The sequence below is a fragment of the Polaribacter sejongensis genome (assembly GCF_038024065.1).
GTDB classification, from domain to species: Bacteria; Bacteroidota; Bacteroidia; order Flavobacteriales; family Flavobacteriaceae; genus Polaribacter; species Polaribacter sejongensis.
This window is the reverse complement of the sequence record NZ_CP150667.1, coordinates 3,345,316-3,402,986: the sequence shown is the minus strand read 5'-3', so window position 1 is coordinate 3,402,986 and position 57,671 is coordinate 3,345,316. Positions and strand designations below refer to the sequence as shown.

The window sequence follows — 57,671 nt, the reverse complement described above, 5'->3', positions numbered from 1 at the left end:
ATTCGTTTTCTGTTTCTTGCGTAACAATATGCAACATTAAACCTAAATTATCCATGTGATCAAAGACTATTTCCCATTGATCTAGTTTGCTTGTGTCAAAACGAGTTTGTTCATTTTTAGTAGTCCAGGGCCAAACATCATCACCATCTCCTTGCACATTCATGGTTAAAAAATAGACAGAATTCATTCCTTTAGAAGCCAAATAATTAAGTGCTCCAATTATGTTTTTTCCTTTTCCATTTTGCCAAGTTGGGTCTCCTTGATTCCAATCTTTAGAATGCGGTAGATATTTGTGAGATGCTGGTGTTTCATCAAACTCATAAAATGCCAAAAAGTTCTCTGGACTGTCTGTACCTCCTTTTAAAAATGGTTTATTAGATTCTGAATAATACAAATAACGTTCGTTCTTGTAAACCAATCTTCCTTCAGTACTACTTTGACTTTCTTTTATGACAAAACTCCCTATTTCATTATCAAAACCTACAGATTCCCCAGCTTTTTCATCATCATTTATGGCTATTTCATTTCCTTTTTTAAAAGAAACTTTGTAGGTCCATTTTCCAGTTTTATTAGGCATAAAACGCACCTGCCAAACAACACCTTTTTTAGCACTTGTTTCTGCAGCATTTCCGTCTGCAGCAAAAAAACCAGGAATTGTTATTTCTTCATCTCCATTTTTAAAAGTAACATTTAATCTATAATTTAAGAATGGATTGTCTTCATCGTTTTCACTAAATTCTTTATAATTAAAACTAAGTGTTACTTTATTCCATTTTTCTAATTTCCCTTCAATTCTTCCTTGAGAAAATAAAGTAAAATTAAAAACCAGTACTAAGAAATAGAGACTAAAACTTCTTTTGCTTATTGACATAAAATTGAAAATTAAATTTTAAGTTCATAGAACTTATTAAAAGAATAAAATTACGTTTAAACTAAATTTATGAATAACAAAAAACGTGCATGAAGTGTTATAGATTGAGCAAAAGGTCTATTAACCTCTAATTTAAGAGATTTATCCTATAATTATTATTGCATAAAAAAAGGTAAACTCTAAATAGAATTTACCTTTTTATCTTCTTCATAATAATATCCCCCAATATTAATTCCCTTTCTTATAATCTTCTAAAAATTGTGCCAATCCACTATCTGTTAAAGGATGTTTTAATAATCCAGTAATAGAAGATAAAGGTCCAGTCATTACGTCAGAACCTAATTTAGCACAGTTAATAACATGCATTGTGTTACGTACGGATGCTGCTAAAATTTGAGATTTAAATCCGTAATTATCATAAATTAATCTCATTTCTGAAATTAAATTTAATCCATCTGTAGAAATATCATCCAATCTTCCTAAAAAAGGAGAAACATACGTTGCTCCCGCTTTTGCTGCTAATAATGCTTGTCCTGCAGAAAAAATAAGTGTCATGTTTGTTTTAATCCCTTTATCAGAAAAATATTTACACGCTTTTACACCATCTGCAATCATTGGTAATTTTACCACAATCTGTGGATGTAAAGCAGCTAACTCTTCTCCTTGCTGAATCATTCCATCATACTCTGTTGCAATTACTTCTGCAGAAACATCTCCTTCTACAAGGTCACATATTTTTTTATAATGATTTAAAATATTTGCTGCTCCTGTAATTCCTTCTTTTGCCATTAAAGATGGATTGGTAGTTACACCATCTAAAACTCCTAAAGCTTCTGCTTCGACAATATCATTCAAATTTGCGGTATCTATAAAAAATTTCATTTGTCTTTAATTTTATACTGTTTTTAAATATGCTAATACTTGTTGACTTACTTTTTCTCCGGTAAATCCAAATTTTTCGTCTAAGATGTTTGCCGGTGCTGAATACCCAAAATGGTCTAATCCAAACACTTTTCCTGCATCTCCAACCAAACCTTCTAAGTTTACTGGTAAACCTGCTGTTAAGCCGAATAATGGTTTGTTTTTAGGAATAACACTTTGTTGATATTCTTTAGATTGTAATCTAAAAACTCCTTCAGAAATTACCGAAGCAATGTTTACTTTTAAGCCATTTTTAGCTTCTAAAATTTCTGATGCAGCTACTAAAGTTGCTACTTCTGAACCATTTGCAACTAATACTACATCAGGGTTTTCTACTTCTTTTACTAAATACCCACCTTTTTCAGAAGCTAATGCTTCTTGATATCTTGATGATGCTCCTTTGGTTGGTAAATCTTTAATTCCTTGTCTAGATAAAATTAAACCTGTTGGTGTATTTTTATTTTCTAAAGCCATTTTCCAAGCAACGCTTGTTTCTGCAGAATCTGCAGGACGTAAAGCCATGAAACTTGGGTTTCCGCTATGGTTTTTCAATTTTTCTAACAATCTAATTTGTGCTTCTTGTTCTACAGGTTGATGCGTTGGGCCATCTTCTCCAACTCTAAAAGCATCATGTGTCCACACATATTTTACACCTAATTCTTGAATTCCACTCAAACGAATTGCTGGTTTCATATAATCTGAAAACACAAAGAAAGTTGCCACTACAGGAATAATTCCTCCGTGTAATGCAATTCCGTTTGCAATACAAGACATGGTTAATTCTGCAACACCTGCTTGTAAGAAAGAACCTGTAAAGTCTCCTTTTTTAAGTGCATGTGTTTTCTTTAAGAAGCCATCTGTTTTATCAGAGTTTGATAAATCCGCAGAAGAAACAATCATGTTTTCTACCTTTTCTGCTAAATATCCTAAAACGCCAGATGAAGCTGCTCTTGTTGCCAATCCTGCTTTATGCTCAATTCCTTCAAAATCTAATTCTGGTAACTCTCCTGATAAAAAGAAATCTAATTTTGCTGCTAATTCAGGGTTTGCTTCTCTCCAAATAGAAATATCTGCTTTTTTATCTTTAGCCTCTATTATTTTTCTTTCTAATAATTCTTTATAAAAAACACTTACATCTTCATAAATATCAAAAGGACTTTCCGGATTTGCACCTAAATTTAACAATGTTTTTGTATAATCTGCTCCGGTTGCTCCAATTGGCTGACCGTGTAATTCACATTCACCTTCAAAAATGGTATCATCTGCAGCAACACAACCTTTACCCATTATTGTTTTCCCAATAATAAGTGTTGGTTTTTCTGTTTCGGCATTTGCATCTTTTAATGCTTTTCTTATCTCATCGTGATTATGACCATCAATTGTAACTACATTCCAACCCCAAGCTTTGTACTTCATTTCTGTATCTTCAGAAGTAACTTCGTCTGTTGGTGTAGATAATTGAATATCGTTAGAATCATAGAACATAATAAAATTACTTAAGCCTAAGTGACCTGCAATTCTTCCCGCACCTTGAGATATTTCTTCTTGCACGCCTCCATCAGAAATAAAACCATAAATTTTATGATCCATCCAATTTCCAAAACGAGCTTTTAAAAAGTTTGCTGCAATTGCTGCACCCACTCCCATAGTATGTCCTTGCCCTAATGGACCAGATGTATTTTCGATTCCTCTTTTCACATCCACTTCTGGGTGACCAGGAGTAATTGAACCCCATTGTCTAAAGTTGGCAACATCCTCTTTTTTATAATTCCCTAAAAGATAATACTGTGCATACATTAAGGTTGATAAATGCCCTGCATCCATAAAGAATCGGTCTCTAAAAGCCCACTCCATATCTGAAGGATCAAAATTAAAGAATTCTGAATATAAGATGTGCATAAAATCTGCTCCTCCCATAGGTCCTCCTGGATGTCCTGAATTTGCTTTTTCTACCATGGCAACACATAATGCTCTAATATTATCTGCTGATTGTTGGTCTATTTTTTTATTCATATTTACTATTTTTATAATACATCTCACAGAGAAACTGCTACTCAACGAGATTCATTATTATTTTTTAATTTGATTTTTTTAAGATTACTTTTTCCAAAGTTTTTCCATTTCTTCTAAAGTTTTCCCTTTTGTTTCTGGAATGTATTTCATAATAAATAACATTGCCAGAACACTCATAATTCCATACACCCAATACGCAAAACCATGATTAAACAATCCTGTTAAATAAGAATTATCATTCATCATCGGAAAAGTTAAAGACACTAAATAGTTAGAAATCCATTGTGCTCCAACTGCAATAGCTAAAGCTTTTCCTCTAATTTTATTTGGAAAAATCTCTGCTAATAAAACCCAAGTTACCGGTCCCCAACTCATTGCAAAACTTGCAACATATAACATCATACAAAACAATGCAAAATAGCCTGTTGCACCTAAATAAAATACAAAACCTAAACTTACCATAGCTACTGCCATACCTGCAGCTCCAATAATCATTAATGGTTTTCTACCGTATTTGTCTACTGTTTTTACTGCAACAATAGTAAATAAGAAGTTTACAACACCTACAATAATAGTCATTAACAAGGCACTATCTGTACCAGATGAAATAGTTTTAAAAATTTCTGGAGCGTAATACAATACTACGTTTATACCCACAAATTGTTGAAAAATAGAAAGTAAAACTCCAATGATAATTACTAGCCAACCAAAAGATAAAAGGTTTCCTGATGTTTTTTCATTCATAGAATCTTGTATTTCTGCAAAAACTCTATTACCTTCTTCTTTACCATTTACTTTAATTAAAACATCTAAAGCTTCTGTTGGTTTGTTTCGTAATACTAAAGATCTTGGTGTGTCTGGAACAAAAAATAAAAGCCCTAAAAATAAGCCCGCAGGTATTACTTCTGAAGCAAACATCCATCTCCAACCAACTTCATTTAACCAAGCATCAGAACCACCACCCCTAGAAATAAAATAGTTTACAAAATAAACTACCATAAAACCTCCAACAATGGCTAATTGATTAAAAGAAACCAATTTACCTCTACTTTTTGCAGGAGCAATTTCTGCGATGTATAACGGAGACAACATAGATGCTAAACCTACTCCAATACCTCCAATAATTCTATACACAATAAAAATTGTAGAATATGTATGATCTAATTCTCCTAAAGTTCCAATAAACATTTCTGGCATTGCAGAACCTAAAGCGGAAATTAAAAATAAAATGGCCGCAAGTATTAATCCTTTTTTTCTTCCTAACTTTTTACTAACTAAACCTCCAAAAACACCACCAATAATGCAACCAATTAGTGCACTTGACACTAAAAAACCTTTAAAAGCACTTGCTGCAGTTTCTGATAAACCTTTAGGAATTACAAAAAAACTACCTAGGGAACCTACTGTTCCTGAAATTACACCGGTATCATACCCAAATAACAATCCTCCTAAAGTGGCTACTAATGTAAGTTTGATAAGATATCCTGAATTAGTTGATTTCCCCATATATGTGTTTTAGTTAGTTGATTTTTTAGTGTAAAAAACCTCAAAGGTTTTAAGCCTTTAAGGTTTAACAAACTCTCTTATATATGTTGATTGATAATATTTTCAAACAACTCTTGTTTACCACTTTGCAATGTTAATTCTCCATTTTCATGAGCAATGTTATATAAATCTTTAAGATCTAATTTTCCTCCTTCAAAATCTTTTCCTTTTCCAGCATCAAAAGAGCTATATCTTTTTTCTCTTAAAGAATTGTAAGCAGAAGAAGTCATAATTTTATCTGCAGTTAATAATGCTCTTGCAAATGTATCTGCTCCACCAATATGTGCATGAAAAACATCATCCATATCTGTAGAATTTCTTCTGATTTTTGCATCAAAATTAACTCCACCACCTTGTAAACCTCCAGCTTCTATAAATACTAACATTGCTTCTGTAGTTTCTTGAATATTATTTGGAAACTGATCTGTATCCCAACCGTTTTGATAATCTCCTCTGTTTGCATCTATACTTCCTAACATTCCTGCTTTGGCAGCAACTGCCATTTCGTGTTGCATGGTGTGTTGAGCTAAAGTTGCATGGTTTACCTCTATATTCAATTTAAAATCTTTATCTAAACCATACTCTTTTAAGAACCCAATTGCGGTTGCAGAATCAAAATCATATTGATGTTTTGTTGGCTCCATTGGCTTTGGCTCTATAAAGAAAGTTCCTTTAAAACCTTGTGCTCTTGCATAATCTCTAGACATAGTTAAGAATTGCCCCATGTGGTCTAATTCACGCCCCATATCTGTGTTTAATAAAGACATGTAACCTTCTCTACCTCCCCAAAAAACGTAATTTTCTCCGCCTAATTTAATGGTTGCATCTAAAGCTAATTTTACTTGACCTCCTGCCCTTGCAACTACATTAAAATCTGGATTTGTAGAAGCTCCGTTCATATAACGTGGATTTGAAAAACAGTTGGCTGTTCCCCATAATAATTTTACACCACTTTCTGCTTGCTTACCTTTAATGTAATCTGTAATGGTATCTAATCTTTTTTCTGATTCTGCAAAAGTTGCGCCTTCTTGTACTAAATCATAATCATGAAAACAGAAATAATCGAAACCCATTTTATTGATAAATTCAAAAGCTGCATCTGCTTTGTCTTTTGCTGCTTGAATAGGGTCTGCAGATTGATCCCAAGGAAAGTTTTGTGTTCCTGGTCCAAAAGGATCTCCTCCCTGTCCACAGAATGTATGCCAGTATGCAATTGAAAATTTAAACCATTCGCTCATTGTTTTTCCTGCAACCACTTGGTTTGGGTTGTAGTATTTAAATGCTAACGGATTGTCTGATTCTTTGCCTTCGAATTGAATTTTGTTGATTCCTTTAAAATATTCTTTATTTGCCATCTTTAAATGTTATTTAATTGTTTATTCGTGTAATTCTTTAATTGTTGTTTATATACTGCTTTTGCGTTAGGGATTGCAGTGGAAATCCTTTTTATGAGGTACGAATAAAAAGATTAGAATGAAAATCCCGACCTTTTTAGGTAACGCCCAAAAAATTTTATTGATTATTTAATACGAGTTCTAATTCTTTTTTCCAATTTGCATAGGCTTCTAAGTATGGTTTTTTATCTTTAAAAGGCATAAAAGTCATAACGTGATCATTGTCCATAATTACTTTTCCAAAGGCTTCAAAATCGCCTTTGTGTAAATTTGCTGCTCTTGCGGCACCAATAGCCCCTGTAGTATTGTAAATTTCTATTTCTTGTTCTATTAGAGTGGCCACTGTATTTGCAAATATTTCTGAACGGAATAAATTGTCGTTTCCTGCCCTAATAACGCTAGGCTTAATTCCGTCTGATTTCATAATTTCCATACCGTACACAAATGAGAATGCGATGCCCTCTAAAGCAGCTCTACACATGTGCCCTTTGTGATGGTTATTAAGGTTCATGTTTACAATACGAGTACCAATTTCTTTGTTATTTAGCATGCGCTCTGCTCCGTTACCAAACGGAATTAAACAAACTCCATCTGAACCTACAGGAATTTCTGATGCTAAAATATTCATCTCTTCATAAGAGTCTACTGCTAGATTATTTAACAACCAGCGATACTGAATTCCGGCTCCGTTGATGTTTAAAAGTTTTCCGATTATTGTATTTGATTTTGTATAATTTACGTGTGCAAAATTATTTACACGTGTACTTTCTTTTCCTGATAAACTTTCTGTAACTGCATACACAACACCAGATGTACCACCTGTTGCAGCAACTTCTCCTGGATTAAATACGTTTAATGAAAGTGCATTATTTGGCTGATCCCCTGCTCTATAAAGAATTGGAGTTCCTGCAGCAATTCCGCTTTCTACTTCTCCTTTTTCATCTACTAAAGATTGAATACTAAAAGTATCTACGATATCAGGTACTAAATCTTTATTGATTCCATAATGTGTTAAAAGAAAATCTGCAATTGTATTTTCCTTGAAATCCCAAAAAATGCCTTCCGATAAGCCAGAAATAGTAGTATTTATTTTATTTGAAAATTTAAAAGCAACATAATCTCCAGGCAACATAAATTTATGAATATGACTGTAGATAACTGGTTCATTTTCTTGTACCCATTTTAATTTTGATGCTGTAAAATTTGCTGGAGAGTTTAATAAATGAGAAGCACACTTTTTTTCACCAATCTCATTAAACGCATTATTTCCTATTGTTACAGCTCTACTATCGCACCAAATAATACTTTTACGAAGTGGATTTCCTTTTTTATCTACTAAAACCAAACCGTGCATTTGATATGAAATACCAATACCTTTAATTTGGGTTCTACTTATATTGTATTCTTTTTTTAATTTGGCAATTGCGTTGCAAATATGCAGCCACCAATCGTTTGGTTTTTGTTCTGCCCAACCATTTTTTTGAGCAAACATGCCCATTTCTTCTTTAGGTTCTTGTACAACTCCTAAACTTTTTCCTGTTTCTACTTCTACTAAAGCAGCTTTTATAGAAGAACTCCCAATGTCTAATCCTAAATAATACAAACCTTCTTGTTTTAAGTTAAAAAAAATGGCTTAATAAAGTTTATAATTCTTAAGCCTTTTATCGAGTAATAAAATTACTTTTAAACCCAATAAGCCAATAACAAAAAACGTGCATGATGTATTATAGAATATGCAAATTGCCCTATTAACAAAGAAAAAAATTAGATTACCTCTTATTATAGACAGGGAGAAGATTAAAAAATCAGAAAAACTGGAATGATTATTTGCGTAAACTTTACAGTGTTAATAGTTCTGTTTTTTATTGTTTTTATTTGGAACGCAATTCACTATTATATCATTCCTTTCAATAAAATACTTTTTGGCTTTTCTGTGATAAATATGGAATATCTTTTAGTCATTCTGGATCAAGAATAAAATCTTGGGAGAATGTTATCATTGAAAAAAAGTAATTAGATTCTGAATACAGAATTAGCCCGCTATTTATTCTCCGAAGAGCTATTAGAATACTTTGATACCGTAGCAAAAAATACTACATGTAATTAAACTCACTTCTATTTAGACAATAAAAAACATACTTCCAAAAAATGCCACTGTTAAATAGAAATAATTTTAAAGTCAAAGTTCTTCCTTCTTATTTTACTCCAAAACTTTTTGTGTTGATGCGTCCAGTCCAATATCTTTTTTAGAGATGCTTTGAAAATAATTTAGATTAAAACCAAATGCAAGTATTTATTAGCGGCAGTAATTCAGTTTTGAAAACTAACTAATTCTGTACCTATTCTGTACCCATTGTAATAAAAAAAGGCTTCACATTTCTGTGAAGCCTTGCTATACTTAGTAGCGGGAACTGGACTCGAACCAGTGACCTTCGGGTTATGAGCCCGACGAGCTACCTACTGCTCTATCCCGCGATATTGTTTCAGAAATAACAACTTAGCTTTTAACTTTCGAATCATAAAATCGACCCGTTATTTCCGGCGGCAAATATACAACTTAATTAGAGAATTGTGCTCTTTTTAAATAAAAAATATAAATATATTTTTTATTTATCCATTTTCAACAAAAAATCAACCTTCAAAAATAAAAATTAAAGTAAAAAAAAAGAGTAATCATTGCTGATTACTCTTTGCTAGTAGCGGGAACTGGACTCGAACCAGTGACCTTCGGGTTATGAGCCCGACGAGCTACCTACTGCTCTATCCCGCGATATTGTTTCAGAAATAACAACTTAGCTTTCAACTTTCGAATCATAAAATCGACCGTTATTTCCGACTGCAAATATACATCTTTATTAAATAACTGACCAAACTTTTTTTTACTTTTTTAAAACATTTTTTAATACACTAAATTCTAATCAAATATAAAAAGGAATTATCTTTGCACTATGACGCATAAAGCAGGTTTTGTAAATATTATCGGAAATCCTAACGTAGGTAAATCAACATTAATGAATGCCCTAGTAGGTGAAAAGCTGTCTATCATAACAGCAAAGGCACAAACAACGAGGCATAGAATCTTAGGAATTGTAAATGAAGACGACTTTCAGATTGTCTTTTCCGATACTCCGGGTATTCTAAAACCTGCCTACGAGTTGCAGTCTTCTATGATGGATTTTGTAAAATCTGCCTTTGAAGATGCAGATGTACTTATCTATATGGTAGAAGTTGGTGAAAAAGAATTAAAAAATGAAGCTTTCTTTAAAAGAATCATCCATAGTGAAATTCCTGTAATCTTATTATTGAATAAAATAGATAAGTCTTCTCAGGAAGAAGTGGAAGAAAAAATTGAATATTGGAAAAATAAAGTTCCGAATGCTGAAGTGTTTGTAATTTCTGCATTAGAGAAATTTAATGTTCCTGCGGTTTTCGATAAAATAAAAGAATTATTACCAGAAGGTCCTGCTTTTTATCCGAAGGATCAATTAACAGATAAACCTGAACGTTTTTTTGTAAATGAAAAAATTAGAGAGAAAATTCTAATGCATTATAAAAAAGAGATTCCGTATTCTGTAGAGGTAGAAACTGAAGAATTTATAGAGGAAGAAAATATTGTGAGAATTCGTTCTATTATTATGGTAGAAAGAGAAACTCAAAAAGGAATTATCATTGGTCATAAAGGATCTGCACTAAAACGTGTTGGTGCAGAAGCTAGAAAAGATTTAGAAAAATTCTTTGAGAAAAAAGTTTTTATAGAACTATATGTAAAGGTTAATAAAAACTGGCGTAGCGATAAAACGCAACTAAAACGTTTTGGCTATAATCAAGGTTAAATAAGAAAGAACTCTATAAAACCTATTCTTAAAATATCATTCCCGTTAATGTTGCTTGTAACAGATAAAAACGGGAATGAAGTTAATATTTATTGCTCAATAATAGTGATTAACAGATTGTGCAATTCTTTCATTTGATTTTTTCCAGTCTCTTTACCTATACTTCCTAAAAAGTATAATAACAACCATATTAAAGGTAGCGCAACCAATATAGCAATAGGAAACACCAAACTCTCTCCTAAACGATATTGCACATAAGCGAACACTCCTACTCCTAAAAACAAGGTAGCTACCACAAAATGGACAAACATAAAAAGTGTCCACACTTGTGGTTTTGGCCCAAATAGTCCTTTTAAGGTAGAAGAGTTCTTATCTACTTTTACAATTTCGAAATGCAATTGTGGCGACCAAAAATGACTTTTTCTCACAGGAATATCAATAAACACATGTTTATCTGCAACATTACTCCTATATATACAAGCATCACTTTTTAGATACGTTGTAATTCTTTCTAGCAATTCTTCAGGATTCTCTTTTAAATCAATAGAAAATCTAGGCCTTAAAAAAAAATCACTATTCCTTTTTTCTTGAATACTCATTAAATTGATATTATTTTTTAAATGTAATTAAAAATTCCATTTTGATAACAATTCAAGCAAAAATCAATAGAAAAACAAGATAAACTTCGTTAGATTTTTTCAGTATTTTAAAGACTTTATTTTTTACATCTTTCTTACAAGCTTAAATTGTATCTTTGCAAAAATTTTCAATAGAGATGAACAGTATTGTTGCCATTGTAGGAAGACCAAATGTAGGAAAGTCAACGCTTTTTAATAGACTGGTACAAAGAAGAGAAGCCATTGTAGATTCTGTAAGCGGAGTTACAAGAGATAGACATTATGGGAAATCTGACTGGAATGGTAAAGAATTTTCAGTAATTGACACTGGTGGATACATTACTGGTTCTGATGATATCTTTGAAGGTGAAATTAGAAAACAAGTAAATCTTGCCATTGATGAAGCAGATTTAATTGTTTTTGTAGTAAATGTAGAAGACGGAATTACACCTATGGATGCGGAGGTTGCTAAACTTTTACGCAAGGTTAAAAAACCAATTTTTACGGTAGTTAATAAAGTTGATAACGCAATGCGTGAACCTGATGCTATAGAGTTTTACAACTTAGGCTTGGGTGAATACTATACAATTGCTTCTATTAACGGAAGTGGAACTGGAGAATTATTAGATGCACTAGCAGAAAAAATGCCAGAACCAGAAGCAGTAGATTTAGAAGAAGAAGCTTTACCAAGATTTGCAATTGTTGGAAGACCAAATGCAGGTAAATCATCATTTATAAACGCTTTAATTGGCGAAGACAGAAATATTGTTACCAATATTGCGGGTACTACAAGAGATTCTATCGATACGAAATACAACCGTTTTGGTTTCGACTTTAATTTAGTTGATACTGCCGGAATTCGTAAAAAATCGAAAGTAAAAGAAGATTTAGAATTTTATTCTGTAATGCGTGCTGTACGTACCATTGAATATTCTGATGTTATTGTTTTAGTGGTAGATGCAACTCGTGGTTTTGAAGGTCAGGATCAAAATATATTTTGGTTGGCAGAAAAAAACAGAAAAGGAGTTGTAATCTTAATTAATAAATGGGATTTAATAGAGAAGGAAACCAATACCATGCGAGATTTTGAAGCAATGGTAAGAAAACAAATTGAACCATTTACAGATGTGCCAATTGTATTTATTTCTGCTTTAACTAAACAACGTTTGTTTAAAGCGATTGAAACTGCAGTAGAAGTTTTTCAAAAAAGAAAGACTAAAATACAAACGAGTAAGTTTAATGAAACCATGTTAGATATCATTAAAACTTCTCCGCCTCCTGCAATAAAAGGAAAGTTTGTAAAAATCAAATACTGTATGCAATTGCCTACGCAAACACCGCAATTTGTATTTTTCTGTAACTTACCACAATATGTTAGAGATTCTTACAGACGTTTTCTTGAAAACAAATTAAGAGATATTTACGATTTTTCTGGAGTACCAATTACTATTTATTTTAGACAGAAATAAACCTATTCTGTAACTTTTGTTACTTTTATACGTCTAAGACAATAGTAATATTGTAATTATATATTCTATCTATAAGGCATGAAAATTATTGAATCGAAGTTAGTAGCTGAAACGGATTTACCATTACAACTAAACGTATCTTTTAACAAGATTTTTGACTTGTTTAAAAAGTATGCGGATATAGAGTATGCAAAACATCCATATCATAGTTCTGCTAAAAAAATGGTGCAATTAATTAACAAGCATCCAGAATTAAATGATGGTTTTTCTGATTACTCTTTATTAGATAAGTATAAAGAACAGATAGATTTACTACTAAACCCCTTATTTCCAGAACCTTTATTATTAAACGAAATAAAAGCAGCAAGTATCCCTTTCTCTTTTACTTCTTTTAAATTTACAAATCGTTTTGAAAATATTTTAAAAAATGCAGGTGAAAACTACGAATTAAATGTTCGTAATTTTGAAGAAGATAGTATGTACATTATGGCATGTACATTTATTTTAAGCTTTGTACATGGTTTTAATGTTGATTTAAAAAGACCCTTCTATTTTGATATTCCAGATAATACAACTGGAACAATGAAATATTATAGAACCACCTTTAATGGAGATTTTTCTGATATTACAGCTACAGAAAACGCACCTAAACTAACAGAAAAAGACTTTAAAGAATTACTGAACAACTTCGATAATATAGCCTTATGGAAAGAGAAATTCCCTCCAAATAGTTATATTTTTAAAGGATTCGGACTTATTAGTTTGTTTGATGTTACTTCAGAAGAAATGCTGTCTTCTATTAAAGCAAACTTATTAGAAGGCGGACAAGATTTAATTCCGAAGCTTCAAAGTAACTTAAGAGATTTTTACAGTATTAGAGATTTAAAATTAGGGTATTCTATTTTTGATAACGTAAATACCAAAATTTGTGAAACGCAGGTTAATAAATCCAATAGTTTAATTTTAAACCATGGAATAGAAATAAATTGCGACTCTGGCTACTTTTGCAACACCATTATGCAAAAAGTTTTTAAAGATCATGAAACTTATATCATTTCTGATGTAGCAGATTATGGCGTAAAAACAGGCAACAACCTTTTTTCTAAGAATCTTCAAGAAAACAACATTCAGAGTATCATATTAATTCCTATTAAAGCAACAAATAATGGAGATTTGGCTTTATTAGAAATTGCTTCACCAAGAGCCTATGATTTAAACTCTGTAAACATCAATAAATTAAAAGATATTATCCCTGTTTTTGAAGCTGCTGTTAAAAGAACTTCAGAAGAGCGTCAAAATATATTAGAAGCTACCATTCAAGAAAATTATACATCCATTCACAGTTCTGTAAAATGGCGTTTCTATGAAGCCGCAGAAAAATACCATACTGCTCGTCAAACCAATACCAACGCAAAATTAGATGAAATTGTATTTAATGATGTGTATCCGTTGTTTGGACAAAGTGATATAAAAGGATCTTCTGTTGCTAGAAATAAAGCAATTCAAGAAGATTTAACCACGCAATTAACCTTAGCAATTACAGTTTTAAAAGATGCTTGTAAAACAGAAAAACTCCCTATTTATAATGAGTTAATGTTTAGGGTTACTTCTTATTTAAATGATGTAAAAGAAGGTTTAAACGCAGGTGATGAAATAAGTATTTTAGACTTTTTAAATAGAGAAATTTACCCTGTTTTTAATCATATCAACAAAATTAGCACAGAACTTTCTCAGAAAGTGAGTGTTTATATGAAACGTTTAGATAAAAATCTAAATGTAGTGTATGAAAAAAGGAAAGAATACGAGAATAGCGTTACACTTTTAAATGATAAACTAGCACAGTTCTTAGACAACAAACAAAAGCAAGCCCAAGAAATGTTTCCTCATTATTTTGAGCGATACAAAACAGATGGTGTAGAGTACAACATGTACATTGGACAGGCGATTACAAAAAAGAAAAAGTTTGATGATCTGTATTTGTACAACCTTCGTTTATGGCAGTTACAGACGACTTATGAAATGGAAAACTTAGCATTTTATGAGCGTAAAAACATGCAACATGATTTACAAGTTGCTTCCTTAATTCTAGTACATAGCAATGCAATGGCTATTAAATTTAGAATGGATGAAAAGCAATTTGATGTAGATGGAGCTTACAATATTAGATACGAAATTATTAAAAAGAGAATTGACAAAGCAAACATAAAAGGAACAAATGAACGTTTAACAGTTCCTGGAAAAATTGCAATTGTGTATTCTCAAGATAAAGACGCTATAGAATACATCAAATACATTAATTACTTACAATCTAAAAATCAATTAGGAAAAATTGAATTTTTAGAATTGGAAGATTTACAAGGTGCTTCTGGTTTAAAAGCATTGCGTGTGGAAGTTAAATATCAAGAACATTTTGATGAAAACAAAACCATCACTTTTAACGATTTGATAAAAGAAATTGAGGCCTAAATAGCCGTATCTAAACTATAAAAAGAAATTACAAAAGCCAAGACACTTACTATAATACCAATCATAAAAACGGTATATGTAATTCTTAATATTTTATATTTCCTATTTAAAACAAGTCCAAGAAAATACAAATCTTTGGTTAAAGAGCTATACAAATAATCTCTGTCTTGCATCATTTCTTGAATTCCCCACTCAAAATCAGGTAATTTCATTTGATGAAAATTCCCAAAAAATAGTAAATTCACCTTTTTATTAGCCACATCTTCCTTTGTAAACTTTCCTTCAGTAACATTAGGTCTTGTAGCTAAAATAGATAATATAATAGAGGCTACTGTAAAAAATATAAATATAATTGTTGGTATTATTAAAAAGCTGTTCGAAGGTTTATCTAATTTTGGGAGTAAAGTAGATAAGGCCAAAGAAACAATAATGGCATTTACAGAAAGTAAAATATTTGCTTTTGTATCTGCAATATTACTTAATGTCATATGATTTTTTAAAGCCACTCTAAACATGGTTTCTACACCTCTTTCTGGAACTTCAACTTTATTTTTCTTCAACTTTAACGTTTCTTTCTTCTGATTAAACTTCGCTAAATTTTCTTTTATTTTATGTTGATTTTTCAACAACTTAGCTACATTCTTATTTTTTCCTTTACTCCAATTTTTTAAAGCATAATCTGTATGATATTTATGCTCCTTTGTTAAAAAATTAATATTTAGTGCAATCCATTCAGTATCTAAAAATTTCTTATTTTCTATACTTTCCCATTCTTTTCTTAACAACTCCAACTTGTCTATAAAGCTTTTACTTCCTAGATGCGCACAATCTGCATCCATTATAATCTGCTCTAATTGATTATCAGGTTGATTCCCCATTTTAGTGGCTAAAATCAATTTAGAGATTACAGCTACTCTTCCAGCATCAACATTATTTTCATTTAAAAAATTGGTTGCTATTTTTACACTTTCAGATTCATGATTTTTTGCATCTTTTATAAATCCGGTATCATGAAACAAAGCTGCAAGCTGTAAATTTTCTTTAGAAATTGCATCTATATTTAAATTTTCTGCAAGTTCTGTTGTATAAGCAAACACATCTTGTGTATGTGTTATATTATGATATACATAAACAGCATCTAACTCCTTATTTAATAAATTAAAAACATATTTTTCTGCATCTAAAACTAATGTGTTCATTGTAAAATTATTTTATATATAAATAGGAAGAAATGATCATTTGCTCTACCACTTTATCAATATTGGTCGTAAATTTATGTTTTGCTTTCAACAGCTTACAAATTAACAATTATTTGTAATGTAACAAGTGTTTTTACGTCTAAAAAAACTATTAACATTATAGTACTAATTTAAAAAGAAAAGAAACAAATATGCTTACTTGGAAAGAAATTATCAACTTTAGTGTAAAAGGAAATCCAACTCCAGATAAAAGAGTTGAAAAGTCCGAAAAAGAATGGAGAGCTCAATTAACTGCAGAACAATTTAGAATTACAAGACAAAAAGGTACAGAAAGACCACATACAGGCGCTTTGTGTAGTATTTATGATGAAGGCCAATACAACTGTGTTTGTTGCAATACTCCTTTATTTGATTCTACCATAAAATTCGATTCTAGTTCTGGTTGGCCAAGTTTTACGCAACCTATTAAAGAAAATGCCATTAAATATCATAAAGATGTTTCTTTTGGTATGGTTCGGGTTGAAGTGATGTGCAATACTTGCGATGGTCATTTAGGTCACGTTTTTCCTGATGGACCGGAACCAAGCGGATTGCGTTATTGTATTAACTCTGAATCGATGGTTATTGATAAAAAATAATTTAATTTTAAAAACAGTCTAATGTCATTCCGAACGAGGAACGAGGAGGAATCTTATTATTTATTTAGAGATTACCTCGTCATTCTTCCTCGTAATGACAAAGAAAACATAAATGAATAAAAATTTACAAGTTGCTACTTTAGGAGGTGGCTGTTTTTGGTGTACAGAAGCTGTATTTCAAGAAGTAAAAGGTGTAGAAGAAGTAGTTTCTGGTTATGCAGGTGGCAATGTTCCTGGAGAACCAACTTACAGAGAAATTTGCTCTGGCTTAACAGGTCATGCAGAAGTAATTCAAATAACGTACGATGCAAATGTAATTTCGTATGAAGATGTTTTAGTCATTTTTATGACAACGCACGATCCTACAACCTTAAATCAACAAGGAGCAGATAGAGGAACTCAATATAGGTCTGTGGTTTTTTATCATGATGAAAATCAACAAAAAATTGCTTCAGAAGTTTTAAAACAGATTCAAGATTATTATAATGATAAGATAGTAACTGAGTTAAGTGCTTTACCTATTTTTTATAAAGCAACAGAAGAACATCAAAATTATTATAGAGAAAATACACAACAAGGGTATTGTAGTTTTGTTATTGAGCCAAAATTAGCTAAATTGAGAAAATTACATGCAGATAAATTAAACTAATAAAATAGGTTTTAGGTTGTGGCTAATCTAAAATCTATTTATAATCCACAAAAAAATGACTGAGATTTTACTATACGGCGCAGATTGGTGTCCAGATTGCAGAAGAGCAAAAACGTATTTAAAAGAAAACAACATAGAGTTTACTTTTGTGGATGTAGATTTAGATAAGGAAGCAACTGCAAAAGTAGAAGCTATTAACAACGGAAAACGTATTATTCCTACACTTATAATTAGAGGAAAATCATACACAAACCCTAACAACGTAGAATTAGCTTCAGTTTTAGGAATCAACGAAGTTGGTAACGTTCAGTTATTTGGTGCAGATTGGTGTCCAGATTGTAGAAGAGCAAAAAGCTTTTTAACAGATAATGGTATCAATTTCGATTTTGTGGATGTAGACAAATACAATTGGGCAACTAAAAAAGTAGAAGAAATTAACAACGGAAAACGCATTATTCCTACCGTTTTAATTGATGATGTTCCTTATACAAACCCAGATAACGTAAAATTAACTGAGCTTCTTTCTATCAATGTAGAAAAAGAACATAAAGTTTTTGACACCATTATTATTGGTGGTGGTGCTGCAGGTTTAACAACATCTATTTATGCGCAAAGAGATCGCTTTGATACGTTAATTTTAGAAAAATCCACCATAGGTGGAAATGCCTTTTTAACAGAAAAAATTGAAAACTATCCTGGTTTTACTTCTATTTCTGGTCCTAAATTAATGGAAAAGATGGAAGATCAAGCCAAGACATACGGCGCTGTTATTAAAACAGGTGAAGAAGTTATTGGTATAGAGAAAAAGGATAATTTATTTTCGATAGAGACAAAAGGAACTACCTATTTAGGTAAATCGGTTGTTTTATCAACAGGTTCTACGTATAGAAAATTAGGCATCCCAAATGAAGAAGAATTAATTGGATCTGGAATCCATTTTTGTGCAACTTGTGATGGTGCTTTTTATAGAGACAAAGATATTATTGTAATTGGTGGTGGAAATTCTGCTTTAGAAGAAGGTATCTTTTTAGCTGGTTTTTGTAAAAGCGTAAAAATAGTAAACCGATCAGAAAACTTTTCTGCATCTGAAACCTATGTAGAAAAACTAAAGAGTATTGATAATATTTCTACCTATATGAATAAAACTTCTTTAGAATTTATTTCTGATGAAAAAGAATTATTTAAAGCTTTAAAAGTAAAAGACAATGCTACCAACGAAGAATCTTTATTAGAAGCAGATGGTGTATTTATTTTTATTGGATTGATTCCAAATACACAATCTTTTAAAGGAATTGTAGATTTAGACAAAAGAGGTTTTATACAAACCACAGCATTAGCACAAACTTCTGTTGATGGAATTTTTGCTGCCGGAGATTGTAGAGAAGGTGCAATTGCTCAAGTAGCCGCTGCCACCGGAGAAGGCGTTTTAGCAAGTTACGGAATTAGAAGTTTTTTAAAATAAAATGATTAAATTATTTGGCACAGAAAGCTGCCATAAAACCCAATATTATAAAACATTTTTAGAAACGCGTAATTTAAATTACGCGTTTTTAGATGTTAAAAAGAATGAACTTTTTGCAGAAGAATTACGTAACTTGTATGAAAATAGAAAATTAAACTTTCCTACAATTACTATTAATGATAAAAAATTAAGAAATCCTTCTGATAAAGATTTGATTAAATGGATTGACACATTATGATGAAACTAAATATAAAAGACACTTTTACTTCAGAACTGCCTTCAGATTCTAATTTAGAAAACTCAAGAAGACAAGTAGAAAACGCTGCTTTTTCTTATGCAAATCCAAAGAAAACAGCAAAACCAGAAGTACTACACGTTTCACAAGAAATGGCTACTGAATTGGGTATTTCTGAGGAAGAAACAAAATCAGAATTCTTTAAAAATATTGTTACTGGAAACGAGATTTATCCGAATACAAAACCCTTTGCAATGTGTTATGGCGGACATCAATTTGGCAATTGGGCAGGACAATTAGGCGACGGAAGAGCTATTAATTTATTTGAAGTTGAACATCAAAGTAAGAACTGGAAAGTACAGTTAAAGGGTGCTGGGGAAACTCCGTATTCTAGAACTGCAGATGGTTTGGCGGTTTTACGTTCATCCGTAAGAGAATATTTATGTGCAGAAGCTATGTTTTATTTAAACGTACCAACCACAAGGTCTTTGTCTTTAAGTTTGTCTGGTGATACTGTTTTACGTGATGTTTTATACGATGGAAATCCAGCGTATGAAAAAGGTGCCATTGTTTCTAGAATTTCGCCAAGTTTTTTACGTTTTGGAAGCTTCGAGATTTTTGCAGCTAGAAAAGACACAGAGAATTTAACGAAGTTAGTTGATTACACTATCAAACATCATTTTCCGCATTTAGGAGCTCCATCAAAAGAAAGTTATATCAACTTTTTTAAGGAAGTTTCTGAGCGTACTTTAAAAATGATTATCGATTGGCAACGTGTTGGTTTTGTACACGGAGTAATGAATACGGACAACATGTCTATCTTAGGTTTAACCATAGATTTTGGTCCTTATGGTTGGTTAGAAGGCTTTGATTTTGGCTGGACACCAAATACAACCGACAGTCAACACAAACGTTACCGTTACGGAAATCAACCAAATATTGGTTTGTGGAACTTGTATCAACTAGCAAATGCTTTGTATCCGATCATTGAAGAAGTAGATCCTTTAAATGCAATTTTAGAGCAATATAAAATCGATTTTGAAGTACAATCTTTACAGATGATGAAATCGAAGTTAGGTTTGGTTTCTTCGGATGATGACGATTTAAATTTGATACAAGAATTAGAAGATAATTTACAATTGGTAGAAACAGACATGACTATTTTCTTTAGAAATTTAAGTCGTTTTGTTGATGAAACAACTGCCTTTAAATTAATCGAAGCTGCTTTTTATGATGTAGAAAATATTTCTGACGAAGTAAAAAATAGATGGAATACTTGGTTTAAAAAATATGCTAATAGACTGGCTATAGAACGAATTTCATCAGAAGAAAGAAAAGAACAAATGAATTTGGTAAATCCTAAATATGTGCTTAGAAACTATATGTCTCAAATGGCAATTGACGAAGCAGATAATGGAAATTACACTTTAATTGATGAATTGTTTCAACTATTAAAAAAACCATATGCAGAACAACCAAAAAGCGAAAAATGGTTTGCAAAAAGACCAGAATGGGCACGGAATAAAGTAGGTTGCTCTATGTTATCTTGTAGCTCATAAAACTATATACAATTAAGACCTCACAGGTTTTAAAAACCTGTGAGGTCTCTTAAAATAATACAAATATGAAATTAGGATTAGGAACCGCCGCTTTAGGAAGACCACAATACATTAATGTTCGTACAGAAAATTGTGACAACTCCAACTTAGCAGCCTTTAGAAAACAAAGTTTTGCAGTTTTAGAAGAAGCGTATAATTTAGGAATTCGTTATTTTGATACTGCTCCTGGTTATGGTTTGGCAGAAGAATTAGTCTTAGAATGGGTGCAAACGAAAAACGACAACACTATTGAAATCGCCACAAAATGGGGTTATACCTATACCGCCAATTTTGACGCGAACGCAACGGTTCATGAAGTAAAGGAACATAGTTTGTCTAAATTAAATGAGCAATGGATTTTTTCTAAACAACTCCTGCCCTATTTGAAAGTGTATCAAATTCATTCTGCAACTTTAGAAACTGGGGTTTTAGAAAACAAGGACGTTTTAGAGCGATTGGCTTTCTTAAAAAAAGAACACAATCTAAAAATAGGATTGACCACCACAGGAACCAACCAGGTTGAAGTAATTAAAAAAGCACTGAATGTTTTGGTTGATGGAAAACAAGTATTTGATTTATTTCAGGTGACTTATAATTTTTTAGACCAAAGTTTACAAGAAGTTTTAGAAGAATTAGTTCATCAAAATAAATCGATTGTCATTAAAGAGGCTTTGGCAAATGGAAGAGTTTTTAAGAATGAAAGCTATCCTCATTACGCTAAAATGTATGCAACTTTAGAAAACTTAGCTAAAAAACACCAAGTTGGTGTTGATGCTATTTCTCTAAAATATTGCGAGCAAACAATTCCGGAAAGTATTGTTTTAAGCGGAGCAAGTTCAACAGAACAACTAAAAGAAAATCTAAAACTGAATTCTTTTACCTTGTCTGCTGATGAAATTGAAACACTAGACGCTTTAAAAGTTGCTCCTGAACCATATTGGACAGAACGCAAGCAATTGGCATGGAATTAACCAAAGTTGCTTTTGGTGGTGGTTGTCATTGGTGTACAGAAGCTGTTTTTCAAACCTTAATTGGTGTAGAAAAAGTGGAACAAGGTTGGGTTGCATCGACTGAAAATAATAATACATTTTCTGAAGCAGTTATTGTGTATTTTAATACTGATAAAATCAATTTAAAAACATTGATTGAAATTCATTTATTAACGCATAAAAGTACGAGTGATCATTCCATGAGAACAAAATACCGTTCTGCGGTTTATTATTTTTCCAATCAACAAAAAGAAGATAGCTTAAAAATAATTGAAGAATTACAAATCAGTTTTAAAGATAAAATTATTACAAAAGTATTAACGTTTAAAGAGTTTAAACCGAATACTGCTGAATTTCAAAATTATTACCAATCAAATCCTGATAAACCTTTTTGTCAGAATTACATCAACCCTAAGTTGACATTTTTATTACAGCAATTCTCGGAAAAGATAGACAAACGTAAAGTTGCTCATCTTATTTCGACTACCTAAAAAACAGAAGCATGAACACTATTAGATTAGAAATTGAAAATAAAAAAGGCTTAAAATTACAAGCATATTTAGAATTACCTGCAAATGAAAAACCGAATCAATTTGCCATTTTTGCACATTGTTTTTCTTGCAACAGTAATTTTAATGCCGTAAAAAATATCAGTCGTTCTTTGTCTAATCATGGTTTTGGCGTTTTACGTTTCGATTTTACAGGACTAGGAAGAAGTGAAGGCGAATTTGCTGAAAGTCACTTTTCTGCCAACGTAGAAGATTTGTTAGCGGTAAATGCTTTTTTAGAAAAAAACTACAAAGCACCATCATTATTAGTTGGTCATTCTTTGGGTGGAGCGGCAGTTATTGTAGCGGCTTCAAAATTAGAAAACATAAAAGCGGTTGCCACTGTTGGCGCTCCTGCAACTGTTGGGCATGTAACTCACTTATTTTCTCATGGAACAGCAGAAATTCCAGAAAAAGGAGATATCGAAGTAAAAATTGGAGGTCGTCCTTTTAAAATAAATCAAGATTTTGTAAACGATTTCAGCAAAACAGATTTACCTAAAATCATTAAAAATTTACGCAAACCAATCTTGGTAATGCACGCTCCTTTTGATACCGTCGTTGGTATAGAAAATGCAGAAAAAATTTATCACAATGCCATGCATCCAAAGAGTTTTGTTAGTTTAGATGGTGCAGATCATTTATTATCAAAATCAAAAGATAGTATTTATGTTGGTAATATGATTGGTACTTGGGTAGAACGTTATTTTGAGTCTGAAGAGAACAATATGATTTCTACCGAAGGTGAACAATTGGTAGGACATCTAAACTTATTAGAAGACAATTTTACAACTTCTATTCAGACTAAAAAACATGCTTTTATTGCTGATGAACCTGCAAATATTGGTGGTGATGATTTTGGTCCTTCTCCGTATGATTTTTTAAGTGCAGGTTTAGCTGCTTGTACAGTAATGACTTTAAAAATGTATGCAGAACGTAAAAAATGGGATTTACAAGAAGTCTTTGTATATATTACCTATTCTAAAAAACATAGCGACGATTTAGGTATTGCTGTAGATAAACCAACCAGATTTGATCATTTAAATAAAAAATTAAAGTTTGTTGGGAATCTAGATGAAAAACAAATACTACGTCTAAAAGAAATTGCAGCTAAATGCCCTGTTCACAAAACATTACAAAGCGAAGTTATTATTGAAACAGAAATCGTTTAATTTTAATGCTTAGAACATCAATCTTACTTAAAACATAAAAAACTTTTTTCAATTTGGTTTATTAAAACATGAAATCGTTAAGTTTTAGCAAAAGAGTCAAAAATTTATGATATTAGGACAATTTGAATAAACTTAGCAAGTTACATTTGCATAACTAAAATTGTCCGTTATAGTGTCTAAAAAAATAAAGAATAAAAAATATCGCTTTTTAAGAAGATTCTTACGAGTTTTTTTAGGACTAATCATTCTTGTTGGTTTTTTAATACTTTTTATTAGAAGCCCTTGGGGACAAAGTGTTATTGTTGATAAGGCAGTAAACTATGTTACCGATAAAACAAATACTAAAATTACTGTAGACAAGCTATTTTTAACTTTTAAAGGTGGTTTGCAATTAGAAGGTTTGTATGTAGAAGACACCAAAGGAGACACATTGGTATATTCTAAATCTTTAGAAGCAAACCTACCTCTTTGGGGAATGATTAAAGGAGGTACCGTTGGTGTAGACAATTTAGAATGGAATGGTTTACGTGCCAATATTATAAGAAAAGACAGTCTTTCTGGGTATAACTTTCAGTTTTTAATAGATGCATTTGCATCAGAAGAACCAACTCCTGTTGTTGAAGAAACAACTTCGGAGCCTGTAGATATTGTTCTTGGAAATATTGATTTATCAAGTATTAATGTTGTTTTTAAAGATGATGTAATAGGAATTGACAGTCATTTTAAAATTGGAAATCTAACTGCCAATATGGATAAAATTGATTTGCAAAAAATGATTTTTAATGCTGATGAAATTTCACTTTCTGATACTAATATTAAACTGATTCAAAAAACTGTAGCACCAGACACCTCAACTACAGAAAGTATTTTACCCTTTTTATCTGCAAATAAAATAGCCTTAAAAAATGTAAAAGCGTATTATAAAAACCCTGGTGGCCAATTAATTTCTAACATAAATATTGATGAATTTTATACAGAAATTCCTGAAATTGATTTATCAAAAAACAAAATTAATCTTACCACTTTACAGCTTAAAAACGCTGATATTCTTTTAAAAACAGCTTCAACGAATTCAACTGTTACAGAAACAACTACAAATAGTAATACCGCTTTTGTTTGGCCAGATTTTGATGTGCAGATAGATGATATTAATCTAGAAAACAACAAGATTCAGTATTTTGTAAATGATGAAAAAATTGTTAAAAACACTTTTAATCCGAATGCGATTGTTGTAGAAAATTTGACACTAAAGGTTTCTGATATTTTCTTGAAAGACAAAAAAGCAGGTTTACAATTACAGACTTTTAATTTTAAAGAAAAATCTGGATTCAACTTAACCGAGTTTGCATTAAATACAAAACTTAGTGATAAAGAATTTGAAGTTTCAGATATAAATATTCAGGTTGATAAAAACAGAATCTCTGGTTTTGCAAAAGCAAATTATAATTCAATTTCTCAACTAATTTCATCACCAGAAAAAACTAACATTCAATTAAAAATACCTTCGTTTAGTCTTTGGTTAGAAACCCTTTTTAAGTTTCAACCAACATTAAAAGAAAATGAATACGTTAATAAATTAAGTAAAAAAAGCCTTACCGGAACATTGAATCTTAATGGTACTTTGGCTGATGTAAATATTAATAACACGAATGTTAATTGGGGAAACTCTACAAAAATATCTTTAGACGGAAACTTTAAAAATGTTACTGATACAGATAAATTACAACTGAACATTTCTAACTTTAAAGCAAAGACAAAACGAAATGATCTTTTACAAATTGTAGACGAAAAAGAATTTGGCATTCATTTACCCGAAGATATTTTGATTACAAGTAACGTAGATGGTACTTTAAATAACATATCAACAACTACAAAAATAAACACAACACAAGGTCTTGCAACTATTAAAGGAAGCTTTAAAAACGAAGCAAAAATTAGTTATGATATAGATCTAAATATTGATAAATATAATATTGGTTCACTTTTAATAAACCCTAATTTTGGTCAATTAAGTGTTACCTTAAACTCTTCTGGGAATGGTAAAAATCTTGAAGATTTAGACGCCAAATTATCAACAAATATTTCTAAATTTCAATTAGAAAATTACACTATTACAGATTTAAATATCAATGGAATTTTAAAAAATAGCAAAGGTAAAATTACATCAACTTATAAAGACAAAAATCTAAATGTAGACTTAAACGGAATTGTAGATTTAGATTCTATAAATACAAAAGCAACTTTAAATCTAAACCTAATTGGCGTAGACTTACAAGCGCTTGGTTTAATGGAACGTAATGTAAAATCTGCTATGGAACTTTCTTTAGATTTTACAGGGAATTTAGAAAAATACGCCGTAAAAAGTAATATAAAAAACGGAGTTGTTGTATATAATAATCAAACTTATTTATTAGGTTCTTTATCCGCTAACGCGTTTGTAGACAAAGACACCACAGCTGTTTCTATCAACAATAAAATGATAGATTTAAACTTAGAATCAAACACAGATCCGCAAACATTTAGCACAGCATTGCAACGTCATGTTTCTAGTTATTTTTATAAGGATAGTATTGTTTTAGACACCATCACAAACCCTGTAAATTTAATTTTAAAAGGTAAAATTTCTCAAACACCACTTTTAAACGAGGTTTTTCTAGTCAATTTAAAAGATTTAGACACCGTAAATATTGATGTAGATTTTAAAGAGAAAAAACAACTCTTAACAGCTAATATTACAGCACCACACATTAACTTTAGTAATAATGAATTAGACAGTTTGTCTTTTTCTATGAATACAAACAAAGAAGATTTCAATTTTAATTTAGGTTTTAAAAACATAACAGCAGGTCCTTTAAATGTGCCAAAAACCATTATCAAAGGAAACCAGAAAGACAAAGAATTATCGCTTAATTTTTTAAGTTTTTACGAAGGAGAAAAATTAATGAATATAAACTCTCTTATTACAAAAGAGAACAATCAATTAAAATTTACAATAAAAAATGATAGCTTATTATTAAATAGTAATAATTGGAAAATACCTAAAACCAATGCTATTCTTTTTGAGAATGATAAATTATCATTTTCCGATTTTAAAATCAGTTTTGAAAATCAATTTATAGAAATTACAGATAAAGTTTCTAATATTTCTAAAGATCATATTGCTCTAAATTATGAGAATTTTAAAATTGATGAAATTTTTAATTATTTAAGTCCAGAAAAGGAGATTACAACAGGAGTTTTAAATGGAAAATTTATTCTAGAACAACCTTTTGGAAACACTGGTATTATTGCCGATTTAAGCATTAGTCAATTACAAGTATTAAAAACAAACTTTGGTAAATTAAGTATTGATGCAAAATCTTTAGAAAACGGAAAATATGATTTTAATGCATCTTTAAAAGAAGGCGATGTAGATTTAGACATTAAAGGAGATTATTTAGCAGAAAATAATGATGCCAATCTAAATTTAGATTTGCTAATTAATTCTTTTAAAATGAAAACCTTAAATACACTTTCTTTAGGAGAAATTAAAGAAACTTCGGGTAGTTTTTCTGGAGAATTTAAAATAACAGGTCAAACTTCTGAACCTGTTTATAAAGGAAATTTACATTTTACAAATGCAGCTTTTAATGTTGCCAAGCTAAACGCTAAATTTAAGTTACAAGACGAAACTTTAAATATTGATAACAGCGGTTTAAGCATGTCTAACTTTACCATTTTAGATGCACAAAACAATTCGCTAGTATTTTCTGGTGCTATAAAAACCAAAAGCTTTATAAACCCTACATTTAATTTAGATATTAAAGCAAAGAATTTTAGCGTGCTAAATGCTACAAGAAGAGACAACGAAACTCTTTACGGAAAAGTTTCTTTTAATGCAGATGCAAAACTAACTGGAGACTTACAAATTCCTAAATTAGACACTAAATTAGTAGTAGGTTCAGACACAGATATTACCTACGTTTTACCTGCTAGTTACACAAATATAGAAGAAAGAGATGGTATTGTTTCTTTTGTAAATAGAGAAAACCCAGACGCTATTTTAACGCAACAAGAAGAAGAAACTGCAACAATTACAGGTTTTGATGTAAAGGCACTTTTAAAAATTGATAAACAAGCTGCAGTAACCGTTATTATTGATGAAGAAACTGGTGATAATTTTAATGTTTCTGGTGATGGAGATTTCATATTGCTAATGAACCCAAATGGAGATTTATCTTTAACTGGTGCTTTTGAAGTTTCTAAGGGACAATATGAACTAAATTTATACAATGTTGTAGATAGAAAATTTGTTTTGGTTCCTGGTAGTCGTATTTCTTGGGCAGGAGATCCTCTTGATGCAAAGTTAGACATACAAACAATGTATACTTTAAAAACATCTGCTTCAGATTTAATGGCATCTCAAATTTCTGGCGAAGATTCATCTGTACAAAACAAATACAAACAAGTACTGCCTTTTAATGTGTATTTAAATATTGCTGGCGAATTGTTACAACCAAAAATATCTTTTAATTTAGACATGCCAGAAGATCACCAAGGAGCTATTAGCGGTCAGGTTTACGATCGTGTGCAACAGATTAATCAACAAGAAGAGCAATTAAATAAACAAGTTTTTTCTTTATTAGTTTTAAGTAGGTTTTATCCAGATTCTGGCAGCGACGGAAGTTCTGGTGGTTTTGCTTCTATTGCAAAAAACAATTTAAATGATGCCGTTTCTGGGCAATTAAATTCTTTTTCTGATAAACTTTTAGGAAACTCTGGTATTCAATTAGATTTTGGTTTAAACAGTTTTACAGATTACCAAGGCGATACACCAACCGATAGAACTCAATTAGATATTGCTGCACAGAAAAAGTTATTTAACGATCGTTTAACCGTAAGAGTTGGTAGCGAAGTAGACATACAAGGAAGTAGCCAAACAGGTGAAGAATCTCCTTTAATTGGTAACGTAAGTTTAGAATATAGAATTACAGAAGACGGTAGATATAGTTTAAAAGGTTTTAGAAAAAATGAATTTGAAAATGTAATTGACGGACAAACTATTGTTAGCGGAATTGCATTAATTTTCACTAAAGAATTTAATGAATTTCAGCAACTTTGGGATTCTATTTTACGTTCTAAAAAAGACAATAAAAACGTAAAAACCAAAGACAATAAAGAGGATAAAGAGGATAAAGAGGATAAAGAGGATAAAGAGGATAAAGAGGATAATAAAGTTGAAAATTCTGATAATAAAAAGTAAATAAATGTTGAAAAAAATCTATAAAAAACACCTTTTTTTAATAGTCCTATTCGTGTTTATGTACGCTTGTGGTATCAAAAAACACATTCCAGAAAACAAGCGTTTGTATACTGGTGCTACCATAGAAATAGAAGCAGATTCTATTGTAGAAAAAGTAGCAGAACTAAAAACAGATTTGTCTTCTGTATTGAGTAAACAACCCAATACAAAGTTTCTTGGTATGCATCTTGGTTTGTATTATTACTATAAAAATCAGCAAGAAAAAACCAATTTCTTAAACAAATGGCTGTACAGGAAAATAGGACAAAAACCTGTTTATCAATCAGATATAAATGAATTAGAAAACAAAAAAATCCTAATCAATAAATTGGAAAATTATGGTTTTTTCTATAGCAGCGTTAGTTCTAACTTTAAAGAAGAAGATAAAGAAGCTTCTATAACATATAATTTAAAAATACCTGCTCCTTATAAAATAGCAACCTACAAAATAGACAGTATGGTTTCGCCTATTTATAGAGATGTAAAAGAATTAACTAAAACAAGTATCATTAAAGAAGATACGCGTTTCGATTTGGGTATTTTAAAATTAGAAAGAGCACGATTAGATACAGAATTAAAGCAAAAAGGATATTATAATTTTAATTCAGATTTTTTACTTTTTGAAGCTGATACAAATAGACGTAACACAAAAAAGTTCGATTTATTTTTAAAACTAAAAGCAAAGGTTCCAAAAAAATCTACGGTTCCATATAAAATTAATAAAATCAATATTTATCCGAATTATAATTTAAATGATTCTACAGAAGTAAAGAATATTCGTTTTAAAGAAAAAACATATCATCAAGATACCGTGTTTTTCGAGCCTAAATATTTAGACGATTTTATCACCCTAAAAGAAGATGATTTTTATAACCCATTAACGTCTAAAAACACTGCTAGAAGACTTTCTTCAATTGGTACATATAAGTTTGTAAACATTCAATATAAAGAAATTAAAGACGCACTTACAGATACTATTGGTAGTTTAGAAGCCAATATTTTTTTATCACCTTTAACAAAACGCGCCATACGTGCAGAATTGCAAGCGGTTACAAAATCTAATAATTTTGCAGGTCCAAAATTAGCAATAACGTATAGTAATCGAAATTTATTTAAAGGAGGAGAAACGTTAAGTATTAGTACAAATATTGGTTACGAAACACAAATATCTAGCAGTAATAATTCTGGTTTAACCAGTTTAGAATTAGGTTTAAAAGGAGAACTTAGTTTTCCTAGAGTTATTTCTCCATTTGCTATCAATAAAGATTTTTTCGATTATTCTATTCCGAAAACAAAAACAAGTTTAAGCGCCACATATTTAAATAGAAGTCAACTGTATACACTTTTATCGGGTACTGCCCTTTTTGGGTATACATGGAATGCTAATAAATATATTACGTATGAGTTCAATCCTATTTCTGTAAATTATACACGTTTATCTAATACTACAGATGAGTTTCAAGAAATTTTAGACAACAATTCTTATTTAGAAAGTAGTTTTGATCAGCAATTTATTAGCGGACTTACCTTTTCTTTTACCTATAATGAAATGTTGAGTTCCACTAAAAAACATCAACTTTACTTGCAATCTACCTTAGACGTTGCAGGTAATTCTATTAGTTTGTTTGATAAAGAAACAGATGAAGCCAATGAGTTTTTAGGTTTAGAATATGCACAATACGCTAAAGCGGATGTTGATTTTAGGTATCATTATAATTTTGGTAACAAGAATGAACAAACAATTGCTACCAGATTATTTGCTGGTTATGGTTATGCTTATGGTAATTCTGAGGTTATTCCGTTTGTAAAACAATATTATTCTGGTGGACCTTATAGTGTAAGAGCATTTAGCATAAGATCTTTAGGACCGGGAACTTATGACGGAAATAATACAGACGATGATAGTTCTTATTTTGATAAAACAGGTAACGTACGTTTAGAAGCCAATTTAGAATATCGTTTTCCAATTGTTTCTATTCTTAAAGGTGCCGTTTTTGTAGATGCAGGAAATGTTTGGAATACTGTTTCTAATTCAGATTTTAATGATGAAGACGGTAATGTTACAGATAAGTTTACGTCAAATTTTATAAATGAATTAGGTATGGGAGCTGGTTTTGGTTTGCGAATAGATGTACAAGGTTTTGTAATTCGTTTTGATTTGGCTGCTCCTTTTCATGATCCTTCTTTAGAAGAAGATAAACGATGGGATTTTAGAGCAGACGAACCTGTATTTAACTTTGCAATTGGTTATTCATTTTAAGTTAATATTGTTTTTACAAAGACAAAATTGCTCCATATTTTTAGTATACTTAAAAAAAGAAGCAACAAAAGTTTTATATTTAAACCTAAATTATAGTATTTATTAATGAATCACGAACTTAAAGAAATTATAAATCAGGCGGTCATCAACCAACAAAAAGGGTTGAAAAATGTATTGGCAACCGTGGTACATTTAGAGGGTTCTTCTTACAGAAAACCAGGTGTACGCATGTTAATTTCTGAAGATTTGAGTTCTGTTGGAGCCGTGAGTGGTGGTTGTGTAGAAAAAGAAATTAAGCACAGATCTAAAAGTGTTTTTTCTGATAACAAACCAAAAGTAATTACATACGACGGTAGATATAAATTAGGTTGTGAAGGTATTCTATATGTTCTAATAGAACCTTTTTTTATTACGGATGAATTTCTTACTCATTTTTCGAAAGCAAATTCAGATAGAGAAACCATACATATTGCAAGTTACTTTACCGATGAAAATGAAGCTTTTGGTAATTTTGGTTCTATAATTACTTTTCACAATAAAAAACAATTTACGTTTTCTGAAGGATTTAATCATCAGTATAAAAAAGACCTTATAATTTTCTCTCAAATAGTACAACCTAGTTTTAGGTTGATTATAATTGGAGGCGAACACGACGCTGTTAAACTCTGTAAAGTAGCCGCAACATTAGGTTGGGAAATTGATGTGATAACCTGTAATAAGGATTCTAAAGAATTAAAAGATTTTCCGGGAGCAAATTCGGTAAATGGTGATTCTGCAGAAACCGTTCAATTTACAAATATTGAAGAAAATACGGCTATTGTAATCATGAATCATAGTTACGTACAAGATTTAAAATACGTTATAAAACTGTCTGAATATACACCAAAATATATTGGTATTTTAGGTGCACCAAACAGAAGAGAACGATTGTTTAACGAGCTTTTTGAATTTGTACCAGATATTTCTGATGAATTTTTAGAAACTATTTATACACCTGCAGGTTTGCATATTGGTGCAGAAACTCCAGAAGAAATTGCCGTTTCTATTGTCGCGGAAATACTCTCTATAATTAGAAAAAAAGAGCCTTTTTCTTTAAGGAAACTGGCGGGAAAAATTCATACCTAAATTTATGGAAAACATTGCTATTTTAGTTTTGGCTGCAGGCAAATCATCTAGAATGAATAGCATAAAACAGTTAGAAAAAGTAAATCATAAAACACTTTTAGAACTCACTTTAGAAAAAATAGAACGTATTTCTACATCAAATATTTTTTGTGTTTTAGGCGCAAATTCGGATAAAATTAAATCAGAAATAAGTTCTAAAAACGTTCAATTTATTGAGAACACCAATTTTGAAGACGGATTAAGTTCAAGCATCGTTTCTGGCATTCAGTATTTTAAGGATAAAGATTTCCATTATGAAGGTCTTTTTATCTTATTAGCGGATCAACCAGCCATTGATGTTGCTTATATTGAAGATATGCTTCATTTATTTAAACAAAATAAAGATAAAATCATTGCCTCTAACTATGGTAAAAAATTAGGTGTTCCTGCGATTTTTCCTAAAAAGTATTTTTCTAATTTATTTCTGATAAAAGGAGACAAAGGCGCAAAAGAATTCATCAACAATAAGAAAAACGAAGTTCTTTTTTCTACAATAAAAACAAACTTCTTAGACATAGATACCAGAGAAGACTTGCAACGATATAAAAACTCAATTTTAAAATAGTTATTTTAGCACTTATGAAACTACTCAGATACTCCATATTCTTTTTACTTTTTTTATGCATTTCTGCCTGCGCAACCATAAAAAAACAAATAGCAGACAACCAATCTAGCGTGATTAAAAAGGATAGTTCTAAAATTGAACACACTTTTTATTTAATTGGAGACGCAGGAAACTCTACATTAGAAGAAGATTCACCTGCTTTAAAATATTTAAAAAAGCATATTGAAAATGCATCAGAAGAAGCTACTTTACTTTTTTTAGGTGATAATGTCTATGAAACTGGGATACCAGATAAAGATTCTAAAAAATATCCTTTGGCAAAAAGAAGAATTGAAGCGCAAACAAATGTTGCAAAACAATTTAAAGGAAATTCTATATTTATTCCAGGAAATCACGATTGGTATCATGGTTTAGATGGATTAAAAAGAGAAGAAAAACTAGTTGAAAAGGCATTAGGGAAATCAGCTTTTTTACCGAATAATGGTTGTCCATTAGAAAAAGTTAAAATTTCTGAAGACATTGTTTTAATTATTGTTGATACGCATTGGTATGTAACAAACTGGGACAATCACCCAACCATAAATGATGAATGTGAAATTAAAACAAGAGAAAAATTCTTTGATGAATTTGAAGGACTCATCAAAAAGGCAAGAGGAAAAACAACGATTGTGGCATTACACCATCCAATGTTTACAAACGGTTCTCATGGCGGACACTATTCTTTTAAAAGCCACATGAGCCCTTTACCTGTTTTAGGTTCTCTTAAAAATTTAATTAGAGAAACAACCGGACTTACAAATACCGATATTCAGAATAAAAAATATAACGAGCTTAGAAAACGTGTTATCACACTCTCTCAAGAAAATGATAAAACAATTTTTGTTTCTGGACACGACCACAACCTACAATATATTGTAGAAGATAATTTACCGCAAATAATAAGTGGTTCTGGTTCTAAAACAATGGCTACAAAATTAACCGGAAACGCAAAATTCACCTATGGAGCGCAAGGTTTTGCTAAGTTAGATGTTTATGAAGATGGTTCGTCTAACGTTGCTTTTTATACCGTAAAAGATAACAAAGTTGTGTACGCCACAGAAGTTTTACCAGCGAATGAAAACACCAACTTTGCTCCGTTTACGAATACTAATATAACAGAAAAAAAAGCATCTATTTACACCAAAGAGGAAGTTGAAAAAAGTGGTATTTATCGTTTTTTATGGGGAGAACGTTATAGAAAATATTTTGGTACAGAAGTAATTGCACCGACGGTAGATTTAGACACTCTTTTTGGCGGATTAAAGCCTGTTAGAAAAGGTGGCGGACATCAATCTAAATCATTAAGACTTGAAGATTCAGAAGGTAGAGAATACGTAATGCGTGCCTTACGTAAAAATGCGGTACAATATTTACAGGCAGTCGCTTTTAAAGACCAATATATAGAGGGTCAATTTAATAATACCGCCACAGAAGGTTTGTTAAGTGATGTTTTTACAGGTTCGCATCCGTATGCACCATTTACTATTGGTAAATTGTCTGATGCCATTGGTGTTTATCACACAAACCCTGTTTTATACTACGTTCCTAAACAAGATAAGTTGGGTAATTTTAATGATGAATTTGGTGGTGAATTATACATGATTGAAGAAAGAGCTGCTTCTGGTCATGGAGACAAAGAAAGTTTTGGGTTTGCAGATGAAATAATTAGTACCGATGATTTATTAAAGAAATTAAGTAAAAATGAACATCATATTTTAGACGAAAATGCATATATAAAAGCACGCTTATTCGACATGTTAATTGGAGATTGGGACAGACACCAAGACCAATGGAGATGGGCTATTTTTAAAGAAGGTGAACAGACCATTTACAGACCAGTTCCTAGAGATAGAGATCAAGCTTTTGCTGTTTTTGGTGATGGTTTTTTATTAAATATTACCACAAAATTAATACCTGCATTGCGTGCAATGCAATCGTATAAGGAAGATATCAGCAGCCCAAAATGGTTTAATTTATCTCCGTATCCTTTAGACATGGCATTAATTACAACGGCAACTAAAAACGATTGGGATGCACAAGTAAAGTTAATAACCACCAACCTTACAGATGCAGTAATAGAAGATGCTTTTACTAATTTCCCAGACGAAGTAAGAGATCACACTGTATTAGAAATAAAAACAAAACTACAAGGAAGAAGAAAGAATTTACAAAAAATTTCTGATGCTTATTTTCAACATTTAAATAAATTTCAAGTTATAAAAGGTACTCATAAAGATGATTGGTTTGATATTGAAAGAATCCCTAACGGAGGTACAAAAATAACTGGATATAGAATTATAAAAGGCGAAAAAGGAACCATTTTTCATGAACGAACTTACAAGAAATCTGACACCAAAGAAATCTGGATTTATGGTTTAGATGATGATGATACTTTTGTTGTAAAAGGCGAAGCTAAAAACTTAATAAAAGTTAGGATTATTGGCGGTCAAAACAACGATGTTTATAATATTTTAAACGGTAAAAAAGTAAAAATATATGATTTTAAATCTAAGAAAAATACGTTTGTAACAAACAAAGGGAATAAAAAGTTAACCGATAATTACGAAACGAACGTGTACGATTACACGAAGCTTAAAAACAATCAGTTTATTATATCTCCAACCATTGGTTTTAATGCAGACGACGGTGTTAAATTGGGTGTTTCTAATGTATATACTTCTTTTGGTTTTGAGAGAAACCCATTTACTTCTCAACATACCTTAAATGCGGCCTACTATTTTGCAACTAGTGGTTTTGAATTTGATTATTCTAGTGAATTTGCAAACGTTATAAAAAACTGGAACCTCGGTGTAAAAGCACGTTTTACAAGTCCTAATTTTGCTATGAATTATTTTGGTTTAGGGAATAACTCTATAAACCTAAATGCACCTCATGAAATTAAAGACGAAGAATACAACAGACTTAGAATAAAAGAATTAAGTGCAGGTACTTTTATACAGTGGAAAGGAGACTTGGATGGAACAATAAAAGTAGGTGTAAATTTTCAGAATTTTAAAGTAGAACAAACATCTAACAGGTTTATAAGTGATACTTTCGCATCAAATAATGCCATTTTTAACAATCAACAATTTATAAATACAGAAGCTGGTTATCAGTTTGAAAACGCAGACAATACTGCTTTTCCAACAATGGGAATGAAAACATCCTTAAAAGTAGGATATACCTCTAACCTTAAAAACAGCAACCACTTTGGATATTTAATACCAGCTATTTCTTTTGATTATAAATTGGTTTCTAGCGGAAAACTAGTACTTGCATCCAAAGTAAAAGGACATTATAATTTTGGCGATTCTTATGAGTTGTATCAAGCAGCAAGTATTGGTGGAAATGATGGTTTAAGAGCGTATAGAAACGAACGTTTTACAGGGAAAAATTCAGTGTATCAATCTACAGACCTTCGTTTACTTTTAAGCAAAGTTAAAACAAGTATTGTGCCTCTAAACATTGGTATTTATGGAGGTTTTGATTACGGAACTGTTTGGGGACAACAAAACACCACGTTTAACAACACTAAATTTAACACTTCTGCTGGAGGTGGTATTTTCTTTAACGCAGCAAATATGTTGGTTGCAAATGTAGCTGTATTTAATGGGGATGATGGCGTAAGAGCAACTGTTAATTTAGGATTCAACTTTTAATAACTATGAATAAAATAGCATTAATTTCAGGAGCATTTTTTGGAATGTCAGCCGTAATTTTTGGTGCGTTTGGTGCGCACCTTTTAAAGAAAAAACTAAACACAGACCAACTACAAAGTTTTGAAACAGGTGTTAAATACCAAATGTATCATGCCATTGTATTACTTGTTTTGGGTTTTCAGTTAAACCACCAAATTACAATAGACAACTACATTATTAACTTTTTTATAATTGGAATTATTTTATTTTCATTTTCTATTTATGGTTTAGTAATTTCTTCTGCCAATAATAAAAAACTAAAATTTTTAGGACCAATTACACCGTTAGGAGGACTATGTTTAGTTTTAGGTTGGGGGTTGTTAATTTATAAGTTTCTAACTTTATAAAAAAATGAGGCTGACTAAAAAGGATTAAATCTTGTGAATCTGAAATAAATTCAGATTCACAAAAAACTTACTTTTTAAACAACCTCATTTTTTAGAATTCTTACAGCAACAATTAAAACATTATTAAGAGTAAGAATATGAGAGTATACAATAAAAAGACCATTAGCTCTAACTTGTAATATTTTATATATTTCATTTTAAATTATTTTAGATAATGTTAATTTATAATAACATTTTTATTGTAAATAATTACTTCACAACTCTCCATACGAGCGTTAAGGAACTTTTAATCATTTATCAACTAATACTGATACCTTCTTATTTATTCACCTCTCTTTTCTCTTGCTCTTTTAATAGTTGCAATAGCTACACTATCTTTTGATGTTAAAGTATTCGTTTGTTTTAATTTCATAACTGAAACATAGTCGTTAAATTTCTGATCTATATCTACCGTTCTTAAGTACCTAGATGCAGGCGTATTGATATGAACCGATGCTGCTTCTATTTTTGCTTTCATTCTTGCAAAAAAACCACCTCTATTATTTTTCTTAGTTTCTTTTACTTCAGGACGATCCTTAACCATAACATATACTTTAGTGATATTATTTACCGTAGGATTCCCTATTTTTGGTAGACGTTCTAATACCAAAAATAAATCGTCTATTGCCATGTAACCTTTTTTTGTTTGCTGATGCTTTATATAAATTAGGTTTGGGTAACTATCTGATATAACACCATCACTTAATTCTGTTTCGCTAAAATCTCCGTAAGTTTCAGTAATAGATTTCGCATTAAAACCTACAGGTTGCCCTGTAGGTAGCTTAATAACTGTTATGTTTACAGCTGGTGCTGATTCTGTAAAATTATACGTTCCGTCTCCATTGGCTTCTAATCCAAAAAAACCTTCGTATATCGCTGTTTCTCCATTGGCTTGTAAAGCTTCATATAAACTTTGTTGCCCCTGTGCTATCGTTGCCACAAAAAGTAAAATAACTGATACTATTATATTTTTCATTTTGTATTATTTTTATGAGTCAATTTTTAGATTACAGCTTGCGATACGGTAAACGTTGTTTAATTTAAAACGATACCACTTACAGTTACCGTCATAGTTTTATAAGTACTTTTTCTTAATGTTTTTGTACTTTCTGCTGTTTTAGGTATCCCTTCTACTTGAAAAATATAATCTCCTCTTTCTGTTATAAAACTTAAATCTGAACCATAAAAAATATTTGTATATCCAGAACCTCCAGTTGTATGAATATCTACTCTACCTAATTCATTAAAATCTGTATCACGTACAACCATTTCTAGTTTAAGACCTGATGAATAATTAGGGCTAAAAGGGTATCCTATAGCAATTTTAGCCGATTTGCTTATACTACTAGGAATACTATAATCTGAATCGGATACTTTAAAAAATAAATCATATAAGTATTCTGAATGATCAGTATCATACACATAATATACTTTTTCGCCTTCACTAGATAGGTTCTCTATTTTTATTTCGGTATTACTATCTTCTTCTAAAATATAAGCTTGATAAGTATCTGGAACGGCATCAAATTCTGTCATATCAAATTTTAAAATAGCTTCTCCTTCATCATTCGTTTCATCAAAAGTTAAAGCTGCGCTATATTCATTATCAAGATAATCTCCTTTTAATACAATAGTATAATTGTATGCAGTATTGTAATTTTCAACTTTAATAATAGGTTTAAAATTATTATTCATAGACTCTCCTATCTGAATATTCGAGTATCCATTATCACTAGAACTTGTAATTGACTGAAAATTTGCAGCAGTAATACTTTGTACTTTAATAGACATATTATCTTCATTACTTGAACAAGAAATAAATACCATTGTAATGGCTATTAATACTAATTTTGATACTCTAATTAATTGTGTTTTTTTAAAATTTTTCATTATAAAGTGTTTTTATTTTATAGCTACAAATCTATTAGTAAACAGCTATTTACCTCATTCAAAAAACATCTATTTGAGTCAAAACTCAACTATTTACATCAAAAAACATCCTTTTAAATCATTTGCTTTTTTTATCTAAAAAACAATTAAATATATTTTATAATGAACTCTAAAAGCAGTCAATATTTATAATACTTAATGATGATTTTTTAATTAGTAGCGTGTATTTTTCTAGTTATTATAAAAGAAATTTCATCATTCAAAACGATATTAATCTTGATTATAAAATATCAATTACCTGCTCCTTTAGAGGATATTAAATAAGTTCCATCAAACTCAAACTTTATAAAGGAATAGATTACTAGTAGCTACTAAAAAGATTTAAGACACTCCACTAAAAGCCACAGAACCCCCTCAATTAACTGTTTTTAAGCATTTTGTATATTAAAAGTTCGTTTTTTTTTAACTTATACGTAATCGAATTTTCTAATTCAAATCTTCATGTAATCGTTTTTATCTAAAAAAAAAATCTCGTAAGAATTACACCTACGAGATTTAAACAAAAAATCTACTTTCTTTATCAGATTCTATTAATTTATGATAAAACTGCTACCACAACTTGACTTTGCTCTATAAAAAGAAGTTTTTTAAACTCCATCGTTAGAATCATATTTCTAAGTATAACTAAAAGAATAATTTACTCTTGTTTCGCTATTTGTAATTATACGTATCTCTTTTTTTTTTGAGATTCATCTATTATTAGGTTTTGTTTTAATAAAACCTCGCAAGCAATGTACTTGCGAGATTAAAAAACACTCTAACTAAATTTCTACTTTTTTATGAACTTTTTTGTAGAAACAGTTCCGTTTTCGTCTTCTATTTTAATTAAATAAAGACCACTTTTTAAGTTTGATGTTGTTATCTTTTTAGAAGTAGTTTCTAAAACTTTATTTCCTAAAACAGAATATACTATTGCACGTTTTAAATTGCTATCCATTTTAATATTTAAATTTGAAACTGTTGGATTTGGGTAAACAGTTACATCACTTTTAAACACATTAAAGTTATCATTTACACCTAAAACACTTGATCCAAACTCATAAACACCCATATCTACTGTGGTGTCAAAAATACGTTGGTTACCTAGTAAATCTTTAGTAATACTTGTTGGTATTTTAGTGTTATCTCCTGTATTTATTGCTGGAGAACCTGTTTGTAAGGTAAAATTACTATTTGCTGCATTTACAAACAATGGGTTGCTATAATTTATACTTGCTTTATGTGTGATAGCATTACCTATAAAATTACGTTCGTCTATTGAATTATAAATGGCTAAAGAGTTTGGTAAAGATTCGTTAAGGGCATTTACTGAGTTTACCACGTTGCCTGTAGTTGTTAGATCTTTATTACCCCAAAAAATAGAATTAGAAATTGTTGCATTAATAGCACCATCACTCGGACCACTTTTAGAAATTGCTAAAGTAGAGCCTTTACCTGCGATAAATGTTGTAGTATTTTCAATATTATTTACATAAGTATTATTTACAATATTTACATTTACATCTGCATTAGCACCAATACTTCTTATCCAAGCAACACTAGCTCCATAACCTTTATTACTATCACTTAAGTCTGCTGCAACATTAGAGTCAAATAAAGTATTTGTAATGGTTACATCTACATTTGTATCAATTTTTGCATGCATATAAATCCCAGATCCTTCTCTAGACATATTATTTATAAACTGACAATTTTCAATTACTAAAGATGCTCTTTGACCCGTTGGATTATTTAGTTCAAATTCAGCTAAAAGTCCTGCATTTGTATTTCTACTTACATTATCTTTAATAATACAGTTTTTAAGTGTAAGATTATATATTGACTTATCTTTTATAATAGCACCACCAGTTTCTGTTGCACTTACATTTGTATGTGCATCACTTATAGTTAAACCATCTAACAATAAACTTTCTCCAGTTGCTGTAATATTTATAAGGTGATAACTATTATCTCCATTACGTGTAGAATTACCATAATTAGAAGGAAAATCGGAAACATTTACATCATTATTATTTAAATCTCCTGATAAAATAGTTGCGTTTGTTCCTAAAACTCTATCTTCTATAGAATTTTCTGTACCTGCAAAACCTCCATAAATACTTACATTTTCTTTTAAAATATCAAAAGTTGCATCACGATTACTTGCTGATGCTTTATAAGTACCTTTAGCTATCCAAATTTTAGAACCCTCACTTACAGTAGTTAAAGCATCTTGTAAATCTGTAAAAGCATCTGCCCAAGAAGATCCATCATTAGATCCTGATGCCGTATAATCTACATATATTATTGGTCTCTGCGATGAGATTAGCTGTGTAAAATTTATATAATTAGAATAATCAGATGTTGTTGCACTTGTACAATTTGTTTTTACATAAACATCATATTCATTACCGTTTGTTAAACCACTTAACACCGTACTTGTTGTAGTAATACCAGTTATTGTTGTTCCTGTACTTACATCATCGCCAGCATTTACATAAGTAACATCGTAAGAAAGTGCTCCATACACACCATTCCAACTTATAGTTGTTGTCGTTTCATCATCTATTGTTTTAAAAACATTACTTGGAGCTACACAATTTGGGGTTAAATTAGCATCTGTATATTTATAAATACCTTGTAATGAACTACCAACAGATGCAACGTAAATGTCTTGCCCGTCTATATCTATTCCTCTTGGACTTTGTATAGGTTGACCAATATAATATACGCTACCAGCACCAGACTTATGTATTTTACGTATCTGACCATTAGTTAAGTTTGAAGTAAAATATAAGTAATCATCTACAAAATGAATTCCCCAAGGCGCAGGCAACCCACTCTTTACTATTTGTGCAGCTGGTGTAGTTGCTGATAAATCAATTTTATAGATCTTTCCAGTACTCAAATTGTTAAATACAAAATATAAGGTAGAACCATCTAAAGTAACATCTGTAATATTTTGATGAGCAACAGGTAGTGATGCTACAAATACACTAGAGTTTATCCCTGTAACTTTACGTAATTCATGTTGCGAAGAGTTAGAAGGATTACTACCTGTATAATACAACTCGTTATTATAATGAAATACTGTAGATATGGTACTTGTTACATTAATCTGCTGAATAGGTATTGTAGGTATAACTCCTGATACATTAACCCCTTTAATACCTGTAAAAGGCATAAAAAGATAATTTCCTTCCCTCCAAAGATTATAGCCGTTAGTAGATGAACTAATATTTGAAACTAGTTCATAACTCGTAGAAACCTCACTCTTATTATATCTTATTAAAGATGAATTATTCAGAGTATAAACATAATCATCTATTACCTGTATTCCTACTGGCCCGTTAATACCCGATGCTATTCTTGTTTGTGCATAACTTAAGGTAGTTATTAAAGTAAATATTAAAAGTATTTGTGTTTTCATAATATATTATTTTATTAAAATGTTTACCACAAAACTATTGCTAAACAAGTATTTACATCATTCAAAATTCTTCTATTCTAATCACAAAGTAACTATTTGAGTCAAATACTAACCATTTGAGTCAAAAGGTTATTTACAGCTACTTAATTACCTCAAAAAAGATATATTTACAAAAAAAAGTATTTATAAAGCATCTAATGCTTGTTACTTTTTTTATCTAAAACCAATATTGTTTCGTTTTTTATGAAAGAGAAATATGAAAGTTTACTTAATTTAGGAATCCAAAAAAGGCATACAAACAGCCTTAACAAAAGAATACGTTTATTAAATACCTTTTGTGTAATTTGGGGAATTGTTGTTTTAATTTTTGTTAGTTTAGAGCTCATTGTAAGTATCGTTCTAGAGGTTATCAATCACAAAACTATTACGTTCGCTTTTATTGATATTAGATTTTTCTTTACGCATTTTTTTATACTCATTTCTCTCATACTAATCCTTTTTCTTAATAAAAACCTTCACTTTAAATGGGGTCGTTTCTACTTTTTAAGTGTTTTTGTTATTGCTAATTCATATGCTTCGCTAATTATTTCTCCGGGCCATTATGTAGAGTATTATTTTGTTTTATTATCTCCTATTGTGAGCACTCTTTACACTAAAAAAAGTTCATCATACCTTGCGTTAATAATTGGCTTTCTAATCTTTTTAACACCTTATTACATATATGTTGTTTACCCAACAGAATATGTAGATCGTTTAATTATCTTAGAGTCTGCTTGTATTTTTCTTGTAGTACACCTTTTGGTAAACTATTTTAAATCGAATAATTTAGTATATGAAAAGCTTTTAGCATTAGAAAGAGATAAAGTACTATCAGATAAATTTATCTTAGAAAAACAAGAAGCAGAATTGCGAGAATTGAGTGAGTTTAAATCGCATTTCTTTGTAAACCTATCTCATGAAATACGCACACCTTTAACGCTTATTCAAGGCTATACAAATCAATTAACCTTTAAAGAATCAGACAAAGAAAATAAAGAAAAAACAACCGTTATTAAAGAACAGTGCCAACAAATGCAAGATATTATTAATAGTATTATGGATTTGAGTAAAATGGAAAGTGATCAATTCGAACTTATTAGAATTCCTGTTGATGTAAATTCTTTTCTAGAAAAATATTTTACTAATTTTCAAAGTCTTTTTGCTAAAAAAAACATTGATTTCACCTTTAATAACAACACGCTAAAAACAAATATTCTAATAGATAAAAACCTATTTTCTAAAGCAATTAGCAATTTACTTAGCAATGCTTTAAAGTTTACATCTATTAACGGTAGCGTTGCTATAAACACTACTTTTAATAATGATGATGGCATTACAATTAATGTTATAGATTCTGGTATTGGCATCCATAAAGAAGAAAGAGAAAATGTATTTAAACGCTTTTATCAAGTAAAAAATGATATTACAAAAAGCCAAGGTAGTGGCATAGGATTGGCTTTTACTAAAAGTATTGTAAATGCACATCATTTTTCTATCGATGTAAAAAGTAGTATTGGTAAAGGATCTTGTTTTTCTATTTCAATTCCTAAAAACTATGTAAGCTCTGCCATTCATCAACCTAAAATAGAACCACAAAATACTTTTAGCACTAATGAACAAACAAAACCAACATTTATAAACAAAAAACAAAACATACTTGTAGTAGATGATCATGAACAAATGAGAATTTACTTAAAAAAAGTTTTAAAAAATTATAACGTTACAGAAGCAGAAGACGGTAAAGATGCGCTCTCTATTCTTCAAAATAATAGTTTCGATCTAATTCTAACAGATTATATGATGCCTGTAATGGATGGAGAAACTTTGGTTAAAGAATTAAAAAAGCAACAGAACAAAACACCTATTATAGTACTTACAGCAAGAACAGACCAACAAGGTAAATTATCTATGTTACGTCTTGGTATAGATGGTTATTTGCACAAACCTTTTATGGAAGAAGAGCTTTTAATTAATATTAAAAACGGTATAGCACTCTATAAAAATGTTAAAGATTTTGATAAGGAAACATCTCCAGAAGAATTAAAAAACCTCAACGAGTATGCAGATAAATTTAATACAAAAATTACGACTTATATTAACCAAAACATAAACTCACCACTACTTTCTGTTGATGCTATTGCAGAATACATGGCAGTTTCTAGAAGCACCTTAAACCGTAAAGTTAAAAGTATTTTAGGCCAAACTGTAAACCAATTAATACAAGAAGCGCGTTTAGAAAAAGCACGAAATTTAAGAGCCGAAAATCCATTAGCTTCTAAAAAACAAATTGCAGAAGCAGTTGGTATTACAAACACTACGTATTTATTTGATAAATTAAAAGAACGTTACGGAATTTAGAAATAAAACTATATTTTAAGTTCATAAAAATTACCGCCAACACCATCTGATTTTTCATCCGTAATTAGCAAAGTATTATTGTCTTTAAAAGTAATTCCTTCTTTTTGAGAATAAGAATTTAATGGAATTTTGGTTAATTTTCCTGATAAAAAATCATCGTTTTTATAATCCGTAAAAATTAAAACAGCAGCTGGAGACAATAATGCTACTTTGCTTCCATCATCAGAAATATCTGCAGAAGTAATCCAACATTCCTTGTCGTTACAATTATTAAATTCAGAAATAAATACTGCTTCATGTTTTCCTTCTTTAGCAGGAACCTTGTATAAAGAGGTTTTACCATACTGTCCTTCTACCCTACTTTTAGTAAACACATAAAATGAATTATTATAATAGAAAAAAGATTCTGCATCAAAAAATAGTTTTTTCTTTTTAGGTGGAAACTTCTTTTGTTCCGGATAAGAAAACTTAATTTTTTCTACTTTTATTTTTTTAGAACTTGTTAAATCATCATGCTTTACTTTTAAAATAACAAGGTTTTCTCTTTCACTATCATTGTTTCCAAAATCACCAATGTAAAGATTACCTTCTTCGTCGGATGCAAGGTCTTCCCAATCGTGGTTTTTTTCTTTTATAGTAAGCTCTTCAACAATATTTCCGGTAGCAGAAACACCGTAAATTTTAGGTTTATTTCCACTATCGTTTTGCATCCAAATAAAATCTGAATTGGCAACTACTTCTGCTCCAGAAACCTCTTCTAAGTCTTTTGATAATTCTGATATAAGTTTTAAACTACCAAAATTCTGACAACTTAATAAAGACAGAAAACTAAAAATTACAGTTATTACTTTCATCAACAATACTATTTATTTTAATATTAAAACCCTTCAGCTTTTTTATTCTGAAGGGTTTATAATTTATTTTTTTATAATTAGATTTTCTTCCAACAAGAAAGATTAAAATGGAATTTACCAGCCACCAGAAGCGCCACCTCCACCAAAACTACCTCCGCCGAAACCGCCTCCAAAGCCGCCTCCACCGAAGCTTCCGCCTCCAGATGAACTTCCAAAACCACCGCCAAAACTTCCGCTACCTCTACCGGCGTTACTTAAAATAATAGTTTCTAAAATAGCTCCTGCAATAGACCCGCTTCTAAAACCTCTACCACCACTACCATTATTTTTATTTCCTCTAGAAATTAAAATAAAAATGATGATTACTATAATGATAAAAATAATAATTCCAGGATCAAAACCTTCTGCGTCTTTTTGTCTACTTCCTTTAAACTCTCCGTTTAAGGTTCTAAAAATATAATCAGACCCTTTGTCTAAACCACTATAATAATCTCCTCTTTTAAACTCAGGAATAATGACTCTTTCAATAATTCTTTTTGCCTGAAAATCGGTTAAAAGATGTTCTGTACCTTTACCAGCTTGAATGGCAATTTTTCTGTCGTTTAATGCCAACAACATTAAAACACCATTGTCTTTTTTTGCATCACCTATTCCCCATTTCTCTCCCCAATTAGCGGCTAAATAATTAATATTTTCACCTTCGGTGGATGGAATAATAGCTACTACAATTTGCGTAGAAGTAGTATCTGAATAACGAACCAGCTTACCTTCTAAACTTGTTTTTTGACTCTCCGTTAATAAACTAGTATAATCATAAACACTGGTTTGAAACTCTGGAATTTCTGGTATTTGATAGCCCTGAGAAAAAACACTTAACGTGAATAAAAACGCAATAAAAAAAGTAATTTTTCTAAAAAACACTGCTAATTGAATACTATTTACTGAATACTGTTTACTGTATATCATCCTTTAGAAATCTCATTAGAAAGTTCATCTACATCATCAATTTGCCAAGGAAAATGTGTTCTTAACTCTTTTCCTGCCTTTAAGATTCCGTCAACAATTCCTTGTTTAAAGTTACCTTGCTTAAAATGATTTTGCATTACATCTTTGGTGGTATCCCAAAAATCTTTTGGCACTACATTGTTAATTCCTTTATCACCATAAATAACAAATTTCTTGTCTTTTACAGCAACATAGATCAACACTGCATTATCATCTTTAGTGTTGTTCATTTTTAGCAAATGAAAAACTTCTAACGCTCGTTCATCATGATTCTTCTCTGTAGAAGCCTCTATGTGAACTCGTATTTCGCCAGAAGTTTTTTTCTCTGCAACTCTAATAGCAGAAATAATTTCTTGTTCTTCTTCTGGAGACAGAAAAGCTTCTACTTTAGACATATTATTAGTTTTTATTGTTGAAATTAAACTCTACATCTGGTGCATTTTCAGATCCCGCATCTGCTTTATAACGATCCATTTCATCAAAATTAAACATTCCTGCTAACACCGAATTTGGAAACACTTTTATGTGTTTGTTATAATTATTTACACCTTCATTAAAACGATCTCTAGCAACATTAATTCTGTTCTCTGTACCTTCTAACTGACTTTGTAATTCTAAAAAGTTTTGATTCGCTTTTAATTCTGGATAACGTTCTACAGAAACTAATAACTTAGATAATGCACCTGTTAGGCCAGATTGCGCTTGTTGAAATTGCGCCATGTTATCTGCTGTTAAATCTCCTGCATTTATATTTACAGAGGTTGCTTTCGCTCTCGCTTCAATTACTTCTGTTAAAGTAGTTCTTTCAAAATCTGCTGCTCCTTGTACTGTTTTAATCAGATTACCAATTAAATCATTTCTACGTTGGTAAGAGCTCTCTACATTAGACCAAGTTGTTTTTGCATCTTCTTGTAAAACAACAGCTTCATTATTAAAGTTTTTACCCCAATTGTATACTCCGAAAACAACAACAAGGATTACTATTACTGGTATTAACCATTTTTTCATAATTTCTAAATTTTAATTTTTTGATTGATTGATTTTTGTACTACAAAACTACTTAATATTCTTCAGGTTGTAAAAGAATATTAGCTTCTATCCTATTAAGTTAGACATACAAACTAAAGAAATGTTACAATTGATTTTTAATTTTAATCAATTCTGCTTTCACTCCTTCTAATCTGGTAATAATTTCAAGGTTGTGAACTATTCCTTCTGGATTTTTCTTAAGTTTCTGTTTAGCACCATCTAAGGTAAATCCTCGTTCTTTTACAAGGTTAAATATTAACTTAAAGTTTTTAATATCTTCTTGTGTAAACAAACGATTTCCTTTCGCATTTTTTTTGGGTTTAATAATATCAAATTCTTTTTCCCAAAAACGAACTAATGAAGTATTTACGTCAAATGCTTTGGCAACTTCACCTATTTTATAATATCTTTTCTCGGGTAAATCTACGTGCATTTTTTTTTGTGTAATTGTGTAATTGTGTAATTGTGTAATTGTGAGCATATCTAAACGATTCAACAATTAAACAGTTACACAACTTTGTTAATCATAAGACTGCCCTTCTTCTTCTGCAGCTTTTTGCATTGCAGCAAACTCTTCTGGAGTTAAATCTCCATAATAAAAATTAATAGGATTTACAGCTACATCATTTTTATGAACTTCATAATGTAAATGTGCCGATACTGACCTACCAGTATTACCTACATACCCAATTAAGTCTCCACGTTTTACCTTGTCACCTTTCTTGGCTTTTATTTTACTCATATGGGCATAAATAGTTTTATATCCATATCCATGATCTATATATACCACGTTTCCAAAAGTGGCACTTCTTTGTGCTCTAATTACATCTCCATTACCAGAAGCAAAAATTGGCGTTCCTACAGGAGCTGTAAAGTCCATTCCTTTATGGAATTTTCTAATTTTTAATATTGGATGATATCTCCATTTATAACCAGAAGCCATTCTTGTTAAATCTGCTAGTTTTACGGGTAAAATAGCAGGAATTGAAGCTAACATTTTCTCCTTTTCTTTTGCTAAATTTACAATTTCATCTAAAGATTTAGACTGCACAACCAATTGTTTAGAAAGTATATCTATGTCTTTAGTTACTTTTGCAATCATGGTAGAATTATCGAAACCATCTAAATACTTGTATCTATTTACACCTCCAAAACCAGCTTTTCTTTGCTCGTCTGATATAGGATTTGCTTCAAAATACGTTCTATAAATATTGTTATCTCTTTCTTGTAATTGCGCTAAAATAGACGAACTTTCTTGCATTTTTTTAGAAAGTAACTCGTAATGTAACTTTAAATTTTCTAGTTCTCTTTTTTGAGCTCGCTCTCTAGGAGACATTATAAACTGGCTAAACACAATAAAACCAATAAATGCAGATAATACTAAAGCTAAAACTCCAATAACAGTTTTCTTATAATATTCACCCTTTTTTACAGCAATTTTCCTGTAAGAAAGTGTGTCCGCATCGTAATAATATTTTACTTTTGCCATATTGCTAAATAGACTATTTTTGTGCTTTTATATTGAGTTTCATTTTTAATAACTCACAAATTTACAAAATGTTTTACAACTGCTTTTTATTCGCAGTTTTTTTTAAAAATAATTTAACATAATCCAACTTGTTGGAAACTTCTTTTTTTATGAAATCTCAAGATATTCGCGCTACTTTTTTAAACTTTTTCAAAGAAAAAGCTCACTTAATTGTTCCTTCTGCACCAATGGTAACTAAGGACGACCCAACATTAATGTTTGTAAATTCTGGAATGGCGCCTTTTAAAGAATATTTCTTAGGTAACGGAGTTCCAAAAAACAGCAGGATATCCGATTCTCAAAAATGTTTACGTGTTTCAGGTAAACATAACGATTTAGAAGAAGTAGGATACGATACCTATCATCACACATTATTCGAAATGTTAGGAAACTGGTCTTTTGGCGATTACTTTAAAAAAGAAGCAATTGCTTGGGCTTGGGAGTTATTAACAGAAGTTTATAAAATTGATAAAGACATTTTATACGTTACTGTTTTTGAAGGTTCTGATGATGCAGATAACCTAAAAATGGATACAGAAGCTTTTGATATTTGGAAACAATTTATTGCTGAAGATAGAATCTTAAAAGGAAACAAAAAAGATAATTTCTGGGAAATGGGTGAGCAAGGACCTTGCGGACCGTGTTCTGAAATTCATGTTGATATCCGCTCTGCGGAAGAAAAAGCAAAAGTAGATGGACGAACTTTAATTAATGAAGATCATCCACAAGTGGTAGAAATATGGAACTTAGTTTTTATGCAGTTCAACAGAAAAGCAAACGGAACTTTAGTTGATTTACCAAACAAACATATTGATACTGGTATGGGATTTGAACGTTTGTGCATGGTAATGCAAGACGTAAAATCTAATTACGATACGGATGTTTTTACACCAATTATTAGAGAAATTGAAATGATTACCGATGTAAAATATGGTAAAAATCTAGAGCAAGATATTGCTATTAGAGTTATTTCAGACCACGTAAGAGCCGTTGCTTTCTCTATTGCAGATGGGCAATTACCAAGTAACACAGGTGCTGGCTACGTTATTAGAAGAATTTTAAGACGTGCTGTTCGTTACGGTTTTACATTCTTAGACAAAAAAGAGCCTTTTATCTACAGATTAGTAGATGTTTTAAGCAATAAAATGGGAGAAGCTTTCCCAGAATTAAAAGCACAAAAACAATTAATAGAAAATGTGATTAAGGAAGAAGAAACTTCTTTTTTAAGAACATTAGATCAAGGTTTACTATTATTAGACAGAATTATAGAAAGTACTTCTGGTAAAGAAGTTTCTGGTGATAAAGCTTTTGAATTATACGACACTTACGGTTTTCCTATCGATTTAACTTCTTTAATTCTTTCTGAAAAAGGATTGACTTTAGATGAAAAAGGATTTGAAGAAGAACTACAAAAACAAAAAAGTAGATCTAGAGCTGCAAGCGAAATGTCTACAGAAGATTGGACTATTTTAGTTGATGATCCGATAGAAGAATTTATTGGTTATGATGCTTTAGAAGCAAACGTAAAAGTTACACGATACAGAAAAGTAACCTCTAAAAAAGATGGTGAAATGTTTCAATTAGTTTTCAACTTAACTCCTTTTTATCCAGAAGGTGGTGGACAAGTTGGTGATAAAGGTTATTTGGAAACCACACAAGGAGATGTTGTTTATATTTTAGACACTAAAAAAGAGAATAATGTTATTATTCACTTCACTAAGAATCTTCCAAAAAATATTACAGAAAATTTTAAAGCAGTTGTAGATCAAAAACAACGTTCTAAAACAGAATGTAACCATACAGCTACGCATTTATTGCACCAAGCGTTAAGAGAAGTTCTAGGAACACATGTAGAGCAAAAAGGTTCTGCGGTACATTCTAAATATTTACGTTTCGATTTTTCTCACTTTTCTAAATTAACGGTTGATGAATTACGTGAGGTAGAAAACTTTGTAAATAGAAGAATTGCAGGTAAACTTCCATTAGAGGAAAGCAGAAATATTACTATGGAGCAAGCAATTGCAGATGGCGCAATGGCTTTATTTGGTGAAAAATACGGTGATACTGTAAGAGCTATAAAATTCGGAAAATCTATAGAACTTTGTGGTGGAACACACGTAAAAAACACCAGTGATATTTGGCATTTCAAAATTAAATCTGAAGGTGCTGTTGCTTCTGGAATTAGAAGAATAGAAGCGATTACAAATGACGCTGTAAAAGATTTTTATTCTGATAACAATAAGGCTTTATTCGAAATTAAAGACTTGTTAAACAACACAAAAGAACCTGTAAAAGCGGTACAGAAGTTACAAGATGAAAATGCTTCTTTACAGAAACAAATAGAGCAATTATTAAAAGATAAAGCTCAGAATTTATCTGGTGAATTAAAAAACCAATTACAAGAAATTAATGGCGTTCAGTTTTTAGCTACCAAAGTAGATTTAGACCAAAACGGAATTAAAAACTTAGCTTTTTCTTTAGGTAAAGAACATCAGAATTTATTTTTATTATTTGCTTCATCAGCTGCAAAAGATAAAGCGATGCTAACTTGTTATATTTCTAAAGAATTGGCAAATGAACGTGGTTATGATGCAGGTAAGGTAGTAAGAGAATTAGGAAAACTAATTCACGGTGGTGGTGGTGGACAAAATTTCTTTGCAACTGCAGGTGGTAAAAATCCTGGAGGAATTCCGAAAGCACTGGATAGAGCTATAGATTATTTAGGATAGGACCTAAAGTTAATTTTGTTTTGAAATATAAGTTTATTAAATATGATACGTTTTTATAATATTTTCATACTGTTTACTTTATTGTTACTATCATGTAATAGTGATGAAGACAAAGATATAATATCTGATATTAACGATTTATCTGTAGAAATAATATCACCTATCAATAAACAAGCTTTTTCACCAAACAGTATAATAGAGTTTAAAGGACAGATATCATCACCTAATTTAAAAGATTTTTCAACTTTAAAAGCAATTTGGGTTAGTGATGTTTATGGAACTTTAAATGAAAGTACTATTGATGAAAATGGAGAAACAAAATTCTCTACATCTAACTTATCTAAAAACATACATTTTATTAGATTGAATATCTATAATGAAATAGACGAAAGTGTGTATGATGAAATAATCGTTTATAATTCTATTTGGCTTTATCCAATTACTGATAAAAAAAACACTTCTAGTATATCTTGGAGCAAAACAGAAGATCTTTCTTTTGATAGTTATGATGTTTATAGATCTCCTTATAAAAACAATATCAACAATAAAAAAGATGATTTAATTTATAGTACAACAAATATTAACGATACTACTTTTATTGATTCTAATGCTTATTTAGCAACAAAATATTATTATAAAGTTTTCTTGAAAAGAACTACCAAATCTCCCATTTATGTTGGCAGTAATATTGATTCTATTACTTTAGGAAATTTTAAAAAATTAGATTACCCAATTTCTAAAATAATAAAAGATCCAAATAGGAATTATGCTTATGGAATTGTAAACATAGATAATATTTATAGTACAAATTCTACTGGATATGGATTGTCTTTTATAAATATTGAAAACAAAGAGGTTAAAAGAATATTAACAAATTATAGATTTACGGATATAGACATAGATCCATCTGGAAATTATTTATACTTGTGTTCTAGGAGCAATGTAATTCAAAAAGTAAACTTAAACACAAGACAACTTGAGTCTAGTTTTTCTTTATTAAGACCTGCTCACAAAATAGAAATAGGAATCAATAATAAGCTTTATTATCACATTACACCTCCAACTAGTGGTTCTACAGAATTTAGAATTTATGATCTAACAAATAACACCGATATTTATTACAACACAACAATTCCTGCTGCCTATTCAAGTTTTTCTCATGGCGATTTTGAATTAGATAATAATCAGAATATATATCATGGTGAAAGCAATACCTCAAGTTCTTTTTTAACTAAAATAGGAACAACTAATGACACTTTTTCTATAGTTGAACAAATAAGTAGTAGTTCTTATCAAAGAGCTGGAGTAACGTTGAATAACAATAAAATTTATTGGAATAATTACTTATTTGATAGTAATTTAAAGAGAATTGGTGTTTTTAAAGATGAAGGTAATGATGTTGACATACAAACTGTTTCTCCAAATGGTAACTTAGCTTTGGGTTGGGCTCGTTTATATGATACAAATAATTTTAATATCATGAAAAAAATAGCTATCAACTATGATATTGCTACTTTTACAAAAGATAACCAAATTTTATTTGTGAAAAATGAAAATAAAATCTCTAACGTTAATACATCAACTTTATTTTTTTATGATTTTTAGAGCAATTTATAAATTTAATAATTACTTTAAATACTCAGAATTAAATTTATAAATAGCTCTATCATATTTCATATAAATTTCATCATTTAAATAAAAATATCCAGCACCGCTATACCTTTCTCCATTAGTAATGTAGTTTTTCCAAATATCATTATTTGAATCATATTCAAACATAGATTGATTATGAAAATACGTTTTATTTTCTATAAAAAGTGCATTATTTGAGTTTACAGAAAGATTTTTAAATGCATCAGGCAAATCTAACTTTTTTGTTATTTGGTTATTTTCGGTATCTAATTCCCAAAAATCTAATTGCTTATTAACTTGCCCAGAACCAATGTAAATTTTATTATTATCGACAAAAACTAAAGGGTTTAATTTAGATGTTTCGTAAGAAGAGGTAATTTCCGGAAAATTATCTATAATTTTTTCCCAAGAATTATTTATAATAGAATATTTCCAAATATCTCTCATAGGTTCTCTAAAATACCTTTCACCTAAACCTGTGTAGATGTAATCCCCAACAACAACCATAAAACCGTACTCTCTTAGTACTCCAGGGAAATCTGATAACTCTTTTTTATCATTTGTTAATATATTATAACTAGCAAATAAATCATCATTACTAGAAAGGTATTTTTTTGAATACATTTTATCTTTATAAAAAACATTTAACCTCCCAGAATTAGAGGAATACTCTTTATTAAAATTTTCATCAGTAACTTTTTCAAAATTAAAAGTATTTTTATTCAGTTTAAAAACATCTTTAAGAGTATCCCAATTCGTGTATGTAAATCCTAAAGCATAAATGTCTTCGTTGAATGTAAACATTTTAATTACACCGTGTCCCTCATAATCATTATTTACTTTTAACCAAGGTTCATCTATGCATATTTTATCTTTAGCTATGTTAACTTCATTTAAATAGTTTATTGAAATTTCATTGTCTTTAAAATCTTTAAATTTATAACCATTGTCTATTTTAAAAACTAAACTATCTCTAGTTGCTATATAAGGAGAAAGATAATTATCTTCTAACTTTATAATAAACCTATCATTATTTAAAGGGAAATTAGCTCCTTTTATTACTAAGTCATCTTCAAAAGAAAGGCAGTTTGTTGGTATAGAAGTAATTTCGGGCATTAATACCTCCATTTGTTTTGTCACATTTGTAAGCTGACTTCTAACAACTATAATAGGGTTCTTTTTTCTTATTATTGAAGGCTCAAGGATAATTATATTTTTACTAGATTTTATTATCTTATAATTATATTGTTGATTATCTGATATAGTAGTGACCATATTTGATCTTTTAGCATCGAAATAATCTCCATAAATTCTTAATGTATCAGAATCTGTAATTCGTTTCGGAACAATAGAATCAATTCTAGGAGTATTTAAAGAAAAATTACTGATTGTATTTTCTTGATTATCTTCATTAACAATTTTTATTTTAGAATAAGGTTTAGTTAATAAATAATTGTTTTTAGGAAAAGGAACTACCACTTTAATTAATGAATCTGAACTCACAAAAGGAACAGCTACTACATTAGAAAAATAAACTTTTGGGTTTTGGGAAAAATAAGAACCTTTAATTAAAAGGGTATCTAAAAGACTCAACTTACTTGATGATAACTCTTTAATAATTGGTATTGCACTACCATTAGAAACAAAAAGTTTTTCTTTTCCATAGAAATACTCTCCATTTAAAATTATAAAAACATTAAAATAATATTTTTTACCTTCTTTTAAGCCTGATCTATATTCGATGGAATATTCATTATCTAAAACATTTTTAATTATTTTAACTTCTCCTAATTGGTTATAGGTTCCTCCTTCTATGCCTGATAAAACAAACCCAAAATCTACATTTTCATTAACGTTCGTAAATCTACCTTTTAAAACAACTCCTCCTTCATTAATATTCTCATTTGAAATGGTCTCTATTAATATTTCATTACTTATTATATCTTCCTCATCATCAGAACATGAAATGATAATTATTAATGAAAAACATAAAAAAAAATTGCTAAAAGTACTACTAGAAAAACTCATAACTAAATAATTACATGTGAACAAAAATACAATCAATTTCTGATTAATCAACATTCAATTAATTACCGATAAATGTTATTTTCTGAAAGTGATATTATGTATTTAATTAAAGAAGAAAAGTTGTTTTTATTTTTTTTAAATAGATGAAGATTATTAGGTATATAAAATAAATTTAAAAACAAGCATCAAAGAGTCAAAATTTTTATTTTATCTTTATCCAATGCAACTTCAAACTAAAATCCCGTTAAAAAAAGAGCTTTTAAATCAAATAATTTATGATTCAAAAATTGTATTATTAGGCTCTTGTTTTTCAGAAAACATTGGAGATAAGCTCAATTATTTTAAGTTTCAATCTAACCAAAATCCATTCGGAATTTTATTTCACCCAAAAGCAATTGAAAATTTAATTACAAATGCCATAAATGAAAAAGAATACACGGAAACAGATTTAATTTTCCAAAATGAACGCTGGCATAGTTTTGATGCACATTCTAACTTAAGTTCCCCAGATAAAAGTAAACTCTTAGAAAATTTAAATTCTGCTATTTCATCAACTAACAAACAACTAAAAGAAGCAACACACATTATAATTACATTGGGAACTTCTTGGGTGTATCGTTATCTTGAAATAGATACAATTGTAGCCAATTGCCATAAAATTCCACAGAAAAAATTTTTAAAAGAATTACTTTCTGTTGATGAAATTTCAGAGAGTTTAGAAGCTATACTTGTACTTTTAAAATCTATAAATAAAGATATCCAAATACTTTTTACGGTTTCTCCTGTACGTCATTTAAAAGATGGTTTTGTAGAAAATACACAGAGTAAATCTCATTTAATTGCTGCGGTTCATAATGTTGTAAACCATAAAGAAAACACGCATTATTTTCCGAGTTATGAAATTATGATGGATGAATTACGAGATTATCGTTTTTATGCAGAAGATATGGTGCATCCCAATAAAACTGCCATTAATTATATTTGGGAAAAATTTGTTGCCACTTGGTTTTCTGAAGAGACCGCTTTAACTATGAAAGAAGTGGATGTAATTCAAAAGGGACTTTCTCACAGACCTTTTAACGAAAACTCAGCACAACATCAGCAATTTTTAAAAAATCTAGAAGTAAAAAAAGACAAGTTAAAAGTTCAGTTTCCTTTTATCAATTTTTAAAGCACAAAAAAATAAAATTAATTTACTTAAAAATTTTATGTAAATTCCCTTCTTATAACTTTAACCTCCAAAAATGAGTAAGAAAATATTAATTGGTATAATTTCAGGACTGTTACTAGGCATGTTTATAACATCCATTTTTGTTTCAGATGAAATTAATATATCAAAACTCATTTTAACAAAAATTACGGCAACCTCAATAATAACAGGATTTATTTGTGGTATTTACGCACATATATCAAAATCTAAAATAAAAGTTTTTATAGTTTCTATTTTTATAGGAATCATTGTTTTCTATATCAAATACCTTATTACTGGTCATAATTTTGATCCATTAACAATGGGAGCTTTTGTAGGTGCAATGCTAGGTGGAATCTTTGCTTTTATTAGAAAAGCGACACATTCTATAAAAAAATACAACAGATTACAAAGACACAAAAAAAAGGGTTTCAAGAAATAAACTTTTTAATATTAAACAAAAAAAATAGAATTCTAACACGAAGTTAAAATTCTATTTTTTTTTATCTTTTCAATAAAACCCTTCTTTAAAACAGGTTTTACAAACGTTTATTTTTAAGAAACGTGTTGATCTACGTTTTGCCAAGGACCTCCATTTATAACATCTACTCCATGTTTTTCTAAAAACTGAGTTGCTTGTCCGCTTCTTGCTCCACTTCTACAAACAGCAATTACAGGTTTGTTCCAAGCTTTAATTTTTTCAACTTCTAAAGGAATAACCGTTAAAACTACGTGTTCTGCTCCTTCTGTATGCCCTTCATCCCACTCTTCTTGTGTTCTTACATCTAGAATTACAGCTCCTTTTTCTAAGTATTCTTTAATTTCTGCACTCATATCTTTTCTTTTAAACATGTCAAATAGACCCATGTTGTTTTTATTTTAATATTAAACTTGACACAAAATTAACCC

The 57,671-nt window shown here is 30.2% G+C and carries 42 protein-coding genes and 2 tRNA genes (2 of these 44 only partly in view); 22 read left to right on the top strand and 22 right to left on the bottom strand.

Annotated features, from left to right (window positions below; all coding sequences use genetic code 11):
* From WHD08_RS14150 to WHD08_RS14115, 8 genes are all read right to left on the bottom strand, one after another.
* Positions 1-871: the start of a DUF5060 domain-containing protein gene (locus WHD08_RS14150; RefSeq protein ID WP_208890387.1), read on the bottom strand. 1,976 nt of this gene lie to the left of the window's left edge; 871 of the gene's 2,847 nt are visible here — the first part of the coding sequence; its start codon is at positions 869-871; its stop codon lies off the left edge, out of view.
* A gap of 228 nt (positions 872-1,099) precedes the next feature.
* A complete protein-coding gene (gene fsa, locus WHD08_RS14145; protein WP_208890388.1) occupies positions 1,100-1,753 on the bottom strand; it encodes a fructose-6-phosphate aldolase in 654 nt (217 codons plus the stop codon).
* Between the two features lie 12 nt (positions 1,754-1,765).
* Positions 1,766-3,805: a transketolase family protein gene (locus WHD08_RS14140; RefSeq protein ID WP_208890389.1), complete on the bottom strand. Its 2,040-nt coding sequence runs from the start codon at positions 3,803-3,805 to the stop codon at positions 1,766-1,768.
* Positions 3,806-3,889: 84 nt separating this feature from the next.
* Positions 3,890-5,311: a D-xylose transporter XylE gene (xylE, locus tag WHD08_RS14135; protein ID WP_208890390.1), complete on the bottom strand. Its 1,422-nt coding sequence runs from the start codon at positions 5,309-5,311 to the stop codon at positions 3,890-3,892.
* Positions 5,312-5,388: 77 nt separating this feature from the next.
* Positions 5,389-6,705, bottom strand: a complete 1,317-nt coding sequence (gene xylA, locus WHD08_RS14130) for a xylose isomerase (RefSeq protein WP_208890391.1) — start codon at positions 6,703-6,705, stop codon at positions 5,389-5,391.
* Between the two features lie 157 nt (positions 6,706-6,862).
* Entirely contained in the window at positions 6,863-8,347 is a 1,485-nt protein-coding gene (locus tag WHD08_RS14125; RefSeq protein ID WP_208890392.1) for a xylulokinase, read from the bottom strand.
* A gap of 799 nt (positions 8,348-9,146) precedes the next feature.
* A tRNA-Met gene (locus WHD08_RS14120) sits at positions 9,147-9,219 on the bottom strand.
* A 222-nt stretch (positions 9,220-9,441) separates the two neighbouring features.
* Positions 9,442-9,514: transfer RNA gene (locus tag WHD08_RS14115), tRNA-Met, on the bottom strand.
* Between the two features lie 178 nt (positions 9,515-9,692).
* Between WHD08_RS14115 and era the strand changes: the two genes are divergently transcribed.
* On the top strand, positions 9,693-10,577 hold the full coding sequence (gene era / locus WHD08_RS14110; protein ID WP_165731878.1) for a GTPase Era: 885 nt from the start codon (positions 9,693-9,695) through the stop codon (positions 10,575-10,577).
* A gap of 89 nt (positions 10,578-10,666) precedes the next feature.
* On the opposite strand, the gene WHD08_RS14105 is transcribed toward era, so the two are convergent.
* Positions 10,667-11,176 carry a GTP-binding protein gene (locus WHD08_RS14105; protein WP_165731877.1) on the bottom strand — a complete coding sequence of 170 codons (510 nt, stop codon included), beginning with the start codon at positions 11,174-11,176 and terminating at the stop codon, positions 10,667-10,669.
* A 176-nt stretch (positions 11,177-11,352) separates the two neighbouring features.
* Here WHD08_RS14105 and der point away from each other — a divergent pair, with 176 nt between their 5' ends.
* Together der and WHD08_RS14095 are read left to right on the top strand one after the other, a co-directional pair.
* Positions 11,353-12,663, top strand: a complete 1,311-nt coding sequence (gene der / locus WHD08_RS14100) for a ribosome biogenesis GTPase Der (protein ID WP_208891173.1) — start codon at positions 11,353-11,355, stop codon at positions 12,661-12,663.
* Positions 12,664-12,741: 78 nt separating this feature from the next.
* Positions 12,742-15,129 (top strand): GAF domain-containing protein, encoded by a 2,388-nt coding sequence (locus WHD08_RS14095; protein WP_165731876.1) that lies wholly within the window; start codon positions 12,742-12,744, stop codon positions 15,127-15,129.
* On the opposite strand, the gene WHD08_RS14090 is transcribed toward WHD08_RS14095, so the two are convergent.
* Positions 15,126-16,328, bottom strand: coding sequence for a Pycsar system effector family protein (locus WHD08_RS14090; RefSeq protein WP_208890393.1), 1,203 nt, complete (start codon positions 16,326-16,328; stop codon positions 15,126-15,128). The genes WHD08_RS14095 and WHD08_RS14090 overlap by 4 nt on opposite strands.
* Positions 16,329-16,519: 191 nt before the next feature.
* On the opposite strand from WHD08_RS14090, the gene msrB reads away from it, so the two are divergent.
* The 14 genes from msrB (at position 16,520) to WHD08_RS14020 (ending at position 36,973) form a co-directional block, all read left to right on the top strand.
* A complete protein-coding gene (msrB, locus tag WHD08_RS14085; RefSeq protein ID WP_208890394.1) occupies positions 16,520-16,966 on the top strand; it encodes a peptide-methionine (R)-S-oxide reductase MsrB in 447 nt (148 codons plus the stop codon).
* 112 nt (positions 16,967-17,078) lie between these two features.
* Positions 17,079-17,615, top strand: a complete 537-nt coding sequence (gene msrA / locus WHD08_RS14080; protein ID WP_165731873.1) for a peptide-methionine (S)-S-oxide reductase MsrA — start codon at positions 17,079-17,081, stop codon at positions 17,613-17,615.
* Positions 17,616-17,670: 55 nt separating this feature from the next.
* Complete coding sequence (locus WHD08_RS14075) at positions 17,671-19,077, top strand: FAD-dependent oxidoreductase (RefSeq protein WP_208890395.1); 1,407 nt, start codon at positions 17,671-17,673, stop codon at positions 19,075-19,077.
* A gap of 1 nt (position 19,078) precedes the next feature.
* On the top strand, positions 19,079-19,315 hold the full coding sequence (locus tag WHD08_RS14070; protein WP_165731871.1) for a glutaredoxin family protein: 237 nt from the start codon (positions 19,079-19,081) through the stop codon (positions 19,313-19,315).
* On the top strand, positions 19,315-20,871 hold the full coding sequence (locus WHD08_RS14065) for a protein adenylyltransferase SelO (protein ID WP_165732032.1): 1,557 nt from the start codon (positions 19,315-19,317) through the stop codon (positions 20,869-20,871). The genes WHD08_RS14070 and WHD08_RS14065 overlap by 1 nt, the downstream gene beginning before the upstream one ends.
* A gap of 65 nt (positions 20,872-20,936) precedes the next feature.
* Positions 20,937-21,881, top strand: a complete 945-nt coding sequence (locus tag WHD08_RS14060; protein WP_165731870.1) for an aldo/keto reductase — start codon at positions 20,937-20,939, stop codon at positions 21,879-21,881.
* Positions 21,872-22,390 (top strand): peptide-methionine (S)-S-oxide reductase, encoded by a 519-nt coding sequence (locus tag WHD08_RS14055; protein WP_165731869.1) that lies wholly within the window; start codon positions 21,872-21,874, stop codon positions 22,388-22,390. The genes WHD08_RS14060 and WHD08_RS14055 overlap by 10 nt, the downstream gene beginning before the upstream one ends.
* A gap of 11 nt (positions 22,391-22,401) precedes the next feature.
* Positions 22,402-23,619: a bifunctional alpha/beta hydrolase/OsmC family protein gene (locus WHD08_RS14050; protein WP_165731868.1), complete on the top strand. Its 1,218-nt coding sequence runs from the start codon at positions 22,402-22,404 to the stop codon at positions 23,617-23,619.
* Between the two features lie 172 nt (positions 23,620-23,791).
* Positions 23,792-28,861, top strand: coding sequence for a translocation/assembly module TamB domain-containing protein (locus WHD08_RS14045; protein ID WP_244183308.1), 5,070 nt, complete (start codon positions 23,792-23,794; stop codon positions 28,859-28,861).
* Positions 28,862-28,865: 4 nt separating this feature from the next.
* A complete protein-coding gene (locus tag WHD08_RS14040) occupies positions 28,866-31,160 on the top strand; it encodes a BamA/TamA family outer membrane protein (RefSeq protein ID WP_208890396.1) in 2,295 nt (764 codons plus the stop codon).
* A gap of 105 nt (positions 31,161-31,265) precedes the next feature.
* A complete protein-coding gene (locus tag WHD08_RS14035) occupies positions 31,266-32,285 on the top strand; it encodes an XdhC family protein (RefSeq protein WP_208890397.1) in 1,020 nt (339 codons plus the stop codon).
* Between the two features lie 4 nt (positions 32,286-32,289).
* Complete coding sequence (locus WHD08_RS14030) at positions 32,290-32,889, top strand: nucleotidyltransferase family protein (RefSeq protein ID WP_165731865.1); 600 nt, start codon at positions 32,290-32,292, stop codon at positions 32,887-32,889.
* 14 nt (positions 32,890-32,903) lie between these two features.
* Positions 32,904-36,587, top strand: coding sequence for a metallophosphoesterase (locus WHD08_RS14025; protein ID WP_165731864.1), 3,684 nt, complete (start codon positions 32,904-32,906; stop codon positions 36,585-36,587).
* A gap of 5 nt (positions 36,588-36,592) precedes the next feature.
* Positions 36,593-36,973: a DUF423 domain-containing protein gene (locus tag WHD08_RS14020; RefSeq protein ID WP_208890398.1), complete on the top strand. Its 381-nt coding sequence runs from the start codon at positions 36,593-36,595 to the stop codon at positions 36,971-36,973.
* 322 nt (positions 36,974-37,295) lie between these two features.
* On the opposite strand, the gene WHD08_RS14015 is transcribed toward WHD08_RS14020, so the two are convergent.
* From WHD08_RS14015 to WHD08_RS14005, 3 genes are all read right to left on the bottom strand, one after another.
* Positions 37,296-37,988, bottom strand: coding sequence for a hypothetical protein (locus WHD08_RS14015; RefSeq protein ID WP_208890399.1), 693 nt, complete (start codon positions 37,986-37,988; stop codon positions 37,296-37,298).
* A gap of 59 nt (positions 37,989-38,047) precedes the next feature.
* Positions 38,048-38,902 carry a hypothetical protein gene (locus WHD08_RS14010; protein ID WP_208890400.1) on the bottom strand — a complete coding sequence of 285 codons (855 nt, stop codon included), beginning with the start codon at positions 38,900-38,902 and terminating at the stop codon, positions 38,048-38,050.
* A gap of 829 nt (positions 38,903-39,731) precedes the next feature.
* On the bottom strand, positions 39,732-42,371 hold the full coding sequence (locus WHD08_RS14005; protein WP_208890401.1) for a T9SS type A sorting domain-containing protein: 2,640 nt from the start codon (positions 42,369-42,371) through the stop codon (positions 39,732-39,734).
* A gap of 636 nt (positions 42,372-43,007) precedes the next feature.
* On the opposite strand from WHD08_RS14005, the gene WHD08_RS14000 reads away from it, so the two are divergent.
* Complete coding sequence (locus tag WHD08_RS14000; protein ID WP_340832818.1) at positions 43,008-44,768, top strand: hybrid sensor histidine kinase/response regulator transcription factor; 1,761 nt, start codon at positions 43,008-43,010, stop codon at positions 44,766-44,768.
* An 8-nt stretch (positions 44,769-44,776) separates the two neighbouring features.
* Here WHD08_RS14000 and WHD08_RS13995 read toward each other — a convergent pair whose 3' ends face one another.
* From WHD08_RS13995 to WHD08_RS13970, 6 genes are all read right to left on the bottom strand, one after another.
* Positions 44,777-45,622 carry a hypothetical protein gene (locus WHD08_RS13995; protein ID WP_244183309.1) on the bottom strand — a complete coding sequence of 282 codons (846 nt, stop codon included), beginning with the start codon at positions 45,620-45,622 and terminating at the stop codon, positions 44,777-44,779.
* Between the two features lie 114 nt (positions 45,623-45,736).
* On the bottom strand, positions 45,737-46,588 hold the full coding sequence (locus tag WHD08_RS13990; protein ID WP_208890403.1) for a TPM domain-containing protein: 852 nt from the start codon (positions 46,586-46,588) through the stop codon (positions 45,737-45,739).
* Positions 46,585-47,022, bottom strand: coding sequence for a TPM domain-containing protein (locus tag WHD08_RS13985; RefSeq protein ID WP_208890404.1), 438 nt, complete (start codon positions 47,020-47,022; stop codon positions 46,585-46,587). Before WHD08_RS13985 ends, WHD08_RS13990 begins: the two co-directional genes overlap by 4 nt.
* 4 nt (positions 47,023-47,026) lie before the next feature.
* Entirely contained in the window at positions 47,027-47,635 is a 609-nt protein-coding gene (locus tag WHD08_RS13980) for a LemA family protein (RefSeq protein WP_208890405.1), read from the bottom strand.
* A 124-nt stretch (positions 47,636-47,759) separates the two neighbouring features.
* A complete protein-coding gene (locus tag WHD08_RS13975; protein WP_165732026.1) occupies positions 47,760-48,089 on the bottom strand; it encodes a MerR family transcriptional regulator in 330 nt (109 codons plus the stop codon).
* 87 nt (positions 48,090-48,176) lie between these two features.
* Positions 48,177-49,145: a M23 family metallopeptidase gene (locus WHD08_RS13970; protein ID WP_165731855.1), complete on the bottom strand. Its 969-nt coding sequence runs from the start codon at positions 49,143-49,145 to the stop codon at positions 48,177-48,179.
* Between the two features lie 149 nt (positions 49,146-49,294).
* Between WHD08_RS13970 and alaS the strand changes: the two genes are divergently transcribed.
* Together alaS and WHD08_RS13960 are read left to right on the top strand one after the other, a co-directional pair.
* Entirely contained in the window at positions 49,295-51,913 is a 2,619-nt protein-coding gene (gene alaS, locus WHD08_RS13965) for an alanine--tRNA ligase (protein WP_208890406.1), read from the top strand.
* 42 nt (positions 51,914-51,955) lie between these two features.
* Positions 51,956-53,518, top strand: coding sequence for a YncE family protein (locus tag WHD08_RS13960; RefSeq protein WP_208890407.1), 1,563 nt, complete (start codon positions 51,956-51,958; stop codon positions 53,516-53,518).
* A 21-nt stretch (positions 53,519-53,539) separates the two neighbouring features.
* Here the strand turns inward: WHD08_RS13960 and WHD08_RS13955 are convergent, their stop codons facing one another.
* Positions 53,540-55,573, bottom strand: coding sequence for an IPT/TIG domain-containing protein (locus WHD08_RS13955; protein ID WP_208890408.1), 2,034 nt, complete (start codon positions 55,571-55,573; stop codon positions 53,540-53,542).
* A gap of 220 nt (positions 55,574-55,793) precedes the next feature.
* Between WHD08_RS13955 and WHD08_RS13950 the strand changes: the two genes are divergently transcribed.
* Entirely contained in the window at positions 55,794-56,744 is a 951-nt protein-coding gene (locus tag WHD08_RS13950; RefSeq protein WP_208890409.1) for a GSCFA domain-containing protein, read from the top strand.
* Positions 56,745-56,817: 73 nt separating this feature from the next.
* Positions 56,818-57,204 (top strand): hypothetical protein, encoded by a 387-nt coding sequence (locus WHD08_RS13945; protein ID WP_208890410.1) that lies wholly within the window; start codon positions 56,818-56,820, stop codon positions 57,202-57,204.
* Positions 57,205-57,317: 113 nt separating this feature from the next.
* Here the strand turns inward: WHD08_RS13945 and WHD08_RS13940 are convergent, their stop codons facing one another.
* Positions 57,318-57,629 carry a rhodanese-like domain-containing protein gene (locus tag WHD08_RS13940; RefSeq protein ID WP_340832815.1) on the bottom strand — a complete coding sequence of 104 codons (312 nt, stop codon included), beginning with the start codon at positions 57,627-57,629 and terminating at the stop codon, positions 57,318-57,320.
* An 18-nt stretch (positions 57,630-57,647) separates the two neighbouring features.
* On the bottom strand, positions 57,648-57,671 hold the 3' end of the coding sequence (locus WHD08_RS13935; RefSeq protein WP_208890411.1) for an aromatic amino acid hydroxylase. 1,722 nt of this gene lie beyond the right edge of the window; 24 of the gene's 1,746 nt are visible here — the last part of the coding sequence; the start codon falls outside the window, past its right edge; the stop codon is at positions 57,648-57,650.

Coding starts and splice junctions, on each gene's coding strand:
- alaS (WP_208890406.1), top strand. CDS start 49,295: ATGAAATCTCAAGATATTCGCGCTACTTTTTTAAACTTTTTCAAAGAA.
- WHD08_RS14060 (WP_165731870.1), top strand. CDS start 20,937: ATGAAATTAGGATTAGGAACCGCCGCTTTAGGAAGACCACAATACATT.
- WHD08_RS13975 (WP_165732026.1), bottom strand. CDS start 48,089: ATGCACGTAGATTTACCCGAGAAAAGATATTATAAAATAGGTGAAGTT.
- WHD08_RS14030 (WP_165731865.1), top strand. CDS start 32,290: ATGGAAAACATTGCTATTTTAGTTTTGGCTGCAGGCAAATCATCTAGA.
- WHD08_RS13940 (WP_340832815.1), bottom strand. CDS start 57,629: ATGGGTCTATTTGACATGTTTAAAAGAAAAGATATGAGTGCAGAAATT.
- WHD08_RS14105 (WP_165731877.1), bottom strand. CDS start 11,176: ATGAGTATTCAAGAAAAAAGGAATAGTGATTTTTTTTTAAGGCCTAGA.
- WHD08_RS14020 (WP_208890398.1), top strand. CDS start 36,593: ATGAATAAAATAGCATTAATTTCAGGAGCATTTTTTGGAATGTCAGCC.
- der (WP_208891173.1), top strand. CDS start 11,353: ATGAACAGTATTGTTGCCATTGTAGGAAGACCAAATGTAGGAAAGTCA.
- WHD08_RS14140 (WP_208890389.1), bottom strand. CDS start 3,805: ATGAATAAAAAAATAGACCAACAATCAGCAGATAATATTAGAGCATTA.
- WHD08_RS14005 (WP_208890401.1), bottom strand. CDS start 42,371: ATGAAAACACAAATACTTTTAATATTTACTTTAATAACTACCTTAAGT.
- WHD08_RS14075 (WP_208890395.1), top strand. CDS start 17,671: ATGACTGAGATTTTACTATACGGCGCAGATTGGTGTCCAGATTGCAGA.
- fsa (WP_208890388.1), bottom strand. CDS start 1,753: ATGAAATTTTTTATAGATACCGCAAATTTGAATGATATTGTCGAAGCA.
- WHD08_RS14055 (WP_165731869.1), top strand. CDS start 21,872: ATGGAATTAACCAAAGTTGCTTTTGGTGGTGGTTGTCATTGGTGTACA.
- WHD08_RS14035 (WP_208890397.1), top strand. CDS start 31,266: ATGAATCACGAACTTAAAGAAATTATAAATCAGGCGGTCATCAACCAA.
- WHD08_RS14050 (WP_165731868.1), top strand. CDS start 22,402: ATGAACACTATTAGATTAGAAATTGAAAATAAAAAAGGCTTAAAATTA.
- WHD08_RS14010 (WP_208890400.1), bottom strand. CDS start 38,902: ATGAAAAATTTTAAAAAAACACAATTAATTAGAGTATCAAAATTAGTA.
- WHD08_RS13955 (WP_208890408.1), bottom strand. CDS start 55,573: ATGAGTTTTTCTAGTAGTACTTTTAGCAATTTTTTTTTATGTTTTTCA.
- WHD08_RS13945 (WP_208890410.1), top strand. CDS start 56,818: ATGAGTAAGAAAATATTAATTGGTATAATTTCAGGACTGTTACTAGGC.
- WHD08_RS14025 (WP_165731864.1), top strand. CDS start 32,904: ATGAAACTACTCAGATACTCCATATTCTTTTTACTTTTTTTATGCATT.
- era (WP_165731878.1), top strand. CDS start 9,693: ATGACGCATAAAGCAGGTTTTGTAAATATTATCGGAAATCCTAACGTA.
- WHD08_RS13990 (WP_208890403.1), bottom strand. CDS start 46,588: ATGATATACAGTAAACAGTATTCAGTAAATAGTATTCAATTAGCAGTG.
- WHD08_RS14015 (WP_208890399.1), bottom strand. CDS start 37,988: ATGAAAAATATAATAGTATCAGTTATTTTACTTTTTGTGGCAACGATA.
- WHD08_RS13950 (WP_208890409.1), top strand. CDS start 55,794: ATGCAACTTCAAACTAAAATCCCGTTAAAAAAAGAGCTTTTAAATCAA.
- WHD08_RS14095 (WP_165731876.1), top strand. CDS start 12,742: ATGAAAATTATTGAATCGAAGTTAGTAGCTGAAACGGATTTACCATTA.
- WHD08_RS14070 (WP_165731871.1), top strand. CDS start 19,079: ATGATTAAATTATTTGGCACAGAAAGCTGCCATAAAACCCAATATTAT.
- WHD08_RS14040 (WP_208890396.1), top strand. CDS start 28,866: ATGTTGAAAAAAATCTATAAAAAACACCTTTTTTTAATAGTCCTATTC.
- xylA (WP_208890391.1), bottom strand. CDS start 6,705: ATGGCAAATAAAGAATATTTTAAAGGAATCAACAAAATTCAATTCGAA.
- xylE (WP_208890390.1), bottom strand. CDS start 5,311: ATGGGGAAATCAACTAATTCAGGATATCTTATCAAACTTACATTAGTA.
- WHD08_RS13960 (WP_208890407.1), top strand. CDS start 51,956: ATGATACGTTTTTATAATATTTTCATACTGTTTACTTTATTGTTACTA.
- msrA (WP_165731873.1), top strand. CDS start 17,079: ATGAATAAAAATTTACAAGTTGCTACTTTAGGAGGTGGCTGTTTTTGG.
- WHD08_RS13995 (WP_244183309.1), bottom strand. CDS start 45,622: ATGAAAGTAATAACTGTAATTTTTAGTTTTCTGTCTTTATTAAGTTGT.
- WHD08_RS13970 (WP_165731855.1), bottom strand. CDS start 49,145: ATGGCAAAAGTAAAATATTATTACGATGCGGACACACTTTCTTACAGG.
- WHD08_RS14065 (WP_165732032.1), top strand. CDS start 19,315: ATGAAACTAAATATAAAAGACACTTTTACTTCAGAACTGCCTTCAGAT.
- WHD08_RS14090 (WP_208890393.1), bottom strand. CDS start 16,328: ATGAACACATTAGTTTTAGATGCAGAAAAATATGTTTTTAATTTATTA.
- WHD08_RS13985 (WP_208890404.1), bottom strand. CDS start 47,022: ATGTCTAAAGTAGAAGCTTTTCTGTCTCCAGAAGAAGAACAAGAAATT.
- WHD08_RS13980 (WP_208890405.1), bottom strand. CDS start 47,635: ATGAAAAAATGGTTAATACCAGTAATAGTAATCCTTGTTGTTGTTTTC.
- msrB (WP_208890394.1), top strand. CDS start 16,520: ATGCTTACTTGGAAAGAAATTATCAACTTTAGTGTAAAAGGAAATCCA.